54 protein-coding genes, 3 tRNA genes and 1 rRNA gene (1 of these 58 cut by a window edge) are annotated in these 50,630 nt (G+C 57.9%); 2 read left to right on the plus strand and 56 right to left on the minus strand.

The window, feature by feature from the left end; translation table 11 throughout:
* From selB to N436_RS19695, 9 genes are all read right to left on the minus strand, one after another.
* Positions 1-1,589: the 5' portion of a selenocysteine-specific translation elongation factor gene (gene selB, locus N436_RS19650; protein WP_110741795.1), read on the minus strand. Its footprint begins 334 nt before the window's first position; only the first 1,589 of its 1,923 coding nucleotides appear in the window; its start codon is at positions 1,587-1,589; its stop codon lies beyond the left edge, outside the window.
* Positions 1,586-3,013: an L-seryl-tRNA(Sec) selenium transferase gene (gene selA, locus N436_RS19655; protein ID WP_105948236.1), complete on the minus strand. Its 1,428-nt coding sequence runs from the start codon at positions 3,011-3,013 to the stop codon at positions 1,586-1,588. The genes selB and selA overlap by 4 nt, the downstream gene beginning before the upstream one ends.
* A 159-nt stretch (positions 3,014-3,172) precedes the next feature.
* Positions 3,173-4,093: a formate dehydrogenase accessory protein FdhE gene (gene fdhE / locus N436_RS19660; protein WP_110741784.1), complete on the minus strand. Its 921-nt coding sequence runs from the start codon at positions 4,091-4,093 to the stop codon at positions 3,173-3,175.
* Between the two features lie 4 nt (positions 4,094-4,097).
* Positions 4,098-4,754 (minus strand): formate dehydrogenase subunit gamma, encoded by a 657-nt coding sequence (locus N436_RS19665; protein WP_060499562.1) that lies wholly within the window; start codon positions 4,752-4,754, stop codon positions 4,098-4,100.
* A complete protein-coding gene (gene fdxH, locus N436_RS19670; RefSeq protein WP_110741785.1) occupies positions 4,751-5,701 on the minus strand; it encodes a formate dehydrogenase subunit beta in 951 nt (316 codons plus the stop codon). The genes N436_RS19665 and fdxH overlap by 4 nt, the downstream gene beginning before the upstream one ends.
* Positions 5,701-8,769, minus strand: a complete 3,069-nt coding sequence (gene fdnG / locus N436_RS19675; RefSeq protein ID WP_146232440.1) for a formate dehydrogenase-N subunit alpha — start codon at positions 8,767-8,769, stop codon at positions 5,701-5,703. The genes fdxH and fdnG overlap by 1 nt, the downstream gene beginning before the upstream one ends.
* Before the next feature lie 147 nt (positions 8,770-8,916).
* Entirely contained in the window at positions 8,917-9,678 is a 762-nt protein-coding gene (locus N436_RS19685) for an SDR family NAD(P)-dependent oxidoreductase (protein WP_105948231.1), read from the minus strand.
* Positions 9,679-9,699: 21 nt separating this feature from the next.
* Positions 9,700-10,485: a TSUP family transporter gene (locus N436_RS19690; protein ID WP_105948230.1), complete on the minus strand. Its 786-nt coding sequence runs from the start codon at positions 10,483-10,485 to the stop codon at positions 9,700-9,702.
* A 31-nt stretch (positions 10,486-10,516) separates the two neighbouring features.
* Entirely contained in the window at positions 10,517-11,542 is a 1,026-nt protein-coding gene (locus tag N436_RS19695) for a TauD/TfdA family dioxygenase (RefSeq protein WP_105948229.1), read from the minus strand.
* Positions 11,543-11,984: 442 nt separating this feature from the next.
* Here N436_RS19695 and N436_RS19700 point away from each other — a divergent pair, with 442 nt between their 5' ends.
* Positions 11,985-13,379 carry a PLP-dependent aminotransferase family protein gene (locus tag N436_RS19700; protein WP_105948228.1) on the plus strand — a complete coding sequence of 465 codons (1,395 nt, stop codon included), beginning with the start codon at positions 11,985-11,987 and terminating at the stop codon, positions 13,377-13,379.
* 116 nt (positions 13,380-13,495) lie between these two features.
* On the opposite strand, the gene N436_RS19705 is transcribed toward N436_RS19700, so the two are convergent.
* From N436_RS19705 to N436_RS19750, 9 genes are all read right to left on the minus strand, one after another.
* Entirely contained in the window at positions 13,496-14,365 is an 870-nt protein-coding gene (locus tag N436_RS19705) for a DMT family transporter (RefSeq protein WP_110741787.1), read from the minus strand.
* Positions 14,366-15,278: 913 nt separating this feature from the next.
* Positions 15,279-18,056 carry a DEAD/DEAH box helicase gene (locus tag N436_RS19715; protein ID WP_105948225.1) on the minus strand — a complete coding sequence of 926 codons (2,778 nt, stop codon included), beginning with the start codon at positions 18,054-18,056 and terminating at the stop codon, positions 15,279-15,281.
* 11 nt (positions 18,057-18,067) lie between these two features.
* Entirely contained in the window at positions 18,068-19,864 is a 1,797-nt protein-coding gene (locus N436_RS19720) for a site-specific DNA-methyltransferase (RefSeq protein ID WP_158286274.1), read from the minus strand.
* Positions 19,857-21,149, minus strand: coding sequence for an ATP-binding protein (locus N436_RS19725; protein WP_105948223.1), 1,293 nt, complete (start codon positions 21,147-21,149; stop codon positions 19,857-19,859). Before N436_RS19725 ends, N436_RS19720 begins: the two co-directional genes overlap by 8 nt.
* Positions 21,146-23,968 (minus strand): SNF2-related protein, encoded by a 2,823-nt coding sequence (locus N436_RS19730; RefSeq protein ID WP_105948222.1) that lies wholly within the window; start codon positions 23,966-23,968, stop codon positions 21,146-21,148. The genes N436_RS19725 and N436_RS19730 overlap by 4 nt, the downstream gene beginning before the upstream one ends.
* On the minus strand, positions 23,968-24,147 hold the full coding sequence (locus N436_RS19735) for a CopG family transcriptional regulator (RefSeq protein WP_105948221.1): 180 nt from the start codon (positions 24,145-24,147) through the stop codon (positions 23,968-23,970). The genes N436_RS19730 and N436_RS19735 overlap by 1 nt, the downstream gene beginning before the upstream one ends.
* A gap of 524 nt (positions 24,148-24,671) precedes the next feature.
* On the minus strand, positions 24,672-25,064 hold the full coding sequence (locus N436_RS19740; RefSeq protein WP_105948220.1) for a hypothetical protein: 393 nt from the start codon (positions 25,062-25,064) through the stop codon (positions 24,672-24,674).
* A 143-nt stretch (positions 25,065-25,207) separates the two neighbouring features.
* Entirely contained in the window at positions 25,208-25,753 is a 546-nt protein-coding gene (locus N436_RS19745) for a single-stranded DNA-binding protein (protein WP_105948219.1), read from the minus strand.
* A gap of 9 nt (positions 25,754-25,762) precedes the next feature.
* Positions 25,763-27,157, minus strand: coding sequence for an MFS transporter (locus N436_RS19750; protein WP_110741790.1), 1,395 nt, complete (start codon positions 27,155-27,157; stop codon positions 25,763-25,765).
* A gap of 129 nt (positions 27,158-27,286) precedes the next feature.
* Between N436_RS19750 and uvrA the strand changes: the two genes are divergently transcribed.
* The gene (gene uvrA / locus N436_RS19755) at positions 27,287-30,121 is read left to right on the plus strand and encodes an excinuclease ABC subunit UvrA (protein ID WP_177410305.1); all 2,835 of its coding nucleotides are present in this window, start codon (positions 27,287-27,289) and stop codon (positions 30,119-30,121) included.
* 69 nt (positions 30,122-30,190) lie between these two features.
* Here the strand turns inward: uvrA and bfr are convergent, their stop codons facing one another.
* From bfr to rrf, 38 genes are all read right to left on the minus strand, one after another.
* Positions 30,191-30,655, minus strand: coding sequence for a bacterioferritin (gene bfr / locus N436_RS19760; RefSeq protein ID WP_110741791.1), 465 nt, complete (start codon positions 30,653-30,655; stop codon positions 30,191-30,193).
* 163 nt (positions 30,656-30,818) lie between these two features.
* Positions 30,819-32,258, minus strand: a complete 1,440-nt coding sequence (locus N436_RS19765) for a catalase (RefSeq protein WP_110741792.1) — start codon at positions 32,256-32,258, stop codon at positions 30,819-30,821.
* A 172-nt stretch (positions 32,259-32,430) separates the two neighbouring features.
* Positions 32,431-32,817: a 50S ribosomal protein L17 gene (gene rplQ, locus N436_RS19770; protein ID WP_003255451.1), complete on the minus strand. Its 387-nt coding sequence runs from the start codon at positions 32,815-32,817 to the stop codon at positions 32,431-32,433.
* A 42-nt stretch (positions 32,818-32,859) separates the two neighbouring features.
* Positions 32,860-33,861, minus strand: coding sequence for a DNA-directed RNA polymerase subunit alpha (rpoA, locus tag N436_RS19775; RefSeq protein WP_003255452.1), 1,002 nt, complete (start codon positions 33,859-33,861; stop codon positions 32,860-32,862).
* Between the two features lie 22 nt (positions 33,862-33,883).
* Entirely contained in the window at positions 33,884-34,504 is a 621-nt protein-coding gene (gene rpsD, locus N436_RS19780; RefSeq protein ID WP_009681977.1) for a 30S ribosomal protein S4, read from the minus strand.
* Positions 34,505-34,519: 15 nt separating this feature from the next.
* Entirely contained in the window at positions 34,520-34,909 is a 390-nt protein-coding gene (rpsK, locus tag N436_RS19785; protein ID WP_003255454.1) for a 30S ribosomal protein S11, read from the minus strand.
* Positions 34,910-34,927: 18 nt separating this feature from the next.
* Positions 34,928-35,284, minus strand: a complete 357-nt coding sequence (gene rpsM / locus N436_RS19790; protein WP_003255457.1) for a 30S ribosomal protein S13 — start codon at positions 35,282-35,284, stop codon at positions 34,928-34,930.
* Positions 35,285-35,415: 131 nt separating this feature from the next.
* Entirely contained in the window at positions 35,416-35,532 is a 117-nt protein-coding gene (gene rpmJ / locus N436_RS19795) for a 50S ribosomal protein L36 (RefSeq protein ID WP_002555468.1), read from the minus strand.
* Positions 35,533-35,560: 28 nt separating this feature from the next.
* Complete coding sequence (gene secY / locus N436_RS19800; protein ID WP_003257108.1) at positions 35,561-36,892, minus strand: preprotein translocase subunit SecY; 1,332 nt, start codon at positions 36,890-36,892, stop codon at positions 35,561-35,563.
* Positions 36,893-37,327, minus strand: a complete 435-nt coding sequence (rplO, locus tag N436_RS19805) for a 50S ribosomal protein L15 (protein WP_003255461.1) — start codon at positions 37,325-37,327, stop codon at positions 36,893-36,895.
* 3 nt (positions 37,328-37,330) lie between these two features.
* Positions 37,331-37,507 (minus strand): 50S ribosomal protein L30, encoded by a 177-nt coding sequence (gene rpmD, locus N436_RS19810; protein WP_003255463.1) that lies wholly within the window; start codon positions 37,505-37,507, stop codon positions 37,331-37,333.
* 2 nt (positions 37,508-37,509) lie between these two features.
* Positions 37,510-38,010, minus strand: coding sequence for a 30S ribosomal protein S5 (gene rpsE, locus N436_RS19815; RefSeq protein WP_003255465.1), 501 nt, complete (start codon positions 38,008-38,010; stop codon positions 37,510-37,512).
* A 3-nt stretch (positions 38,011-38,013) separates the two neighbouring features.
* Positions 38,014-38,364, minus strand: a complete 351-nt coding sequence (gene rplR, locus N436_RS19820; protein ID WP_009681973.1) for a 50S ribosomal protein L18 — start codon at positions 38,362-38,364, stop codon at positions 38,014-38,016.
* A gap of 10 nt (positions 38,365-38,374) precedes the next feature.
* Positions 38,375-38,908 carry a 50S ribosomal protein L6 gene (gene rplF / locus N436_RS19825; RefSeq protein ID WP_009681972.1) on the minus strand — a complete coding sequence of 178 codons (534 nt, stop codon included), beginning with the start codon at positions 38,906-38,908 and terminating at the stop codon, positions 38,375-38,377.
* A 12-nt stretch (positions 38,909-38,920) separates the two neighbouring features.
* Positions 38,921-39,313: a 30S ribosomal protein S8 gene (rpsH, locus tag N436_RS19830; protein WP_009681971.1), complete on the minus strand. Its 393-nt coding sequence runs from the start codon at positions 39,311-39,313 to the stop codon at positions 38,921-38,923.
* Positions 39,314-39,522: 209 nt separating this feature from the next.
* On the minus strand, positions 39,523-39,828 hold the full coding sequence (gene rpsN / locus N436_RS19835) for a 30S ribosomal protein S14 (protein ID WP_009681970.1): 306 nt from the start codon (positions 39,826-39,828) through the stop codon (positions 39,523-39,525).
* 13 nt (positions 39,829-39,841) lie between these two features.
* Positions 39,842-40,381 carry a 50S ribosomal protein L5 gene (gene rplE, locus N436_RS19840; protein ID WP_003255474.1) on the minus strand — a complete coding sequence of 180 codons (540 nt, stop codon included), beginning with the start codon at positions 40,379-40,381 and terminating at the stop codon, positions 39,842-39,844.
* 20 nt (positions 40,382-40,401) lie between these two features.
* Complete coding sequence (rplX, locus tag N436_RS19845) at positions 40,402-40,716, minus strand: 50S ribosomal protein L24 (protein WP_003255476.1); 315 nt, start codon at positions 40,714-40,716, stop codon at positions 40,402-40,404.
* Positions 40,717-40,727: 11 nt separating this feature from the next.
* A complete protein-coding gene (gene rplN, locus N436_RS19850; protein WP_002555479.1) occupies positions 40,728-41,096 on the minus strand; it encodes a 50S ribosomal protein L14 in 369 nt (122 codons plus the stop codon).
* Between the two features lie 23 nt (positions 41,097-41,119).
* Positions 41,120-41,386, minus strand: coding sequence for a 30S ribosomal protein S17 (gene rpsQ / locus N436_RS19855; RefSeq protein WP_003255478.1), 267 nt, complete (start codon positions 41,384-41,386; stop codon positions 41,120-41,122).
* Between the two features lie 2 nt (positions 41,387-41,388).
* Complete coding sequence (gene rpmC, locus N436_RS19860) at positions 41,389-41,580, minus strand: 50S ribosomal protein L29 (RefSeq protein WP_002555481.1); 192 nt, start codon at positions 41,578-41,580, stop codon at positions 41,389-41,391.
* The gene (rplP, locus tag N436_RS19865; RefSeq protein ID WP_003255479.1) at positions 41,580-41,993 is read right to left on the minus strand and encodes a 50S ribosomal protein L16; all 414 of its coding nucleotides are present in this window, start codon (positions 41,991-41,993) and stop codon (positions 41,580-41,582) included. The genes rpmC and rplP overlap by 1 nt, the downstream gene beginning before the upstream one ends.
* A gap of 12 nt (positions 41,994-42,005) precedes the next feature.
* Positions 42,006-42,692, minus strand: a complete 687-nt coding sequence (gene rpsC, locus N436_RS19870) for a 30S ribosomal protein S3 (protein WP_003255481.1) — start codon at positions 42,690-42,692, stop codon at positions 42,006-42,008.
* 13 nt (positions 42,693-42,705) lie between these two features.
* Positions 42,706-43,038 (minus strand): 50S ribosomal protein L22, encoded by a 333-nt coding sequence (gene rplV, locus N436_RS19875; protein ID WP_003103908.1) that lies wholly within the window; start codon positions 43,036-43,038, stop codon positions 42,706-42,708.
* 11 nt (positions 43,039-43,049) lie between these two features.
* Positions 43,050-43,325 (minus strand): 30S ribosomal protein S19, encoded by a 276-nt coding sequence (gene rpsS / locus N436_RS19880; protein ID WP_003255482.1) that lies wholly within the window; start codon positions 43,323-43,325, stop codon positions 43,050-43,052.
* A 16-nt stretch (positions 43,326-43,341) separates the two neighbouring features.
* Positions 43,342-44,166: a 50S ribosomal protein L2 gene (rplB, locus tag N436_RS19885; RefSeq protein WP_003255483.1), complete on the minus strand. Its 825-nt coding sequence runs from the start codon at positions 44,164-44,166 to the stop codon at positions 43,342-43,344.
* Between the two features lie 14 nt (positions 44,167-44,180).
* Entirely contained in the window at positions 44,181-44,480 is a 300-nt protein-coding gene (rplW, locus tag N436_RS19890; protein WP_003255484.1) for a 50S ribosomal protein L23, read from the minus strand.
* Positions 44,477-45,079 (minus strand): 50S ribosomal protein L4, encoded by a 603-nt coding sequence (rplD, locus tag N436_RS19895; RefSeq protein WP_003255485.1) that lies wholly within the window; start codon positions 45,077-45,079, stop codon positions 44,477-44,479. The genes rplW and rplD overlap by 4 nt, the downstream gene beginning before the upstream one ends.
* A gap of 12 nt (positions 45,080-45,091) precedes the next feature.
* A complete protein-coding gene (rplC, locus tag N436_RS19900) occupies positions 45,092-45,727 on the minus strand; it encodes a 50S ribosomal protein L3 (RefSeq protein WP_003257089.1) in 636 nt (211 codons plus the stop codon).
* Positions 45,728-45,807: 80 nt separating this feature from the next.
* Complete coding sequence (rpsJ, locus tag N436_RS19905) at positions 45,808-46,119, minus strand: 30S ribosomal protein S10 (protein ID WP_003186070.1); 312 nt, start codon at positions 46,117-46,119, stop codon at positions 45,808-45,810.
* 141 nt (positions 46,120-46,260) lie between these two features.
* Positions 46,261-47,454, minus strand: a complete 1,194-nt coding sequence (gene tuf, locus N436_RS19910; protein WP_013970626.1) for an elongation factor Tu — start codon at positions 47,452-47,454, stop codon at positions 46,261-46,263.
* Positions 47,455-47,532: 78 nt separating this feature from the next.
* Positions 47,533-47,608, minus strand: a tRNA-Thr gene (locus N436_RS19915).
* Positions 47,609-47,637: 29 nt separating this feature from the next.
* Positions 47,638-47,711, minus strand: a tRNA-Gly gene (locus N436_RS19920).
* Positions 47,712-47,735: 24 nt separating this feature from the next.
* A tRNA-Tyr gene (locus N436_RS19925) sits at positions 47,736-47,819 on the minus strand.
* 153 nt (positions 47,820-47,972) lie between these two features.
* Positions 47,973-48,398: a hypothetical protein gene (locus N436_RS19930; protein WP_110741793.1), complete on the minus strand. Its 426-nt coding sequence runs from the start codon at positions 48,396-48,398 to the stop codon at positions 47,973-47,975.
* A gap of 7 nt (positions 48,399-48,405) precedes the next feature.
* Entirely contained in the window at positions 48,406-49,155 is a 750-nt protein-coding gene (locus tag N436_RS19935; protein WP_016715909.1) for a pantothenate kinase, read from the minus strand.
* Positions 49,145-50,104: a bifunctional biotin--[acetyl-CoA-carboxylase] ligase/biotin operon repressor BirA gene (birA, locus tag N436_RS19940; protein WP_105948307.1), complete on the minus strand. Its 960-nt coding sequence runs from the start codon at positions 50,102-50,104 to the stop codon at positions 49,145-49,147. Before birA ends, N436_RS19935 begins: the two co-directional genes overlap by 11 nt.
* A 281-nt stretch (positions 50,105-50,385) precedes the next feature.
* A 5S ribosomal RNA gene (rrf, locus tag N436_RS19945) occupies positions 50,386-50,501 on the minus strand.
* Positions 50,502-50,630 lie beyond the last annotated feature (129 nt).

A 50,630-nucleotide genomic window follows, 5' to 3' on the forward strand; every position in this document is an offset into this window, starting at 1 on the left:
CAGGGCGGGTCGTATTGCCCCGCCAACAACCTCGGCTCCAGGCGCGCCCACAACTCACTGTCGGCTTCGCTCAATTGCACCTTATGATCGGGCAAATGCAGCCAAGGCCCGCTGCTGGCGATGGAGCCGTCATCGAGCAGTTCATCCAGCAAGCTGACAAATGCAGGCCGCTCCAGGGGCAAGGCCGCAAAGCGGCGCAGGCGGTCACGGTCCGGGCCGAGCTGGTCGGGCTCCTGTTCGTGGAACCGTGCCAACTGCTCCATCACCTGCTGCTTCAGCGCTTGCCACTTGGCAGTGGCGAACAGCAGTTGGCCCTGCCGCGTGGCCACCACCAAGACCTCTTCCGGCAACTGCCAGGTTTCTCGCAGGCGATTGAACTGCCGCTCAAGCCGCTGGGGGTCGATACCGCCCGGTGCACTGGCAAGCAGCGCCGGCAGCGCCTGCTCCAGTTCTTCGGTATCGCGCAGCACCTGCAACTGGCGCAGGCGCTCATCGCTGCGGCGTTGGCGGCTTGGCGCGAACGGGTCCAGCACCTTGCCACCGCCCAAGGTGCGCTGGGCACGCTGGTCGCGCAGCACCAAACGGTCGCCATGCACCGCCTGCAGCGGCGCATTGAGCAACAACTGGGCAAACATGCGCTGGCCGGCCGCCAGGCTTTCGCCTTCTAGCAAGGCGACCCGGGCCGTCACATCCTGAGTCCCCAGGTGTACGTGCACGGCGCTGAAATGTTCGAACGTACGTGTCTCTCCCGGTAACAGGCTCAGCTCGATATCCACCCGTACGCCAGGCGCATGCAACCACTCAGGCACCAGCCAGTCACCCCGGTGTATCTGCTCCAATGCCAGTCGCTCGGCAGCGATGTTCAGCGCCACCCGCTGGCCCGCTTCTGCCACCAACGAGGCCTGGTTCTGTGCATGCAGGCCACGCACGCGCACTGCTTTGCCGGCCTTGCCCAGCAACAAGGTATCGCCGGCACTGACCCGCCCGGCCAGCGCCGTGCCGGTGACCACCACGCCAGCGCCGCTAACCGCGAAAGCGCGGTCGATGGCCAGGCGAAAACCACCGCGCACAGCGCGTGCCCGTACATTGGCCTCAGCCTCCAGCAGGGCTTGACGCAGCGCGTCCACGCCTTCCCCGCTGATGCTCGACAATGGGAACTGCCGCGCACCGGCATACGGCCCTGGCGCCAGCAGTTCACCGACTTGCACCTGCACATCGGCCAGCCGGGCCGGCTCGACCCGGTCGCATTTGCTGATCGCCACCAGGGCCTGGGGAATGCCCAGCAGCTCGATGATCGCCAGGTGCTCGCGTGTCTGCGGCATGACCCCGTCGTCAGCAGCCACCACCAATAGCACCAGGTCGATGCCATGGGCACCGGCCAGCATGTTGTGGATAAAACGCTCGTGGCCCGGCACATCGATGAAGCCCGTCAGCGGCGCGCCTTCGCTCAGCGCCGCATAACGGTAGCCAAGGTCGATGGTCATGCCGCGGGCGCGCTCTTCCTGCCGCTGGTCGCCGGCCTGGCCAGTCAGCGCCTGCAGCAGTGCGGTCTTGCCGTGGTCGATGTGCCCAGCGGTACCAACGATCACTGCACTGGCCCCAGTTGCAGGGCGGGCAACTGGGCCAGCCACTGGGCTTCGTCATCCAGTTGGCGCAGGTCCAGCCACAAGGCATCGTCATCGATGCGGCCCAGCACCGGCACAGGCAGATCACGCAGGGCCCGCTCCAGTACATGCAAGCTGCGCCCGCGCAGCTTCTTCGACACTTGCGGGCGCAGGCACAGCGCGGCACTGGGCAGGCGCGCCACCGGCTGGCTGCCACTGCCAATCATGCCCAGCGCAGGTTCTACGCTGACGGCCCATTGCTCGCCGAGACGCGCCTTGAGTTCAGGCGACAGGCGCTCGGCCTGAGCCTGGATCTCGGCCTGGCTGCGGGTCAGCAGGCGCAGGCTGGGCAGGCGCTCGGCCAGGCGGTCGGGGTTGCGGTACAGTGCCAGCACCGCTTCAAGGGCTGCGAGGGTGATCTTGTCGACGCGCAAGGCTCGCTTGAGCGGGTTTTTCTTGATCCTGGCGATCAGGTCTTTGCGGCCAACGATGATCCCTGCCTGAGGCCCGCCCAGCAGTTTGTCGCCGCTGAAGGTGACGATATCGGCGCCATCAGCCAGGGCCTGGCGCACCGTAGGTTCGGCGGGCAGGCCCCAGCGGGTAAGGTCGAGCAGGCTGCCGCTGCCGAGGTCTTCGAGTAGCGGCAGTTCATGTTGGTGGGCAATCCGCGCCAGCTCGGCAGTGGGCACCTGTGTGGTGAAGCCCTGAATGCTGTAGTTGCTGCAATGCACACGCATCAGCAGGCCCGTGCGCGGGCCGATGGCGGCCTCATAGTCGCGGGCGTGGGTGCGGTTGGTGGTACCGATCTCGTGCAGCTTCACGCCGGCCCGGGCCATGATGTCGGGAATGCGGAAGGCACCGCCAATCTCGATCAGCTCACCACGGGAGATGATGCCCTCCTTGCGTGCGCCCAGGCTGTTGAGCGCCAGCAGCACGGCGGCGGCGTTATTGTTGACTACGGTGACGGCTTCGGCGCCGGTCAGCTCGCGGATCAGGCCTTCGATCAGGTCATCGCGATCGCCACGTTTGCCGGTGGCCAGGTCGAACTCCAGGTTGAGCGGATAGCGGGCGGCAGTCTGCATGGCCTCGATGGCCTCTTCCGGCAACAGGGCCCGCCCCAGATTGGTGTGCAACACGGTGCCAGTGAGGTTGAACACACGGCGGACCTGGCTGCGCTGTTGAGCGGCAAGGCGTTCGCCGGTGCGGCCCAGCAGCACTTCGGTGGCCAGTTCGGCTGCACTGAGCTGGCCGTTGCGGGCAGGGTCACGCAGGTCGTCGAGCAGTTGGCGCAAGGTAGCCAGCACTGCATCGCGGCCGTGGCGATCGATCAGCGGGAGGCAGGCCGGGTGGCGCAGAAGGGTGTCGATGGATGGGAGGCGTGGGGTGTCGCTGGCTAGGCTTGAAGACATGCGGTACTACCTTGGGTTATCCGGTGTCTGTACTGGCCTCTTCGCGGGCACGCCCGCTCCCACAGGGTCCGCGCTGTATTTGAGGCTTGCGCAGTCCTTGTGGGAGCGGGCGTGCCCGCGAAGAAGGCAACTCGGTATTTCAGTGTAGACACTCACCCACTACCCGGGCGCAAGCATCAGGTTGGGCGCCAGGCGATGAAAGCCCTCCTCGTCCAGGCGCATATCCAGCGCCAGGCTGGCCAGGTCGTCGGCCAAAGGCTCGGCCGCTGCATCGTTCTCCAGATAGTTCTGCTTCAGGTAGCTTTCGCAGCCCGGGCAACACTCGGCACGCAATGGCGCCTTGCCCGGCGCATGGCGATCATCCTCAAGGCTGGTATAGCGCAAGTTCTTGCTCGACTCGCAATACACACACTTCACCCGCACCACATGCCATTCACAGGCACACAACGAACAGACCAGATAGCGCAGGCCATTGTGCTTGCCACGGTTGCGCACCACCCCGGCCATTGCTGGCGAACCGCAAGCCGGGCACTGGGCCAGGCTGCTGGCAGGCTTGAGCTCGGGCACCGGTAATGCCAGCAGCCAGCTGGACCAGGCCGCCTGCAACGCGGCCCCGAGGAACGGCACCAATGCCGCTGGCACCGCGTCATACTGCCCTGCCAGCAAAGCGATGCCCCAGCCTTTGCGCTGGTTGTCATCACTGCCACGCAGCACCTGCAAGGCCTCACCCAGCGGGCCACTGGTTTCACCGTTGAAGTGCTCAAGGAAGGCCTGTAACCAAACCAGCCAAGGCCCTTCGCGCACCAGGCTGTCAGCCGCCAACGGCGGCAAACCATGACTTATGCACAGGCGCTGACGTTCCTCGGCCACCGGCACGCCAGCGGGCGGGTTATCCACAAGCTGCTGCTGGACGCGGCACAACCGCGCCACCAACCTCAGGTAGTCGCCAAGGGCATTGCCTTGGGCCAGCTGCTCCAGTCGCGCGGCGCGCACTTCGAACAGGTTGGCGGGCGGCAGGTGCAGAAACGGCGGCATCACCGCCGACGCTTCGATCTGCCCGGGTTCGAGTATCGTGCTCAAGCGTTCATCCTTCTTTTCGTCCGTGATTGCCCGGCGTTTTGTCGCCGGTCACTTCGCGGTACCACAACTCATGGTGCTTGCGTGCCCACGCGCGGCTGACCCAGCCATGCAGCATGGCGCCGATCGAGCCCTTGATCCAGATGCCGGCATAGATGTGCACGATGATGCTGAGAATCAGCACGAACGCCGCCAACGCGTGCAGCAGCGCAGACAAGCGAATGGCATCGATGCCGAACCAGTGGCTGAAATACGCACGCCAGATCACCACTCCACTCACCAGCAGCACCAGCATGCACGCCAGCAAGGTCCAGAACAGCAGCTTCTGTCCGGCGTTGTACTTGCCGATGGGGGGCACGCCATCCTCACGATTGACCATCACCCGATCGATGCGACGCAGCCACAGGCGGTCGTTGGCAGTGATGAAGTTGGCGCGCCAGAAACGGAACACCAGGCCGAGGAAGAACACGAACATCGCCACCCCGATGAAAGGGTGCAGGATGCGCGTCCACGGCCCACCGCCAAACAGGTGGCTGAGCCAGAATAGCGCCGGATGAAACAGCGCCAGCCCCGACAGCCCCGCCAGGATGAACAGGATTGCCACAATCCAGTGGTTTGTCCGCTCATTGGCGTTGTAGCGCAGGATGGGTTTGTTGTCGTTCATGGCCGCTGCTCCCCTTGCCCACCGGGCTTGGTCGGGTCGTAGACATGGACCGCAGGATCCACCTGATGCACGTTGTCATCCGGCGGCGTGGGGTGCTCGTCCTCCTCGACCCGCTGTGGGCCAACCCGCACATAATGGAAGAACCCGGCCAACACCGCCGCGCCCATGACCAGCAACGCCAGCGGCTTGGTGAAGCCCTTCCACAGCCCCACCAAAGGGCTGATCACCGGCTGGTCCGGCAGGCCGGCGTACAGCTTCGGCGTGTCGGCATGGTGCAGCACGTACATCACGTGGGTGCCACCGACGCCATCCGGGTCGTACAACCCGGCCTTGTCGTAGCCCCGCGACTTCAGGTCGACGATGCGCTCGGCGGCATGCACTTTCATCTCGTCCTTGCTGCCGAACACGATCGCCCCGGTCGGGCAGGTTTTCACGCAGGCCGGCTCCAGGCCCACAGTCACGCGGTCGGAGCACAGGGTGCACTTGTACGCCTTGTGGTCTTTCTGCGAGATGCGCGGAATGTTGAACGGGCAGCCGGTGATGCAGTAACCGCAGCCGATACAGTGGTCCTGGTTGAAGTCGACGATGCCGTTGGCGTGCTTGATGATCGCCCCCGGGCTTGGGCACGCCTTCAGGCACCCTGGGTCGGCACAGTGCATGCAGCCATCCTTGCGGATCAGCCACTCCAGGTTGCCGTCGTCGCGCTCGTGCTCGGTGAAGCGCATCAGGGTCCAGGTTTCGGCCGTGAGGTCCTGGGGGTTGTCGTAGGTGCCGTGGTTGTGGCCGACCTCGTCACGCAGTTCGTTCCATTCCGAGCACGCCACCTGGCAGGCCTTGCAGCCGATGCACTTGGTGGTGTCGATCAGCTTGGCGACTTCCTGCTGCTGGCGTACCGAAGGCGGTACGGTGGTGGTGGCCGAGCGGGCGATGATGTCTTGGCTGGCCATCAGAGTTTCTCCACTTTGACGAGGAACGACTTGGACTCTGGCGTCTGGGTGTTGCCGTCACCGAGGAATGGCACCAGGGTGTTGGTCAGGTAGCCATGCCGGGTAGCGCCGGTGAAACCCCAGTGCAACGGAATGCCGATCTGGTGCACGGTCTGGTTGTTGACCTGGAGCGGGCGAATCCGCTTGGTCACCACTGCCACTGCATCGATATGCCCGCGCTTGCTCGACACCCGCACCCGGTCGCCGGCCTTGATGCCTTTCTCGTTGGCCAGCACCTCGCCGATTTCGACGAACTGCTCGGGCTGGGCGATGGCGTTGAGCCGGCAATGCTTGCTCCAGAAGTGGAAATGCTCGGTCAGCCGATAGGTGGTCGCCGCGTAGGGAAACTCGTCATGCGTGCCGAGCGTGTCCCACACCGAGTCGAAGATGCGGCCAGCCGGGTTGCTGACCACCTTCTTGTTCTGCGGGTGAAGCGGGTTGATACCGATCGGTGTTTCGAACGGCTCGTAGTGCTCGGGGAACGGGCCTTCGGCCATCTTGTCGATGGCGAAGAAGCGCGCCACACCTTCGGGGTTCATGATGAACGGGTTCATCCCGGCCTCGGGCGGCGAGTCGGCCTTGAAGTCCGGCACATCGGTACCGGTCCAGGCCTTGCCGTTCCACCATACCAAGCGTTTCTTCTCTGGGTCCCACGGCTTGCCTTGCGGGTCGCTGGAGGCACGGTTGTAGAGGATGCGACGGTTGGCCGGCCATGCCCAGGCCCAGTTCTGCACCTGGTGCATGCCAAACGGGTCGCTGTTGTCGCGGCGGGCCATCTGGTTGCCCTGCTCGGTCCAGCAGCCAGCGAAGATCCAGCAGCCAGACGCCGTGCTGCCGTCGTCCTTCATCTGGCCGAAGCCTGACAGTTGCTGGCCAGCCTTGAGCGTGGCGCCGGTGGCGTCGGTGAGGTCGGTGACCGCCCAACCGTTCATTTCCTTGGCCAATTCCTCCGGGGATGGCTCGTCAGGGATCTTGTACGGCCAGCTGATGTTCATCATCGCATCAGGGTAGGCGCCGCCCTCGGCCCGGTAGCGTTGGCGCAGGCGCAGGAACAGTTCGCTCATGATCTGCACGTCGGTACGGGTCTCACCCGGGCCGTCGGCCCCCTTCCAGTGCCATTGCAGCCAACGGCTACTATTGACCAGCGAGCCGTCCTCCTCGGCGAAGCAGGTGGTGGGCAGGCGGATCACTTCGGTCTGGATATTGGCGGTGTCGACGTCGTTGAACGGCCCGGCGTTACGCCAGAACTCCGAGGTCTCGGTGGCCAGCGGGTCCATGATCACCAGCCACTTGAGCTTGCCCAGCGCTGCGGTGACGCGGTTCTTGTCCGGCAGCGCAGCAATCGGGTTGAACCCCTGGCACATGTAGCCGTTGACCTTGCCCTGGCCCATCATCTCGAACATGCGCAGCACGTCGTAGGCCGGGACATCGAGCTTGGGCAGCCAGTCATAGCCCCAGTTGTTTTCCGCCGTGGCGTTGGCGCCGTACCAGGCCTTCATCAGGCTGACGTGGAACTTGCCGTAGTTCTGCCAGTACGACAGCTGCCCTGGGCGCAGCGGCTTGGACGCGCGCTTGTCGATGTAGGTGGCGTAGTCCTGCTCGGCGTCACCGGCCAGGGTCAGGTAGCCCGGCAACGAGTTGGACAGCAGGCCGAGGTCGGTCAGTCCCTGGATATTGGAGTGCCCGCGCAAGGCGTTGACACCACCACCGGGCATGCCGACGTTGCCCAGCAGCAACTGGACCATGGCCGCACTGCGGATGATCTGCGCACCGATCGAGTGCTGCGTCCAGCCGAGCGCGTAGAGAATCGTCATGGTCTTGCCCGGTGCCGAGCAGGTGGCGATCTCTTCCCAGACTTTCATCATGGCGTCCTGCGGCATGCCACAGGTCATGCTCGCCAGTTCCGGGGTGTAGCGGCTGTAATGCTGTTTCATCAGCTGGAACACGCAGCGCGGGTGCTGCAGGGTCGGATCGACCTTCGCATAACCGTCCTCACCCAGCTCGTAACCCCAGCCGGATTTGTCGGCATACACACGCTTGGCCTCGTCGTAGCCGCTGAACAGCCCGTCCTCGAAGCCATAGGTCTCTTTGACGATGAACGACACATCAGTGTAGTTACGCACGTACTCGTGCTGGATCTTGTCGTTGCTCAGCAGGTAGTTGATCAGCCCGCCCATGAAGGCGATATCGGTACCGGTACGGATCGGCGCGTAGTAGTCCGCCACCGAAGCGGTACGGGTAAAACGCGGGTCGACCACGATCAGCCGCGCCTTGTTGTGCGCCTTGGCCTCGGTCACCCATTTGAAGCCGCACGGATGCGCTTCTGCTGCGTTGCCGCCCATCACCAGGACCAGATTCGCGTTGGCGATATCGGACCAGTGGTTGGTCATGGCGCCACGGCCGTACGTCGGGGCAAGACTTGCCACCGTCGGGCCATGTCAGACACGTGCCTGGTTATCGAACCCCAGCATGCCTGTTGCGCGGACGACCTTGTGGGTCAGGTAGCCTGCCTCGCTGGAGGCGGCGGAGGCAGCCAGAAAACCGGTGGTGAGCCAGCGGTTTACGGTTTGCCCCTGGGCGTTCTTCTCGATGAAATTGGCGTCTCGGTCCTGTTTCATCAGGTCGGCGACGCGGTCGAGCGCCTCGTCCCAGCTGACCCGCACCCACTCCTTGCTGCCTGGCTTGCGTACCTCGGGGTACTGCAAGCGGCTCGGGCTGTGGATAAAGTCCAGCAGGCCGGCGCCTTTAGGGCAGAGGGTGCCGCGGTTGACCGGGTGGTCGGCGTCCCCTTCGATATGGATGATGTTCTGTTTGACGTTTTTACCCGCATCGCCCTGGCTGTACAGGATCAGGCCGCAGCCGACCGAGCAGTAAGGGCAGGTGTTGCGGGTTTCGTTGGTGTGCGCCAGCTTGAAGTGACGCACCTGCTCGGCGAAGGCCGGCGTCGGGGCCATGCCCAACGCCGCCAGGCTCGAGCCTCCAAGGCCGACGGCGGCGACCTTGAAGAATTGCCGACGGTTCAGGTCCATCGTGCACTCCTGATCAGGTGGTGGACGCGCGGAACATGGCCGGCGCCTCTTGGTAGTCACGGTGGCGGCCAATACATGGCCGCCAATGGTTAAGACTAGTCAAGAATCGGGAACGTGCGATGACCTGAGTCAGTGGTAAGGCCCGGGTCAGGCACGCGGCAGGTTGCGCACCACATTCAGCGCCGCACTGCTCTGCGCCACCGGCATGATCTCGACGGTATTGATGTTCACATGCGCCGGCTGATCGGCAATCCAGGCTACCGTAGCCGCGATATCCTCCGGCAGGATGGCCTCGACATCCCGATACAACGCCTGCACCGCGTCCAGGTCGCCATTCAGACGTACCACCGAGAAGTCAGTGCCCGAGCACAGCCCCGGCTCGATGTTGCTCACCCGTACTCGGGTGCCCGCCAGGTCGGCACGCAAGTTGAGGCTGAACTGGCGGACGAAGGCCTTGCTGGCGCCATAAACATTGCCGCCCGGGTAGGGGTAAGTGCCGGCGATAGAGCCAATGTTGATGATCATCCCGCTGTCGGCTTCCACCATTTGCGGCAGAATCTTGTGGGTAACCATGGCCAGGCCGGTGATGTTGGTGTCGATCATCCTCTGCCAGTTTTCGGCGCTGCTGGCCTGGGCTCGGTCCACACCCAACGCCAGCCCGGCGTTGTTGACCAGCAGGTCGATCTGCAGCGATGCATCACGAATCTGCTCGACCGCCGTCTCCAGCGACACCGGGTCGGTGACATCCAGCGCCAGCGGAATGAAATTGACGCCCAATTCGGCCTCCAGCGCTTTCAGTTTGTCCATGCGCCGGGCGCCACCGATCACGCGGTAGCCTTTGCCGATCAGCGTGCAGCAGATGGCACGGCCAAAACCCGAGGAGGCGCCAGTTACGAATGCGGTTTTCATCAGTTTTCTCCTATCAGTAGGTCAGGCCAGGTACTTCACGCCCAGGCTGGTGAACAGGCAAAGCATCGAGAACACCAGCGCCTTGCGTACCACTTCGTTGCCTTTGCGCAGCGCCAGGGCACTGCCCAGGTGGTTACCCAGGATGTTGCAGGCCACCAGCGGTAATGCCAGCAGGTAGACGACCTTCCCGGCCATGACGAAGGCGACCAAGGCGCCGATGTTGGAAGCGAAGTTGAAGGTTTTGGAGTTGGCCGAACTGGAGACCAGGTCCATGCGCAGCAGGTAATGGAAGGCGATGATGAACATGCTCCCGGTACCGGGGCCGAAGAAGCCGTCATAGAAGCCGATGGCCAGGCAGGTCAACGGCACCACGGTGTAGAGCATGCGCGAAGACAGCTCTCGCTCCTCTACCGGGCGGTCCTTGGGGGTGAGGAAGATGAGGATGCCGAACGGGATCAGCGCCAGGATGATCTTGCCTACAGTCTCTTGCGAGATAGACACGATCAGGTGCGCCCCCAGGTAGGCACCCAGAAGTGAGAACGGCACCCCGACCAACGCCACCTGCCAGACCATCTTGCTGTTGGCCAGGAAGTTGCGAATGGCCGCCAACGTGCCAAGGGTGCTGACCAGTTTTTCCTGGCCCAGTGCCACCTGCGGCGGCATGCCCACCAGCAAAAAGCCCGGTACCAGAAACAGACCGCCACCACCGGCAATACTGTCGACGAAGCCTGCAACGAAGGCGATCGCGCCGAGCATCAGGATTGCCAGCAACCAGTGTTCCGCCCAGAAGGCGCCTAACAGTTCCATAAGTATGCGTCCGTTGAATCAGTGAAATGGATCAGGAGAGAACTTCGTACAGGTGGTCGGCCCGGGCAAAATGCACCCGGTTGAGGTCGTTGACCGCAAACAGGCGTAACAGCCAGCGGTCGGCGCCATCGTTCTGCGGCTCGAAGCCGTCGCGGGCGTGCAACACGCGCTGGTTCTTGAACACCATAAAGTCGCCCGGCAGCAGCAGGTGCGGCTCATCGAAGCGGCGGGTCTCCAGCACGCCACGCAGGCAGCCCAAGGCCTGCTCGGCACGCAGGTTGAGGCCGTGGGTGTTCTCGCTGTCGAAACGGCACAACCATTCGCCAGCGTGACCACGCGCCAGCACTGGCAGCTCTGCCGTGCAACGGCGGTTGCCGGTGAATGAGTCCGGGCGGCGGATTTCGAACTGCGGCAGACACAGCTCGCGCACGGTCGACGCCGGCAGTGCTTCGACCACTGCATCAAGGTTGACCAGCGTGGTGCTGATGCGCGGGTCACAGCGCATGCCGAAGAACGACAGGTATTCCGGGCAGCAGGACGTTACGCCCAGCGGTTCGCAAGACAGCGGCAGGTCCGGGTTATCCACATGGTAGGAAAAACGCAGTCGCGAACCATGAGAACTCTTGTGGCTGGAAGAACTGCGCGACGGGATGACATGGCGGAACAACCGGCCATCGTTCTCCCCTTCGTAAACCACCGGGTTGATCCCCATCAGGCTTTGCATGGTCAGGCTCACCAGGCATGCAATGGGTGTGCTGCGCGGGCTGAGCACGCCTGTGTAGGGTGTGGGCGGGATGTCCCGGTCCCGGGGGCAGTTGCGCACGATCATGCTGGTCAACTGCGGATCTTCGACAAACCCTCGAACCTGCCGGCACAGCGCCTTGCCCAGCACTTCCTGCGCCTGGTCCTTGAGCTGCGGGTAAAGCTCTTTGCTCGCCTCAAAATCGAGCGGGGTATTGTTCAGCAAGGTTTGCCAGGCGCTGGAAGTAACCCAAGGCAGGCGGATCTCCAGAGAGGTTTGAGGCTCGGCCCCTTGTTGCAGGTGTGCGCTTTCCATTTCGAGTGCTATTCCATTGAGCTGGCTTGAGGCCGTTCGGTATCGTGCCAAGCCGGGCAGAGGCGGCAGAGGTTGTTTTTTTGAAGCCGTTCACAGCTATGCGATGGCGGCGATGAAAGCCTTTCAGGCAATTTCGCATTGCATCGACTCAATAATTGTAATTATAAAAATAACCTCGATTCAATTGATTTTCCAAAGCGTCAACACCTTGAATTGAATCGATCAAATCAACTCATTGATTTCAAAAGATTTCTAGATACACCGATGAGCAGACAATCTGGCATAGGTAAAGCGCATGGCCTCTAGAAGCGGGGCTTGATAGCTGCGCAGGGTAGGCGCAAGCGAGTCAATCAAGGCAATTTACATGTAGGAAAACACAATTACTTCCATCAGACCTTTCGTGCTAGGCTTCCGCGTTCTCGCAAATTCTGGTGCCATTTCTATGTGGGTTCCTCACTACAGCGACCTGGCGCAGCCGGTCTACCTGATGATCGCCGACGCCTTGGAGCAGGACATTGGCAGTGGCCGACTGGTGGCTGGCGAACGCTTGCCAACCCTCAAGGACCTGGCCGAGTCCCTGAACGTCACCCCTGGCACCATCGGCCGCGCTTATGACGAAGCCGCCAAGCGTGGCCTGGTTGTGGGTGAAGTCGGCAGAGGTACCTTTGTACTGCAACAACGGCCGACGCCGAATGCTGCCCCTGGCACCCGATCCAGCCCCGTGAATACCGGGCGCGAAAGCGGTCAGATCGACCTGTCGATCATCAAGCCCAACGACGCCCACATGAGCGACTGGCTGCGCGGAGCCATAACCGAACTCGCCGCTTCGCCCGACCTGGGGCAGGTGCTCGACTATGTCACCGAGGGTGGCCACGCGACGCACAAGCAGGCCGGCGCGGCCTGGATACAGCGCTGGCTGCCCGAAGCACGCTGGCAGCAAGTGGTACTGACCTCCGGGGCCCAGCATGGCCTGCTGGTAGCCATCAGCAGCCTGTCGAAGAGCGACGATGTGGTGCTGTGCGAGTCGTTTTGCTACCCAGGCATCATCTCTCTGGCCCACAGCATGGGCCGCCGCCTGCGCGGCGTGGCCATGGACGAGCACGGCATTATTCCTGATGCATTGCGCGCGGCCTGCCTGGAGCACCGCCCTTCCCTGCTGGTATGCGTCACCACGCACCAGAACCCGACCAACTCGATCATGCCCCACGCACGGCGCCAGGCCATCGCCGAGATCGCCCGCGAGTTCGACCTGTTCATCGTCGATGACGACATCTACGGTTTTCTTGAGCCCGCCCCGGATTACAAGCCACTGGCCGCGTATGCGCCTGAACGCTCGGTGTACCTCACCAGCCTGTCCAAGAGCGTGCTGCCGGCGCTGCGCATCGGCTACCTGTACGCTCCGCCGCAAACCCTGTCACGGTTATCGTCGATGGTACGCAGCAGCGTGTGGATGCCTTCGCCATTGATGGCGCAATTGGCCAGTAACCTGATCAACAGCGGTATGGCCGACCAGTTGGTACGGGTACAGCAGGACGAGGCGGCCGCGCGCCAGCACATGGCCCGGGAGATTCTTGGTCGATACAACATCCGTACTCAGCCCCACAGCTTTCATATCTGGCTGGAGTTGCCAGAGCCGTGGACCAGCGACGAGTTCGCCAACCTGGCGCGTAACAACGGCGTTACGGTGGTCAGCGGCAGCCAGTTTTTACCAGAACGTAGCCACGCCACCTGCGGTGTGCGCATCGCGCTGATGAGCCCCAGCCGCCAGGAACTGGGCTTTGCCCTGACCAAGTTGGCAAGCCTGCTGGATTCGCCGGAGCCGCGGTTGTTCTACTGAAGCACTGACTGGGTTAATACCCCCACAGGATTGCGCCGTAGAAGAAACCTGCGCAGTACCTATGAGAGCGGGCTCGCCCGCCCCCATAGTGAATGCAGCCCCTGAACTTATAGAGGTCACTCAAGCAGGTGCAGCACAACGGCCCCTGCTAAAACCAGACTCACGCCTACAACTTGAAAGCAGGACAACCGCTCTCGATAGAAGAAAAAGCCAAGTACCGCAGCGATTCCGCCCGAAAGCGTGCTGATCACCGTAACAACAGAAATCGAACCATTGAGCGCCCCCCAGGAAAAGGCAGAAAAGCCACCGAGGTTAAACAGGCTGGCACCGCATAATGTTGCATAGGTTCTTGGCCTGATTACCGACCAGCCCCTCATCAGCCTGAGCGCTTCGGGCATGAGGAAGATCACCCCAACGGCATACCCTAGCGCCAACATGTTCACAGGGCCGAGTGATGGCAGCGCATATTTTCCCTGAAGCCAGAAACTGACGCCGTAGAGCGCCGCCGCCAATAGAGCGAACGCAACCGGCAAACGGCTCATCGAGCGCCCGTGATCATCCGCCTTGTTACCGCTGCTACTGGCCAACAGCACGCCAAAGAAACAGATCAGCAAACCAAGAAACTGCCAAAGCGACAATTCATCACCACCCAGCCAGGCCAGCAGCGTAGTAAAAACGCCATACGTGGTCACCAGCGGAGCCACAACTGCCGTTTTGCCGATAGCAAAGGCCTTGGAAAGTGACAGCGCTCCTAACACCGTGCAAAGCGCCGCAACACCGCCAAGAAGCAATGCGCTAACAGGGGCCGCCAGCATCTTCTCCAGCTGATTGGCCGACATGAGGATGATCAGTCCCATCAGCAACAGGCCCAATACCTGTCCAAAAAAGACGGCTCGACGAATACCAACCGCCCGAGCGTTTACCCCCACCAGAAAATCCGCAGCACCCCAAAGTACGGCAGCTACCAAACCCATGATGACGTCCATGCTTCCATTCCCTCTGCCTGCTATGAAGCAGATACTAAACAGAGAGGGCGGTGAGGAGTTGCAACACCAGCAACTTCAGACGTCTCCTACACAGGATACCGGGCCATAAAAAAACCAAGGCAACTGCCCTGGTTTTTTTGTCTTGTTAGACGCCTTACCTTGCCGATCAGAACGGTTATGAATACCGGAAAGCTAAAAAACCAATCGAGCTAGTGAGCGCCCATAAAACAAGGGGTCAACCACCACATAGAAAGTCATACCGCATGAAAAACGTACGGAATTTTGTAATGATTCGCCGCTTTTCGCTCAAAAAACTTTACAAAAATGGATCGTAGCCCAAGCGAGGCACCGCCCGTCGGAATTGAGCGCAAAGAGACGTTTCGCCTTCTTGTCTATTCGCATTATCCACCAACCGTCGTCCTGGAGATTTTAAGGTAAAGCACTGCCTCAGCTTTCGTCATATCCTGTCCTTGGCACGCTCGCACCCTAGACCTCATCTCGTCAGTCCGCTTTGCTCCCTCCCCAACACCCAGTGCATCGCTCGTGAGGATCGGTAGCACAACGATCCCTTCACTAATCAAAGCCTCTAGGCTCTGTACGAAAAGCCTTGATACTCGGTGATGCTGCGTTGAAAACAGCCTCGGAATGCTCATTTACAATCCGTAAACTCCGCTTCCTCGGCTGTTTTCGCCTTGCCTGACCTTCGTCTCAAGACTTTTCATCCAGACCCTAGGGAGCGCAATTTCTACCACTGAAATAAGCGAGGATCTGCCTTGCCTCCGCTGCTTTAGCCAAAAGCAAGAGGCTGCTCGGGCTGACCTGCAAAGAACGCTGGAAACGGTCGATAGGCTGCGCAGTGACAGTGACCTAGCTCAGCAACCTCGCTTACAGAATCAATGGCCACCAATACCAATCAATAGGTAAAAGAGTTCCTAAGCCATGTAAGGCTGTTGCCGAGTCTAACTTGGTCATCCGGCACCAACAAATACACCCAACACTTCCCCCCATTAATTTTTGCATGCTCGTTAGCATAGCCGCACCAGCGCTCAGCCGCACGGGCCTTGTTCTGAGTGTCAACTAGATCTATCTGATCAGCGCGTTTTGGTTCGATCATTAGATAATCATCTTGAGTTTCTACAATAAAATCAGGCTCGTAGTTCTGTCCATTCTGATACTCAATTCGGAACTGACCAGGTGCTGGTTTCATCCATCTAATCACCTGCGGATCGTCCTCAAGGATTTGCGCTAACCGCCACTCTCCATCCACTGAATCGAACTTCTGGTAGGGATAGCAGCAGCGCTGAAAACCCTCGAAGACCATCTGCCGAACCAAGCGCTTTTCGGTAATCGGTGTTCGGAAATATCGTGGACTATCACCGGCAGGTAAAGTATACGCCGCAGGTTTGAGGACATCGAAACCCTGAGTAACCTTGCCTCTGTAATCCGTCGGAGTAGTACGCACATGGGCCTGCATCTGGGCCCAGATGAAATCACTCAGCTGCTTTTGCCAGTAGAGCAGCACATTTTCCACGGCATCGGTATTGCTGAGATAGCCCTTCAGATGAGTGATCATCTGCGCCGCCAGCTTGTAAAGCAGGCCAGCATACTGATCGTAATCCACCTCGTCCCGAGCAAACAAATGACGTACTAGATAATCCTCGAATCGGGCCTCGGTGGCCTCCTGCCGATCCCAAAGAATAGTAGCGCTCTGGTTGCTCTCCAGGTGGTGCAGAAGAATTTCTTTGGCCACGGGCTCGAAGCGAACTTTCTCTAGCCCCACCAGATCGAAATCCTCGAAATGATAATTGACCTCTCGTGTTGGCAACACTGCAATGCGCGGCACATCAATGGTCAGGGCAACAATTTTCTCCGTAACCTTGAGCACCAGTGCTTGCAACTCGCCAGCGGTCTGCAGCTCGATGTCCTGCAGGCCACTCAGTTGTGGTTGAACAGGCAACTGGTTCTCCAGTACACGCTGAACACGCTTGACTAGGCGCTGCTGGGTTTCCCGGCTCTGCAACTCAAGGCTAGTGCCGAGCTTGCGTGCCTCCTCGTGTAGGGCTTCAAGGGTAATGGCAACCACTCTGGCCTCTTCGGCATTCTTCACTTGAACCTGATACCGGCCCTGAATCTCTGCAGCAGGCGAAGCTGAAGACTCATCCGAAATACGCGCAGTTATCGGTGACGACGGCAATAGCTGAGGCTTTTTCTGCGGGACATCCGCTTCGCTCTCGCCACCGATATACACTTTTTCATGTATCAGCGAATCATCAAGATTGGCTCGGTCAACAATTTCTTGAAAGCGATCATGGGCGACGATACACAAGCGATCGACCGCCACCACACCGGTACGCTTGCCATAGGGCAGGCGCAAACCACGACCAAGGGTCTGCTCGGTGAGAATCTCTGAAGCCGAAGCACGCAGCGGCACAATGGTGTACAGGTTGGTGACGTCCCAACCTTCCTTGAGCTTGTTGACGTGGATCACAATCTCGGTGTTTTCGTCATGCTCCACCGCCAACAGCCGTTCGGTAGATTCATCCGATTCTGAGCCCGAGAGGTTGGAATGCACTTCGATAACTCGATCCCGATAGCGCCCACCGAAGAATTTTTTCGACTGAATCAGGCCACGAATCGACGAGGCATGGGCTGTGTCTTGTGCCACCACTAACATGAACGGCTTGATTGTCTTGACGCCATAGTTGCGTGCGTAGTTCTCCAACTCGACCTTGACGAATTCGTGGTGATGGATGCCATCCTCCAGCTTGATGGATTCGAGAACATCTGGAGAATATTGATCGCTATTAAAATCCCGGCGGGTTCCGACGGCAGGGATTTTTACATAGCCATCTTGAAGTGCCTTAGAAAGCGGATAGTGATACACCACATTACTGAACGGTCTGGGTTTGACGCCGGTGGTTTTTGGCGTTGCCGTGAGCTCCAGACCGAGCACAGGCTTGAGATCATCGATCGCCTTCGCGCCCGCATCGGCGTAGTACCGATGCGCCTCATCCATCAGCACGACCAGATCAGGCAGACCAGCCAGATAGTCGAAATATGATTCGCCTAAATACTCCTGCAGACGGCGTACTTTGGCAGTCGCCGACTTCGTCGCACCCTTTTTATTATCACGAGCATTGATCTTGGCGATATTGAAGATATTGATATGCAGCGCACCTTCCACATTCAGCATGTCACCCTGCATTGTCAATGGTTTGGGAACCGCATAGTCTAACCGTACGCCCCGTCCGTCTTCGTAATCATCCCCCGTAATAATCACAGGTGGCGTGCCAGCCATCTCGGGAATCCCGGTGAATACATATTTTGGCTCACCAAATCTGAAGTCTTTTTTCAGCTTTTCATAAATCGTCAAATTTGGCGCCAGGATTAAAAAGTGGCGGCTGCGCCCGGTGATGAACAGCCAAGCGACCATTGCCCCCATCAAGCGCGTTTTGCCCACGCCAGTGGCCAAGGCAAAGCACAGTGACGGGAAGGCGCGCTCGAACGCCTGCATACTCGAATAATGGCTACGGATCACCTGCAGCCAATGCTGCATGTCAGGTTCTTTGCCCAGCGGTAATTGGTCGAGAAGCTCGACCAGAATATCCAACGATTCCCGTTGTGGCTTGCGCAGCGAAAGTCGTGCGGTGATCTGATTAGCTACTCTCCGCCCATTGATTGGCTCAGCCATAAATAACATCCTTATTCATCTTCGAGTACAAGCTCATCCGGCCCGGCAGTTAGATTGATGCTAAAACTATAATCGTCCTGATCCCACTCGCACTTGCCCAAGATCGCCTGTGGAATTTTTTTCAGCGTTAAGTTAGGGAATACATCGACATCTGCCATAAACGCCTTGCAACAGATCAGCAAGGTACGTTCACTACCCACCTCGTCACCAATACGGCGCAACTGATCATGGCTCAGACTACCTGTAGTCACGTAGATAAAATCTCTCTCGCTGCTGCGCCCGTGTTCCCAGAAATGAATCTGGCTCGGGGCATACTCGAAGCCCATGTGCTTGCACATGGCCTCGGCAAGCATCTCTGCGTTGTAGGTTGGGTTGATGACCCAGTTGCCCCACTGATCCTTCTTCAGCAGCGAAGGCGCTATGCGCAAATAGCGGAAACCGCCGCCGCCCTGCCAATCGACCGCCTTACTGATCCCGCCTTGGTCGGTTCCGTCGATCACCTTTTTCAGGCGGGGTACGATATGGGTATGGCAGTGCTCGCCCAATTCAACCATGATCCAGCGACGCCCCATCTTGTGGGCGACAGCCCCCGTGGTACCGGAACCACCAAAGGAGTCGAGGACGAGGTCACCGGGCGCGGTCGCCAGGTCTAAAATTTTCTTTATCAGTGCTTCAGGCTTTTTCCCGTTAGGAAATAGTACGCCGCCTTCTTTGGTTAGGTTATTCAATGGAAAACCTTCCCAAAAAGTGCCTGCTTTTTCCTTCTTAATAAGCTTTTTTCCTTTCTTCTCTGAAATATCGGAAAGCCAAGCCAGAAGATCCCTATTACCCCCCTTATAGTACAAGGCTGTAACCTTACCTTTCGAGCGCCCAGACCTCGGAGTGTACTCAATACTTACAAAGTCACCAAACCCCTCCGTAGCCTCCATTACTCTAGCCCGAATAGAACTTTGAGCGTTAGTATCTCGGAATATGCGGTCGAAATATTTAAAATACACTTCCTCCTCAGTAAGCCCATCCTCCTGCATAAGCTCTTTGATGGTTTTAATCTCAACATCCTCATGAGCGAAAATCTTTATTTCTTCTCCTGAGCCATCATAAATTGTTTTCTGATAGACACGCGTCCCAAATGAGGTAATCGCGCGAGTGTATTTCCAGCTTTTACCCTCATCACGCATTTCCGCTATGACTTCAAAGAGCTCGGCCTCATCATACACGTCATTAAACTTCGAAAACATATTCTTGTCTTTTGAATAGACAAGAATATGTTCAATATTTTTTTTCAGCCTCTTATCTTCACCACCTCCACTGGCGCCCGATGTTTGCTTCATTTTAGCGCTGATCTGGTTAAGGAAATTACCTCTACCAAAAACCTCATCTAGCAACACCTTTGCATAGGCACATTCATCATCGTTCAGCTGACAGAAGAAAACACCATCCCCAGTTAGAAGCTCGCGAAGTAACGCGACCCTATCTCTAAAACGGGTCAACCACTCAGAGTGCTCGATACCATCATCGTAATTTATGAACATCTGGCCAGTGTTATAGGGTGGATCTACATAAATGCATTTAACCTTACCGGCATATTTTGCTTCCAGCGCCTTGAGAGCCAGCAGGTTGTCGCCCTGGATCAGCAGGTTATCGTGGTAGGCCTGGTTGGGCGTATCCGCCAGCAGGTCGCCTTGGGCGGGTATCGGAGCATGAGCCTGGTACGATAGGGTCGTGTCCTCAATCAAGATGCGCGGTTCGAGACGCGGGCGGTTTTCTTTGCCGATCCAGTTCAGTTCAAGTTTGGGTTTGTCAGTCATCAGTGCTTTCTTCGTCTTCAGCAAAGTGCGCCAGCAGGCCATTACGTTCACGGCTGGCAGCAAAAATAGTCAGTTTCAGCTCAGTGTGGTCGGTCTGTTCATAATTAGGGCGGCGCAACGACAGGCGCTCACTGGCAGAGATAATGGTGGGTACACCCTCACCACGCCGCTCGATCATGTTCTGTCGGCGCGTGCTTGGATCTGCCGGGTAGTAGCGGCTCAGCAAGTTCACTAGAGTCTCGTTACGGCTAATACTGTTGGCATCCATGCTGTCCACGGTCAGACTGTCGGGCAGTCCGCCGGGCGTGCTGATTTCCAGGCGATCAGAGAACAGATGAACGCGGATACGCGCGCCATAAATCGAGTAATCACGATGAGCCACAGCGTTAACCAAGGCTTCGTAGACGGCGCCTAGGTCATACTGCGGAATATCGATACGGCCCGGACGCTTAACCGCTTCGACGCGCATGCTACGGCGGACGAAGTTGAATGCCTGCTGAATCTGCTCATCCACAGGACCGTCGCAATCTTGAGCGTCGATTTGGTATTCAGCATTGCGCTCACTACTGGAATAAGCGACGCATTGCACATAGGCCGAAGAGAGAATGTCGCTAGGTCGGCGAGTCAACAGAAGCACCCCTGTCACCGTAAGGTGCAAGTTCTGGCTTTCATCTTCACGCATTAGGTTAAGTTTTTTGAGCTGCATGGTTTCGGGAAGGTCGCCACGCACGAAACGCGCCTTGAGCTCTGCTGCAATATTTTCACGACTAGTGCCCGGCACCAGCTGCTCATCGAAGCGAATCAGCCGAGCCATACTGCGCTGCTGGAACAACCTGGCCAATAGCTCCGGTGGCATGTCGCGCTTACTTGATCCCACGCGGTGACAGTAACCACCAGGGCTGCGGTGGACGAACAGGCTTTTCTGCACCCGTACCCAAACCAGTGGTCTCGCCTGTCCGTGATTATCAGGGATCTCCACCAGTCGGGTTTCGATGGCAATGGCGGGCTCGACCAATTGACTGACAATATTGGTCAGCCATAGCTCGACGGTATCCAGATCATTATGCGCAATGCCTTCGACCTCTCGCGTTCTGTCATTTACGCCAAGTACCAAAATGCCACCGCTGGCATTGGCGAAGGCCGCCAACTCGTCGGCCATGCTATTGCGATGAGGGTCGTTGACCTTGTCGCCACGCAAGGTTATCGCCTTGAACTCGTAGGCAGAATCTTCCCCCAAGCGGATCTGATAGATCAGTTCGCGCACCAGCTCCGTGGTGTTGATCATACGCTCGCCTCCAAGCGCCAGCGCAGAGTGAATAATCGCTCATGGCTGATGCTGATCTCTAGGTTTTCCTCAATACCTTCCAGCAAACGATCCTCTTCCTGTTCGATTCTCTTCTTCTCTTCGTGGTACGCAAGCATCAGGTCATCACGCTCTCGCTCAAGCTTCTTCAGTGCCCTCTTGGCACTCATTTTCTCTTGCAAGGTTTCCAGCTGGCGCACGGCTTTGCGCGCATCCTTGATTTCCTGATCGAGTTGTTTTCCGCGAATATCCAGACCGATGCGCTTGTCCTCTGCCCAACGTTCGAGTTTTTCGGTTTCCTCTTCAAAAAAACGCTCATTACGGGCTTCCGCTTCGCTTAAATAGCCAGCGCGCAAGACCTCAAGGTGAGCTTCTAGATCCTGTGCATGATGAATAGCCGGCTCCCCCTCCTGCTTGTTACCCCACAACCTCAACAGACGCTCGCAAGTACGCTCATCCAGCGGTTGTTGCTTATCCGTTAGACCGCAGAGCAACAAATGTTGGTATTGCTGCTTGGGCGTGTTGAACAAAAGTTTCTCAACCACCAGTTCGCCTGACTGGTTCAGCAGATCCAATAGGTTGGAATACTGGCCATTGTCCGCTGGTGCATAACGAAATACGATTTCAGCAGTACTGGTCGTATCGCTGGAGATAGCTTGTTCGATAAGTTGCTTGCCCAAGCCATCGTTGGCTTGCAGAAACTGACTGTCAGTCTGCTCCACAGATTGCCAGTCCGGGTCGTACCATTGCCCGTCCAGCTCGAACCTTTGCCCCTGAAAGTTCGCTTCTGGCAAACTCATACGAGCAAGCAGCAGGAGATGCTGTTGGTACTGGTCGAGAGCATTCTCCGTCTGCTCACGGCGCATGTTCAGGCGCTTGATCACGTCAACGTCAAAGTGCTCCAGCAAGGAACGACGCGCATCTTGGTTACGGCTCTCAATCTGCGCCTGCAATTGCTCCTGTAACTGGTCAAACTCGCGTTCAATCTCAGCGTCGCTACGGCACTCCTGGTAAATAGCATGGATACGCTGCTCGATATCCACCCCAGACTCAATGGCCCCAAGTATCTCATCGGACGCTCCGAAAACGCCCTCGAACAAATTGAATTTCTTGCTCAATAACTCAAAGACACGCACATCGGCTTTATTCGCACCATTGATGAAGTTCACCACCACGACGTCATGCTTCTGCCCGTAGCGGTGCACGCGTCCGATGCGCTGCTCGACGCGCTGGGGGTTCCAGGGTAAGTCGTAGTTGATCAGCAACGAGCAAAATTGCAGGTTGATACCTTCGGCCCCTGCCTCAGTGCAAATCATGATCATGGCCTGATCCCGAAAACGCTCTACCAGCGCAGCTTTCATATCAGCAGTGCGAGAACCGGAAATGCGAGACGAACCAGCGTGCCGCTGCTGCCAGGCCTGCAAAGTCGCCAGAGAGTCTTGATCGTTATTGGTGCCATTGAGCAGCACGACACGCCCGCCATAGCCTGCAAGCGTTAGCTGCTCAAGCAGCCAAGCCTGGGTACGAACCGACTCCGTGAAAATCACGGCTTTCCTTTGCCCCCCCAAACGTTGGGCAAAGTCGAAGGCATTCTCTAATACAGTCAATAGCTCATCGCATTTCGCGTTGCTGGTTATGCTGTCCGCTAGAGCCAGAAAGCTTTTAAGCCTGTCGACTTCAGACTGCAGTGCATCAAGGTCAATGAAGTCCTCGTCTTCAGTGCCTGTGGCGTCGGAAAGGTCACCAAGCTCTTCATAGTCGGCAAGCGCTTCAGCCAGAGAGGCTTTCTGTTCCAGCCTTTCGATCATGCGCTGCAATGTGCCACGCAGTGCATGGGACGAAGAGGCGAGAATCTTGCGGACAACCAGTGTCACCAGATGCCGGGCCTGCGGCTTGATGGCTAGGGTCTGCTCGTCCTGCAGGTATTCAGATACAAGCTCATACAGCTTAGTCTCACTGGGCTTGGGCTCGTAGGTCGAGGTCATCGAATAGCGGCGGGTAAAGTTGATACCGCCTTCCTCCTGCACCTGGCGTCGCAGCGTACGTTTGCAGATGCTCTGCAAGCGATGACGCAACAACTCAAGCTCGGCATCATCTACTCGTGGCCGGCCATACCGGGCTTTGAAGGATTGCAAGTCGCCGAAGAAATGCGGATCCACGACCGAGACCAAACCATAGAGCTCCAGAAGGCTGTTCTGCAGAGGGGTGGCCGACAAAAGCACCTTTGGACAACCGAGCAAGGCATCATTCAAAGCCTTGGCAATCTTTGCCCCATCGTTCTTGTAAATGTTGCGCAAGCGATGCGCTTCGTCGAACACCACTAAATCCCAAGGTACACGAGCCAGTTCGGGCTCCTTACGGGCAGCGAACTCGTACGAGCAGATGACGATAGCCGGCTCCCCAGCTATTTCCCTGTCGAAAGGGTTACTGATGCCGGCCTTTTTGGCCTCGTTGAAATCTTTGGCTTCCAGAATCTTCGACGGCAGCGCAAATTTATCGAAAAGCTCCTGTTGCCACTGCTTACGCAGTGTCGCTGGCACGATCAACAATAAGCGACAGCGCTGTTCGGCCCACTTCTGCGCCAGAACAAGACTTGCCTCAATGGTCTTACCGAGACCAACCTCATCCGCCAGGATCACCCCCTTAGACAATGGCGATTTCAGGGCGAAAAGCGCAGCGTCCACCTGATGAGGGTTCATATCAACCCTCGCGCTGGCAATAGTCTTGGTCAAAGCCTGCTCATCGGGTCGAGACAGCGCCAACCAATGAGCCATATAAGCACGCTGATGATCGGTGTACATCAGCCCTCCTTGCGCGGAGCAAGCGGGTTGAAATTGGCAGGCTGTTCCAAGCGAGCAAGAAACTCACTGATGGCCTGACGAACTACCCACGCTAGCGACAAGCCATGCTGGTCAGCCAATGCTTGCAGTTGCTCAAGTTGTTCGGGCGTCAAAGAAATTGTGGTGCGTGAAGATTTCATAGTTTTTGGGTCATCACGAGGGGAACTGCATCACTTTACATCCTTATGAGTCAGTTTTCTTGTTTGACATTCTGATTTTTGGAGTCAATGAGGATCCGATTGGGTGAATCAGGTCTCTCGAAAATGCTATGCGTGGGAGCTTAGTAGCGTCTCGCACAGCCTTGGTGTCGCCACCCATAATGACCTGCGCTTGGCCCTGGATTCCGTTGTGTAGAGGAACGTCCGGTCGAGAATCCGGGGTTGAGGCGCAGGGTTGATCACGCGCCTGAATTGAGCGCCTTGGGCCTTGTGAAGGTAACTGAGTGCACGACCTTATGATCGGTATACCTGGTGTGACAGTTACGACGCAGGGCATCGACGCCTGCGTATCGGCACGAGCTGGTAGCTGAAGGATTTGAGACCTCGCCCAGCCCTACTCGCTGGGACTGAACACCTAGGCCTGTTCTCTTTGATGGCTTTAACCATCTTATCGATGGCCGCGCTGCTTGTTCCAGCTCGCGGGTGTAGCCTTTCGGCAAGAAACTTTAGATAGTCCGCGATGACCGACATCCGCAAAACTGACTGTCAGAACCTACGACCCGAACCTCCTGCTTGAGGGCGCGTACGTTGGTCGCGAGCTGCTGTGCAGGAATCAGCGGAATTTGCAGAAAGTCACGTAGGGGGTGGATCTCGTGCGTCAACAGCAGTTCGCTTCGCTCGAAGCGCGACTCCACCTCGAAGCCTTGATAAGCCTGCCATGCGTAGAGGGCTTTGATTGCGGTGAGGGAGTTGATGATTGTATTGACCGCCAGGCCACCGCCCCGCAGAACACAGGTAACGTACAACGTTGGGTAGTACAGCGGCATCCCCAGGTCATCGACCAGAACGGCGAAACGCTCTCCTGTGCTGCTCGTGAACCGTCGAATTGAAAGCTGCATACCCACCTCGAATTCATTACGTAAATTCTAGGTAGGAGACTAACAAAATGAGGTCAAGAATTTTTTAACGACCCTAAAACGACAAAACCCCCGCAGTGCGGGGGTTCTAAGCCTAAACTTTACAAGAAAGTCTAAGGTAACTCCTAGAACGGAATATCGTCATCAAAGCTGTCAAAGTCAGCCGCTGGCTGTGGCGCTGGCTGCTGCGGCGCCGGGCGCTGAGGGGCCTGTTGCGGACGTTGGGCCTGTTGACGCGGAGCCTGGTTGTACTGTTGCGGCTGGCCGCCTTGGTTGTAGTTGCCGCCACCCTGGTTGTACGGGTCGCCGCCCTGCTGCTGGCCCTGCGGACGGCCACCCAGCAGCTGCATGGTGCCGTTGATGTCGACGATGATCTCGGTGGTGTAGCGCTTGATACCGTCTTTTTCCCACTCACGGGTCTGCAGCTTGCCTTCGATGTAGCACTGCGAACCTTTGCGCAGGTACTCGCCGGCGATCTCGGCAACCTTGCCGAACAGCGACACACGGTGCCACTCGGTACGCTCTACCTTCTGACCCGACTGCTTGTCGGTCCACTGCTCGCTGGTAGCCAGGCTCAGGTTGGTCACGGCGTTACCGTTGGGCAGGTAGCGGACTTCGGGATCCTGGCCACAGGTGCCGACCAGAATGACTTTGTTAACCCCACGGGCCATAACGTTCTCCTAGGCTTCGCACGCCGAAGAGGCTGGGTTCACCAGTCGCTCGAGGGTCGCACGGTCCAAAATTTTCGTATCCAGTTTGATATAGATAGCGGCTTCTTCAGCCACCACCACAGCGTCGGTCACACCCGGCACGGCCATCAGGCGCTCGGTCAGGCCGGCTTCCCGGACTGCCTCAGGCGTCAGCGGCATGCGCAGACTGGTCACATAAGGCGGCTCGTTCATGCGCAGGGCGACGACCAGCCAGATGGCACACAGCACCGCGCAACCGAGGAACACCGTGTCCAGCCCACCGTGCTGGAACAACCAGCCACCGAGGATGCCGCCCAGCGCCGCACCAAGGAACTGGCTGGTGGAGTAGACCCCCATCGCCGTCCCCTTGCCACCGGCAGGCGACACCTTGCTCACCAGCGAAGGCAGCGATGCCTCCAGCAGGTTGAATGCGGTAAAGAATACCACGGTGCCAATCACCAGTCCGCGCAAACCGTCAGCCCACTCCCAGAAGTATATCTCTGTCAGCAGCAGGACACTGACAGCGCCGGCCAACACGCGTTTCATCTTGCGCTTTTTTTCGCCGTAGATGATGAACGGGACCATTGCAAAAAATGAGATGAACAGCGCGGTCAGGTACACCCACCAGTGCTGCTCCTTGGGCAGCCCACCGCGCTCGACGAAGGCCAGCGGCAGCGCGACGAAGCTGGCCATGAGAATGGCATGGAGGACGAAGATGCTTATGTCCAGGCGCAGAAGGTCCGGATGACGCAGGGTTGGGCCGAGTGCCTGGCGCGCCACGCCCGATTCGCGGTGCTGCAGGATGCTATGCGTGTTGGGCACGACAAAGGCAATCAGCAGGATGCCTACCAAGGCGAGCCCTGCCGTGGTCAGGAACAATCCTGACAAGCCAAAGGCACTTGTCAGCAAGGGGCCGACGACCATGGCGACGGCAAACGACAGGCCGATACTCATGCCGATCATGGCCATGGCCTTGGTCCGGTGTTGCTCGCGGGTAAGGTCGGACAGCAGCGCCATGACTGCAGCAGAAATCGCACCGGCACCCTGCAAAACACGCCCGGCGATCACGCCCCAGATGGAGTCGGCCTGGGCCGCCAGTAAACTGCCCAGGGCGAAGATCACCAGCCCCAGGTAAATCACCGGCCGGCGGCCGATGCGGTCGGAAATCATCCCGAACGGGATCTGCAATACCGCCTGGGTCAGGCCATAGGCTCCGATGGCCAGGCCGATCAGCGCAGGGGTGGCACCGGCCAGGTCCATGCCGTAGGTAGCCAGTACCGGCAAGACCATGAACATGCCCAGCATACGAAAGGCAAAGACCAGGGCAAGGCCGCCAGCGGCGCGGGTTTCGCCGCCACTCATGCGCTCGTTGTGGGTGTCGTGCATGGATTAACCTCGTGTGAACCGGCGGCGATTCTACCAGTCCGACAGCGTGACGGCATCTACGCGACGCTTTGCCGCGTCATACTGGCGCGCCGTATACTTCCTTGTTTATGCCCGCCAAGCGAGGCCGCAGTGGACAAGATCCTGATTCGTGGGGCACGTACCCACAACCTGAAGAACATCGACCTGACCCTGCCCCGGGACAAGCTGATCGTGATCACCGGCCTGTCCGGTTCCGGCAAGTCGTCCCTGGCGTTCGACACCCTCTACGCCGAAGGCCAGCGCCGCTACGTGGAATCGCTGTCGGCCTACGCCCGGCAGTTCCTGTCGATGATGGAAAAGCCCGACGTCGATACCATCGAAGGCCTCTCACCGGCCATTTCCATCGAGCAGAAGTCGACCTCGCACAACCCACGCTCCACGGTCGGCACCATCACTGAAATCTACGACTACCTGCGCCTGCTTTATGCCCGCGTGGGTACGCCACGCTGCCCGGACCACGATATCCCGCTGGAGGCGCAAACGATCAGCCAGATGGTCGACCTGGTGCTGGAGCGCCCGGAAGGCAGCAAGCTGATGCTGCTGGCGCCGGTGGTGCGCGAGCGCAAGGGTGAGCACCTGGCCGTATTTGACGAGCTGCGCGCCCAGGGGTTCGTACGCGCCCGGGTCAACGGCAAGCTCTACGAGCTGGACGAACTGCCCAAACTGGACAAACAGAAAAAGCACAGCATCGATGTGGTGGTAGACCGCTTCAAGGTGCGCGCCGACCTGCAGCAACGCCTCGCTGAATCGTTCGAGACCGCACTGAAGCTGGCCGACGGGATCGCTTTGGTAGCACCGATGGACGACGAGCCAGGCGAAGAGATGATCTTCTCCGCCCGATTCGCCTGCCCGGTGTGCGGCCATGCCATCAGCGAGCTCGAACCCAAGCTGTTTTCCTTCAACAACCCGGCCGGCGCCTGCCCGACCTGCGATGGCCTGGGAGTGAAGCAGTTCTTCGACACCAAACGCCTGGTCAATACCGAGCTCACCCTGGCCGAAGGAGCGATCCGCGGCTGGGACCGACGCAACGTGTACTACTTCCAGATGCTCGGTTCGTTGGCCGCGCATTATGGCTTCAGCCTGGAAGAACCCTTCGGCGAGCTCTCGGCAGAGCATCAGAAGGTAATCCTGCAGGGCAGTGGCAAGCAAAGTATCGACTTCAAGTACTTGAACGACCGTGGCGATATCGTCAAGCGCTCGCACCCGTTCGAAGGCATCGTGCCGAACCTGGAACGCCGCTACCGCGAGACCGAGTCGGCCACCGTGCGCGAAGAGCTGGCCAAGTTCCTTGGCACCCAGCCCTGCCCGGATTGCCGTGGCACTCGCCTGCGCCGTGAAGCACGCCATGTGTGGGTGGGCGAAAAAACGCTGCCGGCGGTCACCAACCTGCCGATCGGTGAAGCCAGCAACTACTTCGGCGAGCTAACCCTGACTGGCCGCCGTGGCGAGATTGCCGCCAAGATCCTCAAGGAAATCTGCGAGCGCTTGCAGTTCCTGGTCAACGTCGGCCTCGACTACCTCACCCTCGACCGTAGCGCCGACACCCTGTCCGGTGGTGAGGCGCAGCGTATCCGCCTGGCCAGCCAGATTGGCGCCGGCCTGGTCGGGGTGATGTACATCCTCGATGAACCGTCCATCGGCCTTCATCAACGCGACAACGACCGCCTGCTGGCCACCCTCAACCACCTGCGCGATTTGGGCAATACGGTCATTGTGGTGGAACACGACGAGGACGCCATTCGCTTGGCCGACTACGTGGTCGATATCGGCCCAGGAGCCGGTGTGCATGGTGGCCAGATCGTCGCCGAGGGCTCGCCACAGGAGGTCATGGACCACCCTGACTCGTTAACCGGCAAGTACTTGTCCGGGCGCAAGAAGATCGTCGTGCCAGCCAAGCGCACCCCGCGCAACAAGAAGCTGCAACTCAAGCTCAAAGGTGCGCGTGGCAACAACCTGCAGAACGTCGACCTCGAAGTCCCCATCGGCCTGCTGACCTGCGTGACCGGGGTATCCGGCTCGGGCAAATCGACGCTGATCAACAACACCCTGTTCCCCTTGGCCGCTACGGCCCTCAATGGCGCAAGCAGCCTGGAAGCCGCACCGCACAGCAGCATGGATGGCCTGCAGCACCTGGACAAAGTGGTGGATATCGACCAGAGCCCGATCGGCCGCACTCCGCGCTCGAACCCGGCAACGTACACCGGTATTTTCACCCCTATCCGCGAGCTGTTCTCCGGGGTGCCGGAGTCGCGCTCACGGGGCTATGGCCCGGGACGTTTCTCGTTCAACGTCAAGGGTGGCCGTTGCGAGGCCTGCCAAGGCGATGGCCTGATCAAGGTCGAAATGCACTTCCTGCCAGACATCTACGTGCCGTGCGACGTGTGCAAGAGCAAGCGCTACAACCGCGAAACGCTGGAGATCAAGTACAAGGGCAAGAACATCCACGAGGTGCTGGAAATGACCATCGAGGATGCCCGCGAATTCTTCGACGCGGTGCCAGCGCTGGCGCGCAAGCTGCAAACATTGATGGATGTAGGCCTGTCGTACATCAAGCTGGGCCAGTCGGCGACCACCTTGTCTGGTGGTGAGGCGCAGCGGGTGAAGCTGTCCCGCGAGCTGTCCAAGCGCGATACCGGCAAAACCCTGTATATCCTGGATGAGCCAACCACAGGCCTGCACTTTGCCGATATCCAGCAGTTGCTGGACGTGCTGCATCGCCTTCGCGACCACGGCAATACCGTGGTGGTGATCGAGCACAACCTGGATGTGATCAAGACTGCTGACTGGCTGGTGGACCTCGGCCCGGAGGGTGGTTCCAAAGGGGGGCAGATCATTGCCTGCGGTACGCCGGAAGAGCTGAGCGAGATGAAGCAGTCGTATACCGGGCATTACCTGAAACCGCTGCTGGAGCGGGACCGGGCCTGAGTACCGCTGCAATGAAAAAGCCCCTGGTGCCGTTGGTGCCAGGGGCTTTTTCTTGAGTGTGTGGATAACTTACATCTGCGACTGCAGGTAGTTCTCCAGGCCGATGGCCTTGATCAGACCTTGCTGCTTCTCCAGCCAGTAGGTGTGATCTTCTTCGGTATCCGCCAGCTGCGCACGCAGGATGTCACGGCTGATGTAGTCCTCGTGCAGCTCACACAGCTCGATGCCTTTACAAAGCGCACCGCGCACCTTGTACTCAAGCTTGAGGTCGGCCTCGATCATTTCCGGCACGGTGCTGCCGACTTCCAGGTCGTCTGCACGCATGTCAGGTGTGCCTTCGAGCATCAGGATGCGACGCATCAGGGCATCAGCGTGCTGCGTCTCTTCTTCCATCTCGTGGTTGATACGCGCGTAGAGCTTGGTCAGGCCCCAGTCTTCGTACATGCGCGAATGAATGAAGTACTGGTCGCGTGCTGCCAGTTCGCCCTTCAGCAACGTGACGAGGTAGTTGATTACGTCCGGGTGGCCTTGCATCGCCCTGCTTCTCCATATGAAAACGTCTATGCCACATAGTGTGAACCAGCTTTTGCCTGCGGTCACTGAAAAACGCGCAATTAGAAGCAAAAAAACGGTTAAACAGTAGTGATATTCATTGAAAAACCGCCCAAATGAGGGCGGTTCTTCTTATCACTTCGACTTAGGCGAGATTGATGCCCAGGGCCTTGGCAATCCCTTCTCCGTAGGCCGGGTCGGCCTTGAAGAAGTACTGCAACTGGCGTTGGATGACGTCTTCGCTGACACCCGCCATGGTTCCAGCGATGTTGCTGATCAGCAGGGCCTTCTGCTCGTCACTCATCAGGCGGAACAGCGCGCCGGCGTGGCTGTAGTAGTCAGTGTCCTCGCGGTGATCGTAACGGTCGGCCGAACCATTCAGGGCCAATGCGGGCTCGGCGTGACGTGGCGACTGTTTCGGTGCCGCGGCGTAGCTGTTGGGTTCGTAGTTCGGTGCACTGCCATAGCTGCCAGTGGCCATGGAGCCGTCGCGCTGGTAGCTGTTGACCGAGCAGCGCGGCGCATTCACCGGCAACTGTTGGTGGTTAGTCCCCACACGGTAGCGGTGTGCGTCTGCATAGGCGAACACGCGGCCCTGCAGCATGCGGTCCGGCGACAGGCCAACCCCTGGCACCATGTTGCTTGGCCCGAAAGCAGCCTGCTCGACCTCGGCGAAGTAGTTGAGCGGGTTGCGGTTAAGCTCAAGCACGCCCACTTCGATCAATGGGTAGTCCTTTTGCGACCAGGTTTTGGTCACGTCGAACGGGTTCTCGTCGCGGCTCGCCGCCTCGGCTTCGCTCATCACCTGGATGCAGACAGTCCAGCGAGGGTAATCGCCACGCTCAATGGCTTCGAACAGGTCGCGCTGGGCGTAGTCCGGGTCAGTACCTGCCAAGCGTGCGGCATCTGCCGGGGCGAGGTTCTTGATGCCTTGCTGGGTCTTGAAGTGCCATTTGACCCAAGTGCGCTCACCCTGAGCATTGATCAGGCTGTAGGTGTGGCTGCCAAAACCGTGCATGTGGCGGTAGCCATCCGGAATGCCCCGGTCGGAGAACAGGATGGTGACCTGGTGCAGCGCCTCGGGCGAGTGCGACCAGAAATCCCACATCATCTGGGCGTTCTTCAGGTTGGACTGCGGGTGACGTTTCTGGGTGTGGATAAAGTCCGGAAACTTGAGCGGATCACGAATGAAGAATACTGGCGTGTTGTTACCCACGATGTCCCAGTTACCTTCTTCGGTGTAGAACTTGACGGCAAATCCGCGCGGATCGCGCTCTGTGTCCGCAGAACCACGTTCGCCACCTACGGTAGAGAAGCGCAGGAATGTCTCCGTCTGCTTGCCAATCTGCTCAAACAGTTTGGCGCTGGTGTAACCGGTGATGTCGCGGGTTACGGTAAAGGTGCCATAGGCGCCCGAACCCTTGGCGTGCACCCGGCGCTCGGGGATGTTCTCACGGTTGAAATGGGCGAGCTTCTCGATCAAGTGGAAGTCGTCGAGCAGCAGCGGGCCGCGTGGGCCGGCGGAGCGAGAGTTCTGGTTGTCGGCTACAGGTGCACCGCTGGCGGTGGTGAGAATCTTGCTCATGGGCTCTCCTTATCGGTCTTGAAGCGCCGGCTAATCGGCTATGGAGAGAGTATTGACGAGCGAGGTTACAGGGACAAATTCATTAAATGACTTATATCAATAGAAATTAACAATACCAACAGAAACAAAAAACCGGGCACTAGGCCCGGTTCTTTGTAGCAGACAGAACGTCTTACTCAGCAGCTTCTACAGCACCGCCGACCGGACGATCAACCAGCTCGACGTACGCCATAGGCGCGTTGTCGCCAGCGCGGAAACCGCACTTCAGGATGCGCAGGTAGCCGCCCTGACGGGTGGCGTAACGCTTGCCCAGGTCGTTGAACAGTTTGCCAACAGCGGACTTCGAACGGGTACGGTCGAAGGCCAGACGACGGTTAGCAACGCTGTCTTCCTTGGCCAGGGTGATCAGCGGCTCGGCAACGCGGCGCAGTTCCTTGGCTTTCGGCAGGGTGGTTTTGATCAGCTCGTGCTCGATCAGCGACACTGCCATGTTCTGGAACATAGCCTTGCGGTGAGAGCTGGTACGGCTCAGGTGACGTCCACTTTTACGATGACGCATGATTCATTCCTTACCAAACACTACGTTCGGTGATTACGACGATCAGGCGGTCGCCTTGTCGTCTTTCTTAAGACTTGCAGGCGGCCAGTTGTCGAGGCGCATGCCGAGAGACAGACCACGAGAGGCCAGGACGTCCTTGATTTCAGTCAGGGACTTCTTGCCCAGGTTAGGAGTCTTCAACAGCTCTACTTCGGTACGCTGAATCAGGTCGCCGATGTAGTAGATGTTCTCCGCCTTGAGGCAGTTGGCCGAACGTACAGTCAGTTCCAGGTCGTCAACCGGACGCAGCAGGATCGGATCGATCTCGTCTTCCTGCTCGACTACGACAGGCTCGCTGTCACCTTTGAGGTCGACGAACGCGGCCAGCTGCTGTTGCAGGATGGTCGCAGCGCGGCGGATTGCCTCTTCAGGGTCCAGGGTGCCGTTGGTTTCCAGATCAATGACCAGTTTGTCCAGGTTGGTACGCTGCTCAACACGGGCGTTCTCGACCACATAGGCGATACGACGCACCGGGCTGAACGAAGCGTCCAACTGCAGACGGCCAATGCTACGGCTTTCGTCTTCGTCGGTTTGACGGGAGTCGGCCGGCTCGTAACCACGACCACGAGCTACAGTGAGCTTCATGTTCAGGGCGCCGTTCGACGCCAGGTTCGCGATTACGTGATCGGGGTTGACGATCTCGACATCGTGATCCAGCTGAATATCGGCAGCGGTAACCACCCCCGAACCCTTTTTCGACAAGGTCAGCGTAACTTCGTCACGACCGTGCAGTTTGATAGCCAGGCCTTTCAGGTTCAACAGGATTTCAATGACGTCTTCCTGAACACCTTCGATCGCGGAGTACTCGTGGAGTACGCCATCGATCTCGGCCTCGACTACTGCACAGCCAGGCATGGAGGACAACAGGATGCGGCGCAGCGCGTTGCCCAGGGTATGGCCGAAACCACGCTCGAGAGGCTCGAGCGTGATCTTGGCGCGGGTCGGACTGACTACCTGCACATCAATGTGGCGGGGAGTCAGGAACTCATTTACCGAAATCTGCATGGATGCACCTATTTTCTAGCCCTTACTTGGAGTAGAGCTCGACAATCAGGTTCTCGTTGATGTCGGCAGACAGGTCGCTGCGAGCAGGAACGTTCTTGAAAACGCCCGACTTTTTAGCAGCATCCACGTCAACCCACTCAACGCGGCCACGCTGGGCGCACAGTTCAAGGGCTTGAACAATGCGCAGCTGGCTCAGCGATTTCTCGCGAACCGCGACCACGTCACCCGGACGAACTTGGTAGGATGGAATGTTTACAGTCTTACCGTTGACGCTGATCGCTTTGTGCGAAACCAGCTGACGCGACTCGGAACGAGTCGAGCCGAAGCCCATACGGTAAACGACGTTATCCAGACGGCACTCGAGCAGTTGCAGCAGGTTCTCACCGGTTGCGCCTTTTTTCGAGGCAGCAGCTTGGTAGTAACCGCGGAACTGACGCTCCAGAACACCGTAGATACGACGGACTTTTTGTTTCTCACGCAGCTGGGTGCCGTAGTCAGACTGACGGCCACGGCGCTGGCCGTGGATACCTGGGGCTGCTTCGATGTTGCACTTCGATTCCAGAGCGCGAACGCCGCTCTTCAGGAACAGGTCAGTGCCTTCACGACGAGACAGTTTGCATTTTGGACCAATGTAACGTGCCATTCTTCTGTCTCCTGATTACACGCGACGCTTCTTCGGCGGACGGCACCCGTTGTGCGGGATTGGCGTCACGTCGGTGATGCTGGCGATCTTGTAGCCGCAGCTGTTCAATGCACGAACGGCGGACTCACGACCTGGACCTGGACCCTTGACGTTAACGTCGAGGTTCTTCAGACCGTATTCCAGCGCAGCTTGACCAGCACGCTCAGCAGCGATCTGAGCTGCGAACGGAGTGGATTTGCGCGAACCACGGAAACCCGAACCACCGGAGGTCGCCCAGGACAAAGCATTGCCCTGACGGTCGGTGATGGTCACGATGGTGTTGTTGAAAGAGGCATGGATGTGGGCGATGCCATCAACCACTGTCTTTTTGACTTTCTTACGAGGACGAGCAGCAGGTTTTGCCATGTCTATATTCCTGGGCGATTACTTGCGGATCGGCTTACGCGGGCCCTTACGGGTGCGTGCGTTGGTCTTGGTGCGCTGACCGCGAACCGGCAGACCTTTACGATGACGCAGGCCGCGGTAGCAACCCAGGTCCATCAAGCGTTTGATCTTCATGTTGATGTCACGACGCAGGTCACCTTCGGTGGTGAACTTCGCGACTTCGCCACGCAGGGTTTCGATTTGCTCGTCGCTCAGATCCTTGATCTTAGCGGCTGGGTTTACACCAGCGTCTGCACAGATCTTCTGTGCAGTTGTGCGACCGACACCATAGATGTAGGTCAGCGAGATAACAGTATGCTTGTTATCTGGAATGTTGACGCCTGCAATACGGGCCATTCAGTGGGACTCCAATTGACAGCTACCTACGCCCCGGAAGCCAAGAAATAGGGCGCGAGATAATATCGCTGTAGAAACGAATAATCAACCCAGCAGCACACTAGCTGCTGGGTTTGAAGCGCAGATCACACTCAGCCTTGGCGCTGTTTGTGACGCGGTTCCGCGCTGCAGATCACTCGTACGACGCCTTCGCGACGGATGATCTTGCAGTTACGGCACAGCTTTTTCACCGATGCACGAACTTTCATTACCGACTCCTCGAACCTTAGGGGCGTATCAGCGCAGCAGACCGCTGCCACCGTAGCCTTTCAGGTTGGCTTTCTTCATCAGGGATTCGTACTGGTGCGAAACGAGGTGCGATTGTACTTGGGACATGAAGTCCATCACAACCACTACCACAATCAGCAACGAGGTCCCGCCAAGGTAGAACGGCACATTTGCTGCCACCACCAGGAACTGGGGCAGAAGGCAGACGGCCATCATGTAAAGAGCACCGAACATGGTAAGACGAGTCAGAACGCCATCAATGTAGCGTGCCGACTGCTCACCAGGACGGATACCCGGAATAAAGGCACCGGACTTCTTCAGGTTTTCCGCTACGTCTTTCGGGTTGAACATCAACGCTGTGTAGAAGAAGCAGAAGAAAATGATCCCTGCACTAAACAGCAGAATGTTCAACGGCTGACCAGGAGCGATCGACTGCGAGATGTCCTGCAGCCAGCCCATACCTTCGGACTGACCGAACCAGGCACCCAGCGAAGCCGGGAACAGCAAAATGCTGCTCGCGAAAATGGCCGGGATAACCCCCGCCATGTTCACTTTCAACGGCAAGTGGCTGGTCTGCGCAGCGAAGACCTTGCGGCCCTGCTGACGCTTGGCGTAGTGAACGGCGATACGACGCTGACCACGCTCAATGAACACCACGAAACCGATAATCGCTACTGCCAGCAAACCGATAGCGACCAGGGCGAAAATGTTGATATCGCCTGTGCGTGCAGACTCGAAAGACTGCCCGATTGCTCTCGGAAGACCGGCAACGATACCTGCGAAGATCAACATCGAGATACCGTTGCCCACACCGCGCTCGGTGATCTGCTCGCCCAGCCACATCATGAACATCGCGCCCGCCACGAAGGTGGAGACGGCAACGACATGGAAGCCCAGGCCTACAGAAAACGCCACGCCCTGGTTGGCCAGGCCAATGGACATGCCAATGGCTTGAACCAGTGCCAGGATAACGGTGCCGTAGCGGGTGTACTGGCTGATCTTGCGACGGCCAGCTTCACCTTCCTTCTTCAACTGCTCCAGTTGCGGGCTGACCGCCGTCATCAGCTGCATGATGATCGATGCCGAGATGTACGGCATGATCCCCAGTGCAAAGATGCTCATGCGCTCAAGCGCGCCACCGGAAAACATGTTGAACAAGCTAAGAATGGTCCCCTCATTCTGCCGAAACAGATCCGCCAGACGGTCCGGATTGATGCCGGGAACCGGGATATGCGCACCTATCCGATAGACGATGATCGCCATGAACAGAAAGCGCAGACGAGCCCAGAGTTCCGACATCCCGCCCTTACCGAGCGAAGAGAGAGCACCTTGCTTAGCCATTTATTCCTCGAATTTGCCGCCAGCTGCTTCGATAGCCGCACGCGCACCCTTGGTGGCTGCGATGCCCTTGATGGTGACTGCGCGAGTAACTTCGCCAGACAGCATGATTTTCACACGCTGAATGTGCTGGTTGATCACGTTGGCATCCTTCAGGGATTGCACGGAGATCACGTCGCCTTCCACTTTGGCCAGCTCGGACAGACGCACTTCGGCGCGGTCCATGGCTTTCAGGGAAACGAAGCCGAACTTCGGCAGACGACGGTGCAGCGGCTGTTGACCGCCTTCGAAGCCAGGAGCGATCGAACCACCCGAACGGGAAGTCTGACCTTTGTGGCCACGGCCGCCGGTCTTACCCAGACCGCTACCGATACCACGACCTGGACGATGCTTCTCGCGACGGGAACCCGGCGCTGGACTCAGATCATTGAGTTTCATCGATTAACCCTCGACCTTCAGCATGTAGTAAGCCTTGTTGATCATCCCGCGGTTCTCGGGAGTATCCTGGACTTCTACAGTGTGACCGATGCGACGCAGACCCAGGCCTTTAACGCACAGTTTGTGGTTAGGCAGACGGCCCGAGACGCTCTTGATCAGCGTTACTTTTACGGTTGCCATGATCAGAAGATCTCCTCGACGCTCTTGCCGCGCTTGGCAGCAATGGATTCAGGAGATTGCATGGCTTTCAGACCCTTGAAGGTGGCGTAAACCACGTTCACTGGGTTGGTCGAACCGTAGCACTTGGCCAGAACGTTCTGAACACCAGCAACTTCCAGGACAGCACGCATTGCGCCACCGGCGATGATACCGGTACCTTCCGAGGCAGGCTGCATGTAAACCTTCGAGGCGCCGTGGGCAGCCTTGGTGGCGTACTGCAGGGTGGTGCCCTTCAGGTCAACCTGGATCATGTTGCGGCGAGCAGCTTCCATGGCTTTCTGGATCGCGGCTGGTACTTCGCGCGATTTACCACGGCCGAAGCCAACACGACCTTTACCATCACCTACCACGGTCAGCGCGGTGAAGGTGAAGATACGGCCGCCTTTTACGGTTTTGGCAACGCGGTTAACTTGAACCAGCTTCTCGATGTAGCCTTCGTCGCGCTTTTGATCGTTATTTGCCATAACTTAGAACTCCAGCCCGCCTTCACGAGCAGCATCAGCCAGCGCTTTGACGCGGCCATGGTACTTGAAGCCGGAACGGTCAAAGGCAACTTGAGATACACCGGCGGCTTTCGCACGCTCAGCTACCAGCTTGCCAACCTTAGTGGCCGCGTCGATGTTGCCAGTGGCGCCATCACGCAGTTCTTTGTCCAAGGTCGAGGCGCTTGCCAAAACCTTGCTGCCGTCGGCCGAAATGACCTGGGCGTAGATGTGCTGCGAGGAGCGGAACACGCACAGGCGCACGACTTCGAGTTCGTGCATCTTGAGACGTGCTTTGCGAGCGCGACGCAGTCGGATAACTTTTTTGTCGGTCATTTGCTAGGCCCTACTTCTTCTTGGCTTCTTTACGACGGACTACTTCGTCCGCGTAACGCACACCCTTGCCTTTGTAAGGCTCTGGCGGACGGAAGTCGCGGATTTCAGCGGCCACCTGACCCACCAGCTGCTTGTCGATACCCTTGATCAGGATGTCGGTCTGGCTTGGGGTTTCAGCGGTGATACCGGCTGGCAGTTCGTAGTCCACTGGGTGCGAGAAGCCCAGAGCCAGGTTCAGGACGGTGCCTTTAGCCTGTGCCTTGTAACCAACACCGACCAGCTGGAGCTTACGCTCGAAGCCTTGGCTTACGCCTTGGACCATGTTGTTCACCAGAGCGCGGGTGGTACCGGCCATGGCGCGAGCTTGCTGGTCACCGTTGCGAGCGACGAAACGCAGCTCGCCAGACTCTTCGGTAACTTCAACAGACGAGTGAACGTTCAGTTCGAGAGTGCCTTTGGCACCCTTCACCGAAAGCTGCTGGCCGGCGAATTTGACTTCGACGCCTGCTGGCAGCTTAACGGGGTTCTTAGCGACGCGAGACATGCCTATCTCCCCTTAGAACACTGTGCACAGAACTTCGCCGCCGACACCGGCAGCGCGCGCAGCGCGATCAGTCATCACACCTTTGTTGGTGGAGACGATAGACACGCCCAGGCCGCCACGTACTTTCGGCAGTTCTGCGACGGACTTGTACTGGCGCAGGCCAGGACGGCTGGAACGCTTCAGCTCCTCGATGACCGGACGGCCTTCGAAGTACTTCAGCTCGATCGACAGGGAAGGCTTGGCCTCACCAGTAACCTGGTAGCCAGCGATGTAACCTTCGTCTTTCAGAACTTTGGCAACCGCGACCTTCAGGGTGGAGGAAGGCATGCTTACGACGGACTTTTCAGCCATCTGGGCATTACGGATGCGAGTTAGCATGTCCGCTAACGGGTCCTGCATACTCATGGGCTAGATGCTCCTGATACAAGAATTATTAGCCTTGCGGCTATCACAACCACCCAAGCAGGCAGGGTAAAAAACCCAGGCTCAGGTGAGCCGGTCATTCTAGACACAAGGCAGAAACGAAACAAGCCCCATATAGGGGCTTGTTTGTTGGCAAGGTCACCGGCGGTCGGAAGATTGCTCCCCTTACGCCGGGATCCAGCCTGCAGCGATTACCAGGAGGCCTTGACCAGACCTGGTACGTCGCCGCGCATTGCAGCTTGACGCAGCATGTTACGGCCCAGGCCGAACTTACGGTATACACCGTGAGGACGACCGGTCAGGCGGCAACGGTTGCGCAGGCGCGAGGCGCTAGCATCACGTGGCTGCTTCTGCAGAGCGACAACGGCAGCGAAACGCTCTTCTGGAGAGGCGTTAACGTTGACGATGGTCGCTTTCAGCTCAGCACGCTTCTTAGCGAACTTGGCTACCGTGAGCTGACGCTTCAGCTCGCGGTTTTTCATGCTCTTCTTGGCCATTTTCCTACTCCAATCAGTTGCGGAACGGGAACTTGAAAGCACGCAGCAGAGCGCGGCCTTCGTCGTCCGAACGAGCAGTGGTGGTCAGGGTGATGTCCAAACCGCGCAGAGCATCGATCTTGTCGTAGTCGATTTCCGGGAAGATGATCTGCTCTTTCACGCCCATGCTGTAGTTGCCACGGCCATCGAAGGACTTGGCATTCAGGCCGCGGAAGTCGCGAACCCGAGGCAGGGAGATCGCCAGCAGGCGGTCCAGGAATTCGTACATCTTGTCGCTACGCAGGGTCACCTTGACGCCGATCGGCCAACCTTCGCGGACTTTGAAGCCAGCGATGGATTTGCGAGCGAAAGTCACAACCGGCTTTTGACCGGTGATCTTTTCCAGGTCGGCAACAGCGTGCTCGATGACTTTCTTGTCGCCGATCGCTTCGCCCAGACCCATGTTCAGGGTGATTTTGGTAACGCGCGGAACTTCCATCACGTTCGACAGCTTAAGTTCTTCCTTAAGCTTAGGAGCGATTTCGTTCCGGTAAATCTCTTTCAGTCGTGCCATGGTCTTCTACCTAGCAGTGTTCAAGCATCAACCGCTTTTTGGGTCGACTTGAAGACACGAATTTTTTTACCGTCTTCTACTTTGAAACCAACGCGGTCAGCCTTGTTGGTTTCGCCGTTGAAGATGGCAACGTTGGAAGCGTGCAGAGGCGCTTCTTTCTCGACGATACCGCCCTGTACGCCCGCCATCGGGTTAGGCTTGGTATGACGCTTGACCAGGTTCACGCCACCGATAACCAGACGGTCATCAGCCAGAACCTTCAGCACCTTACCGCGCTTACCTTTGTCTTTGCCGGCGATCACGATGATCTCGTCGTCACGACGAATCTTTTGCATGTCGGATCTCCTTACAGCACTTCAGGGGCGAGCGAGACGATCTTCATGAACTTCTCAGTACGAAGTTCACGGGTCACTGGCCCGAAGATGCGAGTGCCGATCGGCTCTTGCTTGTTGTTCAGCAGAACAGCAGCGTTGCCGTCGAAACGAATGATGGAACCGTCAGCGCGACGAACACCGTGACGGGTGCGCACGACAACAGCAGTCATCACTTGGCCTTTTTTGACCTTACCGCGCGGAATTGCTTCCTTGACGGTAACCTTGATGATGTCACCGATGCCGGCGTAACGGCGGTGCGAACCGCCGAGCACCTTGATGCACATGACGCGACGAGCGCCGCTGTTATCGGCCACATCGAGCATGGATTGAGTCTGAATCATAAAATTTCTCCGACCCCTAGCCCTTAGACTTCAACAGCGCGTTCGAGGACTTCAACCAGTGCCCAGGACTTGGTCTTGGCCAGCGGACGGGTTTCACGGATGGAAACCTTGTCGCCGATCTTGCACTGGTTGGCTTCGTCGTGCGCGTGCAGCTTAGTCGAACGCTTAACGTATTTACCGTAGATCGGGTGCTTTACGCGACGCTCGATCAGAACGGTGATGGTCTTGTCCATTTTGTCGCTGACGACACGGCCAGTCAGCGTACGGACGGTTTTTTCAGCTTCAGCCATGATCACTTACCTGCCTGCTGGTTGAGCACAGTTTTCACGCGAGCGATGTCACGCTTAACTTGCGAGAGCAGGTGCGACTGCCCCAACTGGCCAGTTGCTTTCTGCATACGCAGATTGAACTGGTCGCGCAGCAAGCCGAGCAGTTGCTCGTTCAGTTGCTGTGCCGATTTTTCACGAAGTTCATTCGCTTTCATCACATCACCGTCCGCTTAACAAAGGAGGTGGCGAGAGGCAGCTTTGCAGCAGCCAGGGCGAATGCTTCGCGCGCCAGCTCTTCAGAAACACCCTCGATCTCGTACAGGACTTTACCTGGCTGGATCTGGGCAACCCAGTACTCCACGGAACCCTTACCTTTACCCATACGAACCTCGAGAGGTTTCTTGGAGATCGGCTTGTCCGGGAACACACGGATCCAGATCTTACCGCCACGTTTAACGTGACGGGTCAGCGCACGACGTGCGGACTCGATCTGGCGAGCGGTGAGGCGACCGCGAGCAACAGCTTTCAGGGCGAACTCGCCGAAGCTGACTTTGCTACCGCGCAGTGCCAGACCACGGTTGTGGCCAGTCATCTGCTTGCGGAATTTTGTACGCTTTGGTTGCAACATTTGGCGTACCCCTTACTTAGCAGCTTTTTTACGAGGCGCTGGTGCTTGTGGTTTCAGTTCTTCTTGGCGACCACCAATAACTTCGCCTTTGAAGATCCAAACCTTCACACCGATCACACCGTAAGTGGTGTGAGCTTCGTAGGTGTTGTAGTCGATATCGGCACGCAGGGTGTGCAGCGGCACACGACCTTCGCGATACCACTCGGTACGAGCAATCTCAGCACCGCCGAGACGACCGCTCACCTGGATCTTGATGCCCTTGGCACCAATACGCATGGCGTTCTGTACGGCGCGCTTCATGGCGCGACGGAACATTACGCGGCGTTCCAGCTGCTGAGCTACGCTCTGCGCAACCAGCATAGCGTCGAGTTCCGGCTTGCGGATCTCTTCGATGTTGATGTGCACAGGCACACCCATCTGCTTGGTCAGGTCCTGACGCAGCTTCTCGACATCTTCACCTTTCTTCCCGATAACGATACCTGGACGAGCGGTGTGGATGGTGATGCGTGCAGTTTGAGCCGGACGATGAATATCGATACGGCTTACGGACGCGCTTTTTAGTTTGTCTTGGAGGTACTCACGCGTTTTCAGATCCTTCAACAGGTAATCTGCGTAAGTAGCACCGTCTGCGTACCAGACGGAGGTGTGCTCCTTGACGATTCCCAGGCGAATGCCAGTGGGATGTACTTTCTGACCCATCTGATCGACTCCGTTACTTGTCCGCAACCTTGACAGTGATATGGCAAGACCGCTTGACGATGCGATCAGCACGGCCTTTGGCACGTGGCATGATGCGCTTCAGCGAACGCCCTTCGTTGACGAAGACGGTGGAGACCTTCAGGTCATCAACGTCTGCGCCTTCGTTGTGTTCGGCGTTGGCTACGGCCGACTCGAGGACTTTCTTCATGATTTCAGCGGCTTTTTTGCTGCTGAAGGCCAACAGGTTGAGCGCTTCGCCCACCTTCTTCCCGCGGATCTGGTCGGCGACCAAGCGGGCTTTCTGGGCGGAGATGCGAGCGCCCGACAACTTAGCGGCTACTTCCATTTCCTTACCCCTTAACGCTTGGCTTTCTTGTCAGCCACGTGCCCGCGGTAGGTGCGGGTACCGGCGAACTCGCCCAGTTTGTGGCCGACCATGTCTTCGTTCACGAGAACTGGGACATGTTGACGACCGTTGTGTACCGCGATGGTCAGACCGACCATTTGTGGCAGGATCATCGAACGGCGCGACCAGGTTTTAACTGGCTTGCGATCGTTCTTCTCCACCGCCACTTCGACCTTCTTCAGCAGGTGAAGATCGATAAAAGGACCTTTTTTCAGAGAACGTGGCACTGTCGTATCCCTCTAGTTACTTGCGACGACGGACGATCATGTTGTCGGTACGCTTATTACCACGGGTTTTAGCACCCTTGGTTGGGAAGCCCCATGGCGATACCGGATGACGACCACCGGAGGTACGACCTTCACCACCACCGTGTGGGTGGTCAACCGGGTTCATGGCAACACCACGAACGGTTGGGCGAACGCCGCGCCAGCGTTTGGCACCAGCTTTACCCAGCGAACGCAGGCTGTGCTCGGAGTTCGAGACTTCGCCCAGGGTCGCACGGCACTCAGCCAGGACTTTACGCATTTCACCAGAGCGCAGACGCAGGGTCACGTAGACACCTTCGCGAGCGATCAGCTGAGCCGAAGCACCAGCGGAACGAGCGATCTGAGCACCTTTACCCGGCTTCAGTTCGATGCCGTGAATGGTGGAACCCACTGGAATGTTGCGCAGCTGCAGGGAGTTACCGGCCTTGATTGGGGCCAGGGCACCTGCGATCAGCTGGTCGCCAGCGCTCACGCCTTTAGGGGCGATGATGTAGCGACGCTCACCGTCTGCGTAGCACAGCAGGGCGATGTGAGCAGTACGGTTCGGATCGTATTCGATACGCTCGACAGTGGCTGGGATGCCATCTTTGTCGTTGCGACGGAAGTCGACCAGACGGTAATGCTGCTTATGACCACCACCAACGTGACGAGTGGTAATGCGGCCATTGTTGTTACGACCACCAGACTTCGATTTTTTCTCGATCAGCGGTGCGTGAGGAGCGCCTTTGTGCAGCTCCTTGTTGACCACCTTGACCACGAAACGGCGGCCAGGGGAAGTCGGTTTGCATTTAACGATTGCCATGATGCACCCCTTCCTTACTCAGCACTGCTGCTGAAATCGAGATCTTGGCCTGGCTGAAGGGAGACGATCGCCTTCTTCCAGTCATTACGCTTGCCCAGACCACGTGCGGTACGCTTGGTTTTACCCAGAACGTTAACAGTCGACACGTTTTCAACTTTTACGTTGAACAGGCCTTCGACAGCTTTCTTGATTTCCAGCTTGGTTGCATCAGTAGCAACCTTGAATACGAACTGGCCTTTTTTCTCAGCCAGAACGGTAGCCTTCTCGGAAACGTGCGGGCCAAGGAGGACTTTGAATACGCGTTCCTGGTTCATCCCAGCAGCTCCTCGAATTTCTTCACGGCCGAGACAGTGATCAACACTTTCTCGTATGCGATCAGACTGACCGGGTCGGAACCTTGTACGTCACGTACGTCGACGTGCGGCAGGTTGCGAGCAGCCAGGTACAGGTTCTGATCAACAGCGTCGGAAACGATCAATACATCGCTCAGACCCATGCCGTTCAGCTTGTTCAGCAGATCTTTGGTTTTCGGTGCTTCGACAGCGAAGTCCTGAACCACGACCAGACGGTCGCTACGCACCAGCTCAGCGAGGATGGAGCGCAGGGCTGCGCGGTACATCTTCTTGTTGAGCTTCTGCGAGTGATCTTGAGGGCGAGCTGCGAAGGTTACACCACCGCCACGCCAGATCGGACCACGAGTGGTACCAGCACGAGCACGGCCAGTACCCTTCTGACGCCATGGGCGCTTACCGCCACCAGCCACGTCGGAACGGGTCTTTTGCTGCTTGGTGCCCTGACGGCCGCCGGCCATGTAGGCCACGACTGCTTGGTGTACCAGCGTCTCGTTGAATTCGCCACCGAAAGTCAGTTCGGAAACTTCGATCGCCTGAGCGTCATTTACATTGAGTTGCATGTCAGTTTCCCCTTAACCGCGAGCCTTGACAGCTGGACGTACAACCACGTCGCCGCCAGTAGCGCCAGGAACGGCACCCTTGACCAGCAGCAGGTTGCGTTCAGCGTCTACGCGAACTACTTCCAGGGACTGAACAGTCACGCGCTCGGCGCCCATGTGACCGGACATTTTCTTGCCCTTGAACACACGACCAGGAGTCTGGCACTGGCCGATGGAACCAGGAACACGGTGCGACACGGAGTTACCGTGGGTGTTGTCCTGACCACGGAAGTTCCAGCGCTTGATGGTACCGGCGAAGCCTTTACCTTTGGACTGACCAGTAACGTCTACCAGCTGGCCTGCAGTGAAGAGTTCAGCTTTGATCAGATCGCCAGCCTGGAAATCGCCTTCTTCAAGACGGAACTCCCAGACACCGCGACCAGCGGCAACGTTAGCCTTGGCGAAGTGACCTGCCTGAGCGGCAGTCACACGCGAAGCACGACGCTCGCCGACAGTGACTTGCACTGCACGGTAGCCATCGGTTTCTTCAGTTTTGAACTGGGTGACACGATTCGGCTCGATCTCAATGACCGTGACCGGAATGGAGACACCTTCTTCGGTGAAAATGCGGGTCATACCGCACTTGCGACCGATTACACCAATAGTCATGTTGTAAACCTCATGAGTGTACGGGGCTTTCACCCGCTATGGCCGCCCATTTCAGAGCGTTACACGACTAGACCGAAGTCTTAGCCGAGGCTGATCTGTACTTCCACACCTGCCGCCAGATCAAGCTTCATCAGCGCGTCAACGGTTTTATCCGTTGGCTGGACGATGTCCAGAACACGCTTATGAGTGCGAATCTCGTACTGGTCACGCGCGTCCTTGTTGACGTGCGGGGAGACCAGAACGGTGAAACGCTCTTTGCGGGTAGGCAGTGGAATTGGACCACGCACTTGTGCACCAGTACGTTTCGCGGTTTCCACGATTTCCTGGGTGGATTGGTCGATCAGGCGATGGTCGAAAGCCTTCAACCTGATACGGATTTGCTGATTTTGCATTGGATTTCAGACTCCAGGCTGTTCCCAACGGACGCACTACGCCCGCTAAAAGGAGGCGTGATTCTATAGACGCCCCAATTTAGTGTCAACCCAATAAAAAAAACCCCCGCTGAGCGGGGGTTTTTTCAATCGGTCGAGTGATTACTCGATGATTTTGGCTACGACGCCGGCGCCGACGGTACGACCGCCTTCACGGATAGCGAAGCGCAGACCGTCTTCCATTGCGATGGTCTTGATCAGGGTAACAGTCATCTGAATGTTGTCACCTGGCATTACCATTTCAACGCCTTCCGGCAGCTCGCAGTTTCCGGTCACGTCAGTGGTACGGAAGTAGAACTGAGGACGGTAGCCTTTGAAGAACGGAGTGTGACGGCCGCCTTCTTCCTTCGACAGAACGTAAACTTCTGCGGTGAACTTGGTGTGCGGCTTGACCGAACCTGGCTTGACCAGAACCTGACCACGCTCAACGTCGTCACGCTTGGTGCCACGCAGCAGAACGCCGCAGTTCTCGCCAGCACGGCCTTCGTCCAGCAGCTTGCGGAACATCTCAACACCGGTGCAGGTGGTGGTGGTGGTGTCACGCAGACCAACGATTTCCAGTGGGTCTTGAACGCGAACGATACCACGCTCGATACGACCGGTAACAACGGTACCACGACCCGAGATCGAGAATACGTCTTCGATCGGCATCAGGAACGGCTGATCAACGGCACGAACTGGCTCAGGGATGTAGGCATCCAGAGTTTCTACCAGCTTCTTGACAGCGGTAGTACCCATTTCGTTGTCGTCTTTGCCTTCCAGGGCCATACGAGCGGAACCGATGATGATCGGAGTGTCGTCGCCTGGGAAGTCGTAGGTGGACAGCAGGTCGCGAACTTCCATCTCGACCAGTTCCAGCAGCTCAGCGTCGTCTACCAGGTCAGCCTTGTTCAGGAAGACCACGATGTACGGAACGCCTACCTGACGGGACAGCAGGATGTGCTCACGGGTTTGCGGCATCGGACCATCGGCGGCCGAGCAAACCAGGATCGCGCCGTCCATCTGGGCAGCACCGGTGATCATGTTCTTCACGTAGTCAGCGTGACCTGGGCAGTCAACGTGAGCGTAGTGACGAATGTTCGAGTTGTACTCGACGTGAGCGGTGTTGATGGTGATACCGCGCGCTTTTTCTTCCGGAGCCGAGTCGATCTTGTCGAACTCAACGACTGCCGAACCGAAAACTTCGGAGCAGACGCGAGTCAGAGCTGCGGTCAGAGTGGTCTTACCGTGGTCAACGTGGCCGATAGTGCCGACGTTAACGTGGGGAAGGGAACGATCAAACTTTTCCTTAGCCATCGATACAATCCTCCGCAGAAGAAATAGTCTTGCGCTGATAAAACAAAGGCAGATATTTTCATATCTGCCTTGTTTATATGGAGCTCTTGAGCGGATTTGAACCGCTGACCTCACCCTTACCAAGGGTGTGCTCTACCAACTGAGCTACAAGAGCGAAACACTTTGTGCAAAATCCGGCAAACTTGGAGCGGGTAGCGGGAATCGAACCCGCATCATCAGCTTGGAAGGCTGAGGTTCTACCACTAAACTATACCCGCGGAGCTTGCGGCTCTCGCTAAAACTGGTGGAGGGAGAAGGATTCGAACCTTCGAAGCTCTCGCAACGGATTTACAGTCCGTCCCCTTTGACCGCTCGGGAATCCCTCCAGATGTGGCCGGCATTCTATTTGTCTGCCGTCCTAGTGTCAAGCGTTTTTTTCAAATTTTTTCAATCAAATCTGAAACTTAGCTGCTTTGACACCGCCTCCAGTTCTACCACCTGAGTGGTGTTCCCTGTGAAGCGGGCGCCATTCTATCAAGCTATTCGCCAGTTGCAATACCCTGGCAGAAAATAATTTTATGTTTTAAGTCTTTGAAATCATTGGAAAGAGCTGAGAGCACCGTTTGGTCCAGCAAACGCTCGCTTTCCGGTGCAACCTTGAGCCAGCGCCCATCTGCCCCCGGCAGCTGCCCCACCACTGGCAACGTAGTAATATCAAGGCTCAAGAGGCGCTGACGGAGCGCATCCAGCTGCCCCTGCCCCATTACCCCACCCACTACCAGGCATTCATCACGACGCTTGGGCGGCGCCGACACGCCTGTTTCACGCAGCAGGCGGATTTCTTGCTGATTCCCCTTGTACAGAGACAGCGGGGCGACTTCCTTGACCTTCAGCGGGGCTTCCTGCTGGTGCCACACGTAATAGAAGACGTTGAGCACCAGTAACAGCAGAAACAACCAACGCATAGGCACCTCAATCCAATGGGCAGGCCATGGCCAGGCCAACGAAAACCAGGTCTGGCACAACACGCGCCTGGGGCACAGCCTCCCTTACCAGTGGCGCATCACCCCCAGTGAGAAATACCGTGAACGTGTCCCCCCACAGCGCGCGCGCCTGATCAAGCTGGGTGCGCGCAAAGCCCTGGAGCATCAACACACAACCGCGCTCGACCGCCTCGACGGTGGAGCGCCCGGGCGACAGACTGGTCAATGCGCGCTCGGCGGAGGCATCGTCATAGCGGATACGCCGGGTATGGGTACGCAACTGGCTACGCATCAAAGGCATGCCCGGGCAGATGTAACCACCCAGATGCTCACCATCCGCCGCAACGAAGTCCGCTTTTGCGGCAGTGCCCAAGTCAATGACCAGACACGCGCCCTTTGCCAAGTGAAATGCACCCAGCGCAGCCAGCCAACGATCCATACCCAGACGCTGATAATCGTCATAGCCATTGCGCACGCCGGCCATTTCCCGTGCCGGATGCGCAACACGCGCCTGAACGGTAAACGCCTGGGCAATCAATGAACACAGCGCATCGGTTTCTTCCTCGCTGCGCACACTGACAATGCGACAGCCTGTAAGACGCACCGAAGCCAACGCAGCCACTTCAGCGAGCAACGCCTGATCGGAATCGACGATCCCGCCACCTTCAATGACTGCATCAGCGGCATGGATTACCCGCCACTTGATGAAGCTGTTACCGCAATCGAGCTCAAGAATCATCACGCAACCTCAAACTGAGCTCACCACCACTGAAGCTCTTTTCCACTCCGTCCACCTCAAGGCGCAAGCCACCCTGCCCGTCGACGCCGAGAACCACACCATCAATATGCGTGCTGCCAGCAACCAGCGAAACATTGCGCCCCTGCCAAAGGTGCGCCTGCTCCCATTCTTCCAGGAATGCTGCAAATCCGTAGCGACGATGGCGCGCCAATTCATGCTGCAGCTGCTGACTGAGCGATGCCACCAAGTGATTGCGATCAATTGTCGCACCCACCTCACGCCGCATCGAGGTCCACTGTTGATCGACCTGGTCATTTGCCTGCATGTTCACATTGATACCGACACCCAGCACCACATGGCAGACATCGGCGGGGTCGCCCACCAGCTCCAGGAGAATGCCGGTAATCTTCTGCCCGCGAACCAGCACATCGTTGGGCCATTTGAGCCCTACCTCTTTTACGCCAAACGCCTGCAGGGTACGCATTACAGCCAATCCCACCACTAGGCTCAAACCTTCGAGCTGACGCATGCCGCCATCCACTCGCAATACAAGGCTGTAATAGAGGTTTTCGGCAAATGGGCTGATCCACTGACGGCCACGCCGGCCGCGGCCGGCACTCTGCCGCTCGGCCAGCACGATAAACGGAGCTGCCTGCCCTTGGCCGGCAAGCCGCAAACCTTCCGCATTGGTCGAATCAATCGATTCGTGGATGAACACCGGCCACTGCTCGCCTTCGGCATAACCGGCGATTGCCTGTGCTTCGAGCAAGGCGAGCGGTGCCGCCAGCTGATAGCCGCGCCCACGAACCTTGTGAATGGTGAGGTTCAGTTCACTCTCCAGGTGCTGCAGCTGCTTCCAAACGGCACTGCGACTCACCCCGAGGGCTGCCCCCAGGGCTTCACCGGAATGGAACCGGCCATCCTTGAGGAGATTCAACAACTTCAGCATGCCAGTCTCGACTTGGAATAAGGCAGGCATGATAGCCATGGGCTGTTGGCTTGCATAGGAAAAGGGCCTGTAAGTGCGGCCTTGTGTCGCGATCCCTTCGGGGTTCGGCTTTGGCCGCGAAGCAGGCGACGTGGTGGATGGCACCGGCTTTGCCGGTGTTCGCAGCTAAAGCCGCTCCTACAGGGATCTGGGCAAGGCCGAGACTTGCGTGAGCTTGGCTTTTCGGGCCACAAAGACAAAACCCCTACCTGCATGTGCAGATAGGGGTTTTGCGAAATGAATCTTGACGATGACCTACTCTCACATGGGGAAACCCCACACTACCATCGGCGATGCATCGTTTCACTGCTGAGTTCGGGATGGGATCAGGTGGTTCCAATGCTCTATGGTCGTCAAGAAATTCTGTTGCCAGAAGATCCAGATGGATGCTCTAGCGAATTCGGATATGTGAATTTGTGGTCTTACGAATTTTCGGGTCTTTCGTCTTCACCACCACAATTCGGCTTACGCGCAAATTGCTTGGGTG

The organism is Pseudomonas sp. RV120224-01b (genome assembly GCF_003208145.1).
GTDB lineage: Bacteria > Pseudomonadota > Gammaproteobacteria > Pseudomonadales > Pseudomonadaceae > Aquipseudomonas > Aquipseudomonas monteilii.

Excerpts from the sequence above, each read along its gene's own strand:
- selA (WP_105948236.1), bottom strand. The coding sequence starts at position 3,013 with ATGTCTTCAAGCCTAGCCAGCGACACCCCACGCCTCCCATCCATCGAC.
- N436_RS19665 (WP_060499562.1), bottom strand. The coding sequence starts at position 4,754 with ATGAACGACAACAAACCCATCCTGCGCTACAACGCCAATGAGCGGACA.
- fdxH (WP_110741785.1), bottom strand. The coding sequence starts at position 5,701 with ATGGCCAGCCAAGACATCATCGCCCGCTCGGCCACCACCACCGTACCG.
- N436_RS19685 (WP_105948231.1), bottom strand. The coding sequence starts at position 9,678 with ATGAAAACCGCATTCGTAACTGGCGCCTCCTCGGGTTTTGGCCGTGCC.
- N436_RS19690 (WP_105948230.1), bottom strand. The coding sequence starts at position 10,485 with ATGGAACTGTTAGGCGCCTTCTGGGCGGAACACTGGTTGCTGGCAATC.
- N436_RS19695 (WP_105948229.1), bottom strand. The coding sequence starts at position 11,542 with ATGGAAAGCGCACACCTGCAACAAGGGGCCGAGCCTCAAACCTCTCTG.
- N436_RS19700 (WP_105948228.1), top strand. The coding sequence starts at position 11,985 with ATGTGGGTTCCTCACTACAGCGACCTGGCGCAGCCGGTCTACCTGATG.
- N436_RS19705 (WP_110741787.1), bottom strand. The coding sequence starts at position 14,365 with ATGGACGTCATCATGGGTTTGGTAGCTGCCGTACTTTGGGGTGCTGCG.
- N436_RS19715 (WP_105948225.1), bottom strand. The coding sequence starts at position 18,056 with ATGGCTGAGCCAATCAATGGGCGGAGAGTAGCTAATCAGATCACCGCA.
- N436_RS19720 (WP_158286274.1), bottom strand. The coding sequence starts at position 19,864 with ATGACTGACAAACCCAAACTTGAACTGAACTGGATCGGCAAAGAAAAC.
- N436_RS19725 (WP_105948223.1), bottom strand. The coding sequence starts at position 21,149 with ATGATCAACACCACGGAGCTGGTGCGCGAACTGATCTATCAGATCCGC.
- N436_RS19730 (WP_105948222.1), bottom strand. The coding sequence starts at position 23,968 with ATGTACACCGATCATCAGCGTGCTTATATGGCTCATTGGTTGGCGCTG.
- N436_RS19735 (WP_105948221.1), bottom strand. The coding sequence starts at position 24,147 with ATGAAATCTTCACGCACCACAATTTCTTTGACGCCCGAACAACTTGAG.
- N436_RS19740 (WP_105948220.1), bottom strand. The coding sequence starts at position 25,064 with ATGCAGCTTTCAATTCGACGGTTCACGAGCAGCACAGGAGAGCGTTTC.
- N436_RS19745 (WP_105948219.1), bottom strand. The coding sequence starts at position 25,753 with ATGGCCCGTGGGGTTAACAAAGTCATTCTGGTCGGCACCTGTGGCCAG.
- N436_RS19750 (WP_110741790.1), bottom strand. The coding sequence starts at position 27,157 with ATGCACGACACCCACAACGAGCGCATGAGTGGCGGCGAAACCCGCGCC.
- bfr (WP_110741791.1), bottom strand. The coding sequence starts at position 30,655 with ATGCAAGGCCACCCGGACGTAATCAACTACCTCGTCACGTTGCTGAAG.
- N436_RS19765 (WP_110741792.1), bottom strand. The coding sequence starts at position 32,258 with ATGAGCAAGATTCTCACCACCGCCAGCGGTGCACCTGTAGCCGACAAC.
- rplQ (WP_003255451.1), bottom strand. The coding sequence starts at position 32,817 with ATGCGTCATCGTAAAAGTGGACGTCACCTGAGCCGTACCAGCTCTCAC.
- rpoA (WP_003255452.1), bottom strand. The coding sequence starts at position 33,861 with ATGCAGATTTCGGTAAATGAGTTCCTGACTCCCCGCCACATTGATGTG.
- rpsD (WP_009681977.1), bottom strand. The coding sequence starts at position 34,504 with ATGGCACGTTACATTGGTCCAAAATGCAAACTGTCTCGTCGTGAAGGC.
- rpsK (WP_003255454.1), bottom strand. The coding sequence starts at position 34,909 with ATGGCAAAACCTGCTGCTCGTCCTCGTAAGAAAGTCAAAAAGACAGTG.
- rpsM (WP_003255457.1), bottom strand. The coding sequence starts at position 35,284 with ATGGCCCGTATTGCAGGCGTCAACATTCCAGATAACAAGCATACTGTT.
- rpmJ (WP_002555468.1), bottom strand. The coding sequence starts at position 35,532 with ATGAAAGTTCGTGCATCGGTGAAAAAGCTGTGCCGTAACTGCAAGATC.
- secY (WP_003257108.1), bottom strand. The coding sequence starts at position 36,892 with ATGGCTAAGCAAGGTGCTCTCTCTTCGCTCGGTAAGGGCGGGATGTCG.
- rplO (WP_003255461.1), bottom strand. The coding sequence starts at position 37,327 with ATGAAACTCAATGATCTGAGTCCAGCGCCGGGTTCCCGTCGCGAGAAG.
- rpmD (WP_003255463.1), bottom strand. The coding sequence starts at position 37,507 with ATGGCAACCGTAAAAGTAACGCTGATCAAGAGCGTCTCGGGCCGTCTG.
- rpsE (WP_003255465.1), bottom strand. The coding sequence starts at position 38,010 with ATGGCAAATAACGATCAAAAGCGCGACGAAGGCTACATCGAGAAGCTG.
- rplR (WP_009681973.1), bottom strand. The coding sequence starts at position 38,364 with ATGACCGACAAAAAAGTTATCCGACTGCGTCGCGCTCGCAAAGCACGT.
- rplF (WP_009681972.1), bottom strand. The coding sequence starts at position 38,908 with ATGTCTCGCGTCGCTAAGAACCCCGTTAAGCTGCCAGCAGGCGTCGAA.
- rpsH (WP_009681971.1), bottom strand. The coding sequence starts at position 39,313 with ATGAGTATGCAGGACCCGTTAGCGGACATGCTAACTCGCATCCGTAAT.
- rpsN (WP_009681970.1), bottom strand. The coding sequence starts at position 39,828 with ATGGCCAAGAAGAGCATGAAAAACCGCGAGCTGAAGCGTCAGCTCACG.
- rplE (WP_003255474.1), bottom strand. The coding sequence starts at position 40,381 with ATGGCACGACTGAAAGAGATTTACCGGAACGAAATCGCTCCTAAGCTT.
- rplX (WP_003255476.1), bottom strand. The coding sequence starts at position 40,716 with ATGCAAAAGATTCGTCGTGACGACGAGATCATCGTGATCGCCGGCAAA.
- rplN (WP_002555479.1), bottom strand. The coding sequence starts at position 41,096 with ATGATTCAGACTCAATCCATGCTCGATGTGGCCGATAACAGCGGCGCT.
- rpsQ (WP_003255478.1), bottom strand. The coding sequence starts at position 41,386 with ATGGCTGAAGCTGAAAAAACCGTCCGTACGCTGACTGGCCGTGTCGTC.
- rpmC (WP_002555481.1), bottom strand. The coding sequence starts at position 41,580 with ATGAAAGCGAATGAACTTCGTGAAAAATCGGCACAGCAACTGAACGAG.
- rplP (WP_003255479.1), bottom strand. The coding sequence starts at position 41,993 with ATGTTGCAACCAAAGCGTACAAAATTCCGCAAGCAGATGACTGGCCAC.
- rpsC (WP_003255481.1), bottom strand. The coding sequence starts at position 42,692 with ATGGGTCAGAAAGTACATCCCACTGGCATTCGCCTGGGAATCGTCAAG.
- rplV (WP_003103908.1), bottom strand. The coding sequence starts at position 43,038 with ATGGAAGTAGCCGCTAAGTTGTCGGGCGCTCGCATCTCCGCCCAGAAA.
- rplB (WP_003255483.1), bottom strand. The coding sequence starts at position 44,166 with ATGGCAATCGTTAAATGCAAACCGACTTCCCCTGGCCGCCGTTTCGTG.
- rplW (WP_003255484.1), bottom strand. The coding sequence starts at position 44,480 with ATGAACCAGGAACGCGTATTCAAAGTCCTCCTTGGCCCGCACGTTTCC.
- rplD (WP_003255485.1), bottom strand. The coding sequence starts at position 45,079 with ATGCAACTCAATGTAAATGACGCTCAGGCGATCGAAGTTTCCGAACTG.
- rplC (WP_003257089.1), bottom strand. The coding sequence starts at position 45,727 with ATGACTATTGGTGTAATCGGTCGCAAGTGCGGTATGACCCGCATTTTC.
- rpsJ (WP_003186070.1), bottom strand. The coding sequence starts at position 46,119 with ATGCAAAATCAGCAAATCCGTATCAGGTTGAAGGCTTTCGACCATCGC.
- tuf (WP_013970626.1), bottom strand. The coding sequence starts at position 47,454 with ATGGCTAAGGAAAAGTTTGATCGTTCCCTTCCCCACGTTAACGTCGGC.
- N436_RS19930 (WP_110741793.1), bottom strand. The coding sequence starts at position 48,398 with ATGCGTTGGTTGTTTCTGCTGTTACTGGTGCTCAACGTCTTCTATTAC.
- N436_RS19935 (WP_016715909.1), bottom strand. The coding sequence starts at position 49,155 with ATGATTCTTGAGCTCGATTGCGGTAACAGCTTCATCAAGTGGCGGGTA.
- birA (WP_105948307.1), bottom strand. The coding sequence starts at position 50,104 with ATGCTGAAGTTGTTGAATCTCCTCAAGGATGGCCGGTTCCATTCCGGT.